This is a genomic window from Polaribacter septentrionalilitoris (assembly GCF_009832745.1).
Taxonomy (GTDB): Bacteria; Bacteroidota; Bacteroidia; order Flavobacteriales; family Flavobacteriaceae; genus Polaribacter; species Polaribacter septentrionalilitoris.
The window spans coordinates 1-57671 of record NZ_VRMJ01000032.1 but is presented as its reverse complement, the minus strand read 5'-3'; the positions used below and the strand labels follow the sequence as shown (position 1 = coordinate 57671).

The 57671-nt window shown below is 32.2% G+C and carries 53 protein-coding genes (1 of these 53 running past the window's edge); 25 read left to right on the top strand and 28 right to left on the bottom strand.

Translation table 11 applies throughout. The annotated features are described in order from the left end of the window. From FP421_RS07080 to FP421_RS07055, 6 genes are all read left to right on the top strand, one after another. Positions 1–632 carry the 3' portion of a hypothetical protein gene (locus FP421_RS07080; RefSeq protein ID WP_159949047.1) on the top strand. It extends 241 nt beyond the left edge of the window, so 632 of the gene's 873 nt are visible here — the last part of the coding sequence; its start codon lies off the left edge, out of view; its stop codon occupies positions 630–632. Between the two features lie 25 nt (positions 633–657). After that, entirely contained in the window at positions 658–1671 is a 1014-nt protein-coding gene (locus FP421_RS07075; protein ID WP_159949045.1) for a glycoside hydrolase family 113, read from the top strand. A gap of 66 nt (positions 1672–1737) precedes the next feature. After that, positions 1738–2571 (top strand): universal stress protein, encoded by an 834-nt coding sequence (locus FP421_RS07070; RefSeq protein WP_159949043.1) that lies wholly within the window; start codon positions 1738–1740, stop codon positions 2569–2571. Positions 2572–2579: 8 nt separating this feature from the next. After that, entirely contained in the window at positions 2580–3980 is a 1401-nt protein-coding gene (locus tag FP421_RS07065) for a hypothetical protein (RefSeq protein ID WP_159949041.1), read from the top strand. Beyond that, a complete protein-coding gene (locus FP421_RS07060) occupies positions 3980–5254 on the top strand; it encodes a BamA/TamA family outer membrane protein (RefSeq protein ID WP_159949039.1) in 1275 nt (424 codons plus the stop codon). Before FP421_RS07065 ends, FP421_RS07060 begins: the two co-directional genes overlap by 1 nt. Positions 5255–5307: 53 nt before the next feature. Beyond that, entirely contained in the window at positions 5308–6039 is a 732-nt protein-coding gene (locus tag FP421_RS07055; RefSeq protein WP_159949037.1) for a metallophosphoesterase family protein, read from the top strand. 431 nt (positions 6040–6470) lie between these two features. Here FP421_RS07055 and FP421_RS07050 read toward each other — a convergent pair whose 3' ends face one another. Beyond that, positions 6471–7355, bottom strand: a complete 885-nt coding sequence (locus FP421_RS07050; protein WP_159949035.1) for a sterol desaturase family protein — start codon at positions 7353–7355, stop codon at positions 6471–6473. A 595-nt stretch (positions 7356–7950) separates the two neighbouring features. Here FP421_RS07050 and FP421_RS07045 point away from each other — a divergent pair. After that, positions 7951–8334, top strand: a complete 384-nt coding sequence (locus tag FP421_RS07045; protein WP_159949033.1) for an HU family DNA-binding protein — start codon at positions 7951–7953, stop codon at positions 8332–8334. A 178-nt stretch (positions 8335–8512) separates the two neighbouring features. On the opposite strand, the gene FP421_RS07040 is transcribed toward FP421_RS07045, so the two are convergent. From FP421_RS07040 to FP421_RS06980, 13 genes are all read right to left on the bottom strand, one after another. Continuing rightward, entirely contained in the window at positions 8513–9694 is a 1182-nt protein-coding gene (locus tag FP421_RS07040) for an MvaI/BcnI restriction endonuclease family protein (RefSeq protein WP_159949031.1), read from the bottom strand. After that, on the bottom strand, positions 9691–11898 hold the full coding sequence (gene dcm, locus FP421_RS07035; RefSeq protein WP_159949029.1) for a DNA (cytosine-5-)-methyltransferase: 2208 nt from the start codon (positions 11896–11898) through the stop codon (positions 9691–9693). Before dcm ends, FP421_RS07040 begins: the two co-directional genes overlap by 4 nt. 214 nt (positions 11899–12112) lie before the next feature. After that, positions 12113–12928 carry a 3'(2'),5'-bisphosphate nucleotidase CysQ family protein gene (locus tag FP421_RS07030; protein ID WP_159949027.1) on the bottom strand — a complete coding sequence of 272 codons (816 nt, stop codon included), beginning with the start codon at positions 12926–12928 and terminating at the stop codon, positions 12113–12115. A 1-nt stretch (position 12929) separates the two neighbouring features. Then, complete coding sequence (locus FP421_RS07025; RefSeq protein WP_159949025.1) at positions 12930–13877, bottom strand: oxidoreductase family protein; 948 nt, start codon at positions 13875–13877, stop codon at positions 12930–12932. Positions 13878–14144: 267 nt separating this feature from the next. Continuing rightward, positions 14145–14963 (bottom strand): purine-nucleoside phosphorylase, encoded by an 819-nt coding sequence (locus FP421_RS07020; RefSeq protein WP_159949023.1) that lies wholly within the window; start codon positions 14961–14963, stop codon positions 14145–14147. Between the two features lie 115 nt (positions 14964–15078). Beyond that, complete coding sequence (locus FP421_RS07015) at positions 15079–15780, bottom strand: DM13 domain-containing protein (RefSeq protein ID WP_159949021.1); 702 nt, start codon at positions 15778–15780, stop codon at positions 15079–15081. Between the two features lie 6 nt (positions 15781–15786). Continuing rightward, positions 15787–16401 carry a TIGR04282 family arsenosugar biosynthesis glycosyltransferase gene (locus tag FP421_RS07010; protein ID WP_159949019.1) on the bottom strand — a complete coding sequence of 205 codons (615 nt, stop codon included), beginning with the start codon at positions 16399–16401 and terminating at the stop codon, positions 15787–15789. Between the two features lie 159 nt (positions 16402–16560). After that, entirely contained in the window at positions 16561–17052 is a 492-nt protein-coding gene (locus FP421_RS07005) for a rhodanese-like domain-containing protein (protein ID WP_159949017.1), read from the bottom strand. Positions 17053–17260: 208 nt separating this feature from the next. Beyond that, positions 17261–18229, bottom strand: coding sequence for an arsenosugar biosynthesis arsenite methyltransferase ArsM (gene arsM / locus FP421_RS07000; RefSeq protein WP_159949015.1), 969 nt, complete (start codon positions 18227–18229; stop codon positions 17261–17263). Between the two features lie 50 nt (positions 18230–18279). Next, positions 18280–19335, bottom strand: coding sequence for an arsenosugar biosynthesis radical SAM (seleno)protein ArsS (gene arsS, locus FP421_RS06995; protein ID WP_159949014.1), 1056 nt, complete (start codon positions 19333–19335; stop codon positions 18280–18282). A 150-nt stretch (positions 19336–19485) separates the two neighbouring features. Beyond that, complete coding sequence (locus FP421_RS06990) at positions 19486–19821, bottom strand: arsenosugar biosynthesis-associated peroxidase-like protein (protein WP_109403745.1); 336 nt, start codon at positions 19819–19821, stop codon at positions 19486–19488. A 97-nt stretch (positions 19822–19918) separates the two neighbouring features. After that, positions 19919–20629 (bottom strand): DUF547 domain-containing protein, encoded by a 711-nt coding sequence (locus tag FP421_RS06985; protein WP_159949013.1) that lies wholly within the window; start codon positions 20627–20629, stop codon positions 19919–19921. A gap of 54 nt (positions 20630–20683) precedes the next feature. Further along, positions 20684–21442 (bottom strand): queuosine precursor transporter, encoded by a 759-nt coding sequence (locus FP421_RS06980; RefSeq protein ID WP_159949012.1) that lies wholly within the window; start codon positions 21440–21442, stop codon positions 20684–20686. Positions 21443–21756: 314 nt separating this feature from the next. Here FP421_RS06980 and fabD point away from each other — a divergent pair, with 314 nt between their 5' ends. Then, on the top strand, positions 21757–22638 hold the full coding sequence (gene fabD / locus FP421_RS06975; RefSeq protein WP_159949011.1) for an ACP S-malonyltransferase: 882 nt from the start codon (positions 21757–21759) through the stop codon (positions 22636–22638). 141 nt (positions 22639–22779) lie between these two features. On the opposite strand, the gene galE is transcribed toward fabD, so the two are convergent. Then, entirely contained in the window at positions 22780–23796 is a 1017-nt protein-coding gene (gene galE, locus FP421_RS06970; protein ID WP_159949010.1) for a UDP-glucose 4-epimerase GalE, read from the bottom strand. Positions 23797–23803: 7 nt separating this feature from the next. Continuing rightward, a complete protein-coding gene (locus FP421_RS06965; protein ID WP_159949009.1) occupies positions 23804–24967 on the bottom strand; it encodes a DegT/DnrJ/EryC1/StrS family aminotransferase in 1164 nt (387 codons plus the stop codon). 98 nt (positions 24968–25065) lie between these two features. Between FP421_RS06965 and FP421_RS06960 the strand changes: the two genes are divergently transcribed. Next, complete coding sequence (locus tag FP421_RS06960; RefSeq protein WP_159949008.1) at positions 25066–27459, top strand: penicillin acylase family protein; 2394 nt, start codon at positions 25066–25068, stop codon at positions 27457–27459. Here the strand turns inward: FP421_RS06960 and FP421_RS06955 are convergent. The 5 genes from FP421_RS06955 to FP421_RS06935 all read right to left on the bottom strand — a co-directional run bounded on the left by FP421_RS06955 (position 27448) and on the right by FP421_RS06935 (position 30734). Beyond that, positions 27448–27801, bottom strand: coding sequence for a hypothetical protein (locus FP421_RS06955; RefSeq protein ID WP_159949007.1), 354 nt, complete (start codon positions 27799–27801; stop codon positions 27448–27450). The two genes, FP421_RS06960 and FP421_RS06955, sit on opposite strands and share 12 nt — an antisense overlap. 15 nt (positions 27802–27816) lie before the next feature. Beyond that, positions 27817–28554: a nitroreductase family protein gene (locus FP421_RS06950; protein WP_159949006.1), complete on the bottom strand. Its 738-nt coding sequence runs from the start codon at positions 28552–28554 to the stop codon at positions 27817–27819. Positions 28555–28634: 80 nt separating this feature from the next. After that, positions 28635–29321, bottom strand: coding sequence for an RluA family pseudouridine synthase (locus FP421_RS06945; RefSeq protein ID WP_159949005.1), 687 nt, complete (start codon positions 29319–29321; stop codon positions 28635–28637). Positions 29322–29352: 31 nt separating this feature from the next. Then, positions 29353–29964 carry a ribosome biogenesis GTP-binding protein YihA/YsxC gene (gene yihA / locus FP421_RS06940; protein WP_159949004.1) on the bottom strand — a complete coding sequence of 204 codons (612 nt, stop codon included), beginning with the start codon at positions 29962–29964 and terminating at the stop codon, positions 29353–29355. Positions 29965–29969: 5 nt separating this feature from the next. Then, positions 29970–30734, bottom strand: a complete 765-nt coding sequence (locus FP421_RS06935) for an alpha/beta fold hydrolase (RefSeq protein WP_159949002.1) — start codon at positions 30732–30734, stop codon at positions 29970–29972. A gap of 201 nt (positions 30735–30935) precedes the next feature. Here FP421_RS06935 and mraZ point away from each other — a divergent pair, with 201 nt between their 5' ends. From mraZ to FP421_RS06860, 15 genes are all read left to right on the top strand, one after another. After that, positions 30936–31403 (top strand): division/cell wall cluster transcriptional repressor MraZ, encoded by a 468-nt coding sequence (gene mraZ, locus FP421_RS06930; protein WP_159949000.1) that lies wholly within the window; start codon positions 30936–30938, stop codon positions 31401–31403. Continuing rightward, positions 31390–32295, top strand: coding sequence for a 16S rRNA (cytosine(1402)-N(4))-methyltransferase RsmH (gene rsmH, locus FP421_RS06925; RefSeq protein ID WP_159948998.1), 906 nt, complete (start codon positions 31390–31392; stop codon positions 32293–32295). Before mraZ ends, rsmH begins: the two co-directional genes overlap by 14 nt. 26 nt (positions 32296–32321) lie before the next feature. Further along, positions 32322–32648 carry an FtsL-like putative cell division protein gene (locus FP421_RS06920; RefSeq protein WP_159948996.1) on the top strand — a complete coding sequence of 109 codons (327 nt, stop codon included), beginning with the start codon at positions 32322–32324 and terminating at the stop codon, positions 32646–32648. Between the two features lie 59 nt (positions 32649–32707). Beyond that, entirely contained in the window at positions 32708–34672 is a 1965-nt protein-coding gene (locus FP421_RS06915) for a penicillin-binding protein (protein ID WP_159949143.1), read from the top strand. 1 nt (position 34673) lies between these two features. Next, the gene (locus FP421_RS06910; protein WP_159949141.1) at positions 34674–36140 is read left to right on the top strand and encodes a UDP-N-acetylmuramoyl-L-alanyl-D-glutamate--2,6-diaminopimelate ligase; all 1467 of its coding nucleotides are present in this window, start codon (positions 34674–34676) and stop codon (positions 36138–36140) included. A gap of 1 nt (position 36141) precedes the next feature. Further along, positions 36142–37368, top strand: coding sequence for a phospho-N-acetylmuramoyl-pentapeptide-transferase (mraY, locus tag FP421_RS06905; RefSeq protein WP_159948994.1), 1227 nt, complete (start codon positions 36142–36144; stop codon positions 37366–37368). A gap of 1 nt (position 37369) precedes the next feature. Continuing rightward, complete coding sequence (gene murD / locus FP421_RS06900; RefSeq protein ID WP_159948992.1) at positions 37370–38704, top strand: UDP-N-acetylmuramoyl-L-alanine--D-glutamate ligase; 1335 nt, start codon at positions 37370–37372, stop codon at positions 38702–38704. Between the two features lie 27 nt (positions 38705–38731). Beyond that, on the top strand, positions 38732–39916 hold the full coding sequence (locus FP421_RS06895) for an FtsW/RodA/SpoVE family cell cycle protein (RefSeq protein WP_159948990.1): 1185 nt from the start codon (positions 38732–38734) through the stop codon (positions 39914–39916). Positions 39917–39988: 72 nt separating this feature from the next. Then, complete coding sequence (gene murG, locus FP421_RS06890) at positions 39989–41083, top strand: undecaprenyldiphospho-muramoylpentapeptide beta-N-acetylglucosaminyltransferase (protein WP_159948988.1); 1095 nt, start codon at positions 39989–39991, stop codon at positions 41081–41083. Next, positions 41080–42432, top strand: coding sequence for a UDP-N-acetylmuramate--L-alanine ligase (gene murC / locus FP421_RS06885; protein WP_159948986.1), 1353 nt, complete (start codon positions 41080–41082; stop codon positions 42430–42432). Before murG ends, murC begins: the two co-directional genes overlap by 4 nt. Continuing rightward, positions 42422–43147, top strand: coding sequence for a cell division protein FtsQ/DivIB (locus FP421_RS06880; protein ID WP_159948984.1), 726 nt, complete (start codon positions 42422–42424; stop codon positions 43145–43147). The genes murC and FP421_RS06880 overlap by 11 nt, the downstream gene beginning before the upstream one ends. A 6-nt stretch (positions 43148–43153) precedes the next feature. Continuing rightward, positions 43154–44485 (top strand): cell division protein FtsA, encoded by a 1332-nt coding sequence (ftsA, locus tag FP421_RS06875; RefSeq protein WP_159948982.1) that lies wholly within the window; start codon positions 43154–43156, stop codon positions 44483–44485. A gap of 52 nt (positions 44486–44537) precedes the next feature. Then, positions 44538–46433: a cell division protein FtsZ gene (gene ftsZ / locus FP421_RS06870; protein WP_159948980.1), complete on the top strand. Its 1896-nt coding sequence runs from the start codon at positions 44538–44540 to the stop codon at positions 46431–46433. A gap of 164 nt (positions 46434–46597) precedes the next feature. Beyond that, a complete protein-coding gene (locus FP421_RS06865) occupies positions 46598–49243 on the top strand; it encodes a DUF6923 family protein (RefSeq protein ID WP_159948978.1) in 2646 nt (881 codons plus the stop codon). A 204-nt stretch (positions 49244–49447) separates the two neighbouring features. Next, on the top strand, positions 49448–49660 hold the full coding sequence (locus tag FP421_RS06860) for a hypothetical protein (RefSeq protein WP_159948968.1): 213 nt from the start codon (positions 49448–49450) through the stop codon (positions 49658–49660). A 54-nt stretch (positions 49661–49714) separates the two neighbouring features. On the opposite strand, the gene FP421_RS06855 is transcribed toward FP421_RS06860, so the two are convergent. Together FP421_RS06855 and FP421_RS06850 are read right to left on the bottom strand one after the other, a co-directional pair. Beyond that, positions 49715–50902: a pyridoxal phosphate-dependent aminotransferase gene (locus FP421_RS06855; protein WP_201288809.1), complete on the bottom strand. Its 1188-nt coding sequence runs from the start codon at positions 50900–50902 to the stop codon at positions 49715–49717. Positions 50903–50939: 37 nt separating this feature from the next. Next, the gene (locus tag FP421_RS06850; RefSeq protein WP_159948966.1) at positions 50940–52031 is read right to left on the bottom strand and encodes a fatty acid desaturase family protein; all 1092 of its coding nucleotides are present in this window, start codon (positions 52029–52031) and stop codon (positions 50940–50942) included. Positions 52032–52148: 117 nt separating this feature from the next. On the opposite strand from FP421_RS06850, the gene rsmG reads away from it, so the two are divergent. Further along, a complete protein-coding gene (gene rsmG / locus FP421_RS06845) occupies positions 52149–52778 on the top strand; it encodes a 16S rRNA (guanine(527)-N(7))-methyltransferase RsmG (RefSeq protein ID WP_159948964.1) in 630 nt (209 codons plus the stop codon). Between the two features lie 148 nt (positions 52779–52926). Here rsmG and yiaK read toward each other — a convergent pair whose 3' ends face one another. From yiaK to FP421_RS06820, 5 genes are all read right to left on the bottom strand, one after another. Further along, complete coding sequence (gene yiaK / locus FP421_RS06840) at positions 52927–53934, bottom strand: 3-dehydro-L-gulonate 2-dehydrogenase (RefSeq protein ID WP_159948962.1); 1008 nt, start codon at positions 53932–53934, stop codon at positions 52927–52929. 345 nt (positions 53935–54279) lie between these two features. Further along, the gene (locus FP421_RS06835) at positions 54280–54549 is read right to left on the bottom strand and encodes a hypothetical protein (protein WP_201288808.1); all 270 of its coding nucleotides are present in this window, start codon (positions 54547–54549) and stop codon (positions 54280–54282) included. Between the two features lie 16 nt (positions 54550–54565). Further along, complete coding sequence (locus FP421_RS06830; protein WP_159948960.1) at positions 54566–55519, bottom strand: Fic family protein; 954 nt, start codon at positions 55517–55519, stop codon at positions 54566–54568. Positions 55520–55789: 270 nt separating this feature from the next. Beyond that, positions 55790–56842, bottom strand: coding sequence for a T9SS type A sorting domain-containing protein (locus FP421_RS06825; protein WP_159948958.1), 1053 nt, complete (start codon positions 56840–56842; stop codon positions 55790–55792). A gap of 133 nt (positions 56843–56975) precedes the next feature. Then, the coding region (locus FP421_RS06820) for an IS3 family transposase (RefSeq protein WP_159948956.1) at positions 56976–57671 on the bottom strand (696 nt) is incomplete at its 5' end.

The following is a 57671-nucleotide window of genomic DNA, read 5'->3' as shown; positions in this document are numbered from 1 at the left end:
ATGTTTTTACTGGTGTTTCAGATAACAACAGGTTAAATATTGGTCTATTATTAGAAATAAGATCCAATACAATTGCAGGAAAAAGTGCAACTTCTGTGTTTGGTTTTAGTGACGATATCAACTCGAGAAGCGGACTTTCATCATTTGCACCAGCATTAAAATGGCAACCTATTGAGAATGTTGGTAATTTCTCTATACAAAGTGCTTTTCATATCCCTTTAATTGATAAGGAATCAGATACAAATGGTGTTTTTTTAGACCAAACTGCTTACATGTTTCAAAACAGATTTTTCTATGATTACACCTTACCAAGTGGTAAATGGCAACTCTTTACAGAATTAGCAACAGAGTATAATTTTGGTAATGATACTAGTTTTGCCAACAATACTTTTGTGTTATCTCCAGGACTATTTATGAGTTATTTTCCATCAGACAAATCCACACTTTTGGGGTATGTACAACATTACCAAAGAATGGGAGATTTTACCCAAGATTTTACCACATTAGGCTTTGGAGGAAAGTACCAGTTAACAGAGGTGTTGAACTTAGAAATTTTATATGGAAAGTTTATCCGAGGAAATGACACAGGCTTAGGACAAAGTTTTAACATTGGTTTAAGAGCATTGTTCTAGCAAACAACTATTTTAGGAGTTGATTATGAAAACAAGTCGGCTTCTTTTTGTATTGCTTATTTTTATTCAAATTGCTTGCAATAGTCAGCATCAAAAAATAAACGGAATTAGTTTTGTAGCGTCAAGAGATTCTATCAATACAAAACATATTTCACCAGTATTAAAGGCACAAAGCAATTATGTTGCATTGATGCCTTTTGGTTTTATAAGAGATTTATCTTCACCTAAAATTATTCATAATACACAAAGGCAATGGTTTGGAGAAACCAAAGCAGGTTTATTACAATATGCCAACACTTTTCAAAATAAGAAGGTTAAAATTATGGTAAAACCTCAAATTTGGGTTTGGAGAGGACAGTATACTGGCGCAATAGAAATGAAAACTCAAGAACAATGGAAAGTCCTAGAGAATTCTTATACTTCTTTTATTTTAACTTATGCAAAAGCCGCTCAAGACATTCATGCAGACATTTTGTGTATTGGTACAGAACTAGAAAAATTTGTTGTAAAAAGGCCACAATATTGGCAAGAGTTAATTTCGAAAATTAGAAAAATTTACAAAGGAAAATTAACATACGCTGCAAATTGGGATGAATTTAAACGTGTACCGTTTTGGGGCGATTTAGATTATATAGGTATAGATGCTTATTTTCCGTTGAGTGATAAAAAATCACCAGAGCTAGCAGATTATGAAAAAGGTTGGCAGCCTCATAAAAAAGAAATTGTAAGAATACAACAGCAATATCAAAAGAAAGTGTTGTTTACTGAATATGGGTATAGAAGTGTAGATTTTAACGCAAAAGAGCCTTGGAATTATGATCGGAATTCTGGTAAAGTTAATTTACAAGCCCAGGTAAAAGGGTTACAAGCTATTCATAATCAGTTTTGGAAAGAAGACTGGTTTGTTGGTGGTTTTTTATGGAAATGGTTCTATATGCATGATAAAGTAGGGGGTGAGCACAACAATATGTTTACTCCTCAAAATAAACCCGCAGAAGTAGCTTTACGAAAATTACATCAACAAAATTATAAAAAATAAAACATGATAAAAGTCCTAAGTTTTTACAAAACAAGGAGTTAAATTTGTGAATAAATCAAAACTATTATGAAAAAAATTATTGTACCTATAGATTTTTCAACACACTCAGAATATGCGCTAAAAACAGCTGCTTCATTAGCAAAAAAATACAATGCTAGTATTTATGCATTACACATGTTAGACATCCAAGAAGTAAGTTTAACAGAAAGTGAAGTATATCAACAAGAAAAAGCAGTGTTCTTTTTAAAATTAGCAGAGAAAAAATTTAATAATTTTTTAAATAAACCCTATTTAGAAGATTTAAATGTTGTGCCTATCATTAAACATTACAAGGTGTTTAGCGAGGTAAACGCAGTTGCTAAAGAGGTAGATGCAGATATCATAATCATGGGATCTCAAGGTACTAGTGGTCTTAAAGAATTCTTTGTAGGATCTAATACAGAAAAAGTAGTAAGATATGCAGAAGTACCTGTTTTAGTCATTAAAAACGAAATGCAAAACACCGACTTTAAAGATATTGTGGTGGCTACCGATTTTTCTGAAGAAAGCATACCTGCATTTCAAAAACTCCTCAAAACACTCGATTTTTTAAATGCAAGAAAGCACATTTTATATGTAAATTTACCTAACGAAGACTTTAAAACCACTCCAGAAATGGAAACGATGGCAAACGAATTTTTAATGAAAGTTGAAGGAAATACAGATAGAATGATCAATATGAATTATGTTTGTGACAGATCTGCAGAAAAAGGTATTTTGAGTTTTTCTAACGCAGTGGGTGCAGATTTAATTTCTGTAATTACGCATGGTAGAAAAGGATTATCTCATATTTTTGCAGGTAGTATTGCAGAAGACATTACCAATCATTCTGCTTTACCTATCATGACGTTTAAAATTTAAAAGAGTTAATGACATTCAAAACTATTTTCGCTATAATTTGTAGCCTCGTGCTATTGGGTTCTTGTGCAGAAGACAATGATATTACGGTTCCAAGAAATTTGCAAGATTACATAGATATTACCTCAAATAATGATTTTGGAGAAGTCATTGCTTGTGCCGCAAATGCTGCAGGTAACACTAGTTTAACTTATGTTTTTTACTATCCAGAAATAGGAGCCTCTGACATACGATATTATGAAGCAGATAGTTTAAATGTAGATCCTAATAACTTTACAAATTACAGGAGGAAAAATGTACCTATAGAAGATGTTTTTGGTGGTAAATTACAACGATTTTCAAGAACGGGTGCAACAGAAAGTTGGGGGTTGGTTACTTATATCAAAGAAGGTAAGCTACATAAATCCAATCCTATTCGTTTAAAAAATCAAATAAAACCAACAGGTTGGACAGACCAAGTTTCTATAACATATCCAACAACATTAACGCCTAAATTTACGTGGTCAGATTTTGGGATTACCGATAATGTAATTTATTTTCAAGTAGTTTCTCAGGTAGAAGAAGATGAATTCCTCTCAGGAACTTATACAGAAGAAAAAACATTTCAATATTTTGACCCTTCAAATGTGGTTTTAAATATCAATATACCAGAAACTCCAGAAGATTTGGTTGCAGATACAGAATACCAATTTACAATGATGGCGGTTAGTGAAGACAACTGGGTAAATACGGTAATTGTAGAGTCTTTTATTCCTAAAAATTTACAGGAATATCTTAACGAAAATTCACAGAAAAGTATAGAAACTGCATTGGCTTTTGGGGCAAGTGATGCAACAAATAACAATTTGTCTTATGTGTATTATTACCCTTTAATTGGGGCTACAAATTTAAGATATTATGAAACCGAAAATGCCTCTGTAGATGAAACTAATTTCTCTAATTACAGAAGAAGAAATGCAGCTGATGAAGCCCAGTTTGGAGGAAAATTAAGACGATATTCTAGAGAAAGTGCTACAGAACGATGGGCAATTATTACCTATATTATTGATGATGTATTTTACAAATCTAAACCCGTAAGAATAAAAAATCAGACCAAACCCACAGAATGGAGTACAGATGTTGCTATTGATGATACAGATCTTTTAAAACCCATATTTACATGGACTGATGGAACCATTCAAGAGAATACAGAATACCTGCAAATTTTTGAAGACGCTTCTAGTAATTTTCTATCAGGTACGTTTACTACTGCAAAAACAATTCAGTATGGAAATTTTGACAATCTTGAGAGCATTAACTTAGAAACTCCACCAGAATTGGTTGAGGAAGAGGAATATAAATTCACATTATTTGGCTTAAGTAATGATAATTGGGTAAATTTGATTATCCAAAAGTCATACCTAGTTGAATAATGAAATGTAACATTTTATTTTTTTTACTCTTTTTATCAGGCTCATCTGTTGTTTTTTCGCAAGAAAAAATGGTTGATGAGGTAACCCTAAAAGGCGCTAAAAAAACAAATGCAAGCTTTTTAAAAAAACTCTTATACACTCAAAAAGGAGCAGCCTTAGATTCTATAAAACTACAAAAAGATCTGGTACTGTTAAGAAGGTTACCCGCAGTAAGTTATGCAGATTATCAAGTAATTTATTCTCAAAAAGAGAGTTGCACTGTTTTTATTACGATAGAAGAAAACTTTACATTGATTCCTGAAGTGAATGTTTGGACCACCACAAACAATGTTTTTTCGTATAAATTGGGTTTGTATGAATACAATTTTTTAGGTAAAAATATCACTCTAGGCGGATTTTACCAATACAACGGATTTGATTCCTATGGCATTAACTTTAAAGCACCTCAGTTATTTTCAAAAACCTGGGGGTTAGCAATCAATCATCAAAACTGGAAAAGTGAAGAACCGCTGTATTTTGGAAATCAAACGGCAAATTACCTTTATAACAACATTTCTTTTGAAGTTTTAGGCATACATCAGTTCAACTTAAAAAATCAAATCAATTTTGGAGTGAATTTGTTTAAAGAAAAATATCAATATTTATCTGGAGTTACAGACCCTACAATTCCTCAAAATTTAGACCTTGATAAAGCCTTGTTAAAAGCAGTCTATTCTTATGATGACTTAACCTATTTTTATCAATACACAGAAGGCTTTAAAAGTAATTTGTATGTACAGTATGTGCTCACAGAAAACGATTTTCAAAACGATTTTTTTATTGCTTGGAACGATTTTTTCTACTACAAACGTATTCACAATAAAGGCAATTGGGCAAACAGAGTCCGTTTTGGTTTGTCTTCTAATCAAGAAACACCCTTTGCACCCTTTGCCTTGGATAACAATGTAAATTTACGTGGTGTAGGTATTTTAGTAGATAGAGGTACAGGAAGTTTTGTGTGGAATACAGAATACAGACACACCATTTATGATAAAAAATGGCTGGCCATACAAACCAATGTATTTACAGATTTAGGTGCTTGGAGAAACCCTGGAGGTGCCTTAAGTGATTTTTTTCAGAACAAAAATTTAAAAATTTATTCTGGGGTTGGATTGCGTTTTATCACAAAAAAAATATACAATGCCACCTTTAGAGTTGATTATGGATTGAGTGTTCTAAATCGTAAGAATGGTTCTAAAGGCGGACTTGTTTTTGGGATTGGACAATATTTTTAAGAAACGACTTCACTTTTTTAGAATTAACACTTAGTTTTGCAAAAACAAAACGAATGAGAACTTTTGCTATTGGAGATATTCATGGAGGATTAAAAGCTTTACTCCAAGTCTTAAATCAATTAGAAATTCAAGAAGAAGACCAACTTATTTTTATGGGCGATTATGTAGACGGTTGGAGTGAGTCTGCACAAGTTGTTCAATTTTTATTAGAGTTGTCTCAAAAATTCAATTGTATCTTTATCAAAGGGAATCATGATGTTTGGTGTCAGAATTGGTTAAAAGATAATAATGATGTAAATCCGTCTTGGTATCAACATGGTGGTAAAGAAACTATGGAAAGCTATGCAAGTTTTTCAGAACAAGAGAAAAAAGAACATCTTCTATTCTTCGAAAATATGCCCATGTATCATTTAGATGATGAAAATAGATTGTTTTTGCATGCTGGTTTTACTTCCATGCATGGCGTAGAAAAAGAAACATTTACCCATAAGTTTTGCACGGATAGAACCTTGTGGGAAATGGCTTTGGCAATGGACAGAAAAATTGATTTAGACCATGCCTTATATCCAAAAAGGTTGAGGCATTATAAAGAAATCTACATTGGCCATACACCCACCACTAATTATGGCGAATCAACGCCCATGAATGCGATTAATGTTTGGAATATTGATACTGGTGCTGCTTTTAAAGGCAAAGTAACTGGTATGAATATCGATACCAAAGCGTTTTTTCAAAGTGATGATTTGCCTTCTTTATATCCGAATGAAAAAGGACGGAATAAGTAGGTTGGTTTTTGGTTAATGGTTGATGGTTGTTGGTTGTTGGTTGTTGGTTGTTGGTTTTTGGTTGTTGGTTTTTGGTTGATGGTTGATGGTGAAGTCTGTCATTGCGAGGAGGAACGTAGTGGCAATCTCCTGGAATCAATAATTGAGCTCAGTTCTTGATACAATTTTTTTATGCTTCAAAGATTACTTGAACTAACAAGGAAGAGTTGAAAATAAGGGGGTAGAAAAGAAAAAAGAGAGATGAGACACTTCGCAATTAGACCTATTTTATATTCGTCAAAATTCAATTTTTATGTAATGGCAAGTGTCCAAAGAGTTTACGGTCTGGACACGATAATGGAATAAAAAGTAGAATTTAAGAATAATAAAATACGTCTAGATTTTTTTGTTTCTTTTGATCAATGGAAAAAAAAATGTAAAAAAGAAAAAATTTACTTCTTACTCAAAGGATACAATTCTTGCTGTATAAACCCCTTAGGAAAATCACGATCACCCTCAAAACCCAATTCAATATCTCTCCCAGAATACGGTATGTAATTGGTTTTAAAAATATAGTCCCAAATACTCAACGTCAAACCAAAATTAACACCAAACTTTCTATCCTCAGGCAATGCTTTGGCATGATGCCAAATGTGCATTTTTGGGTTGTTAAACACATATTTTAACACACCATAATCCCAGTTGATATTGGCATGATTTAAGTGCCCTATAGCAATATTAAAAAAATGCACAAAGACAACATCTTGTGCAGAAAAACCACCAATAATAGCCAATGGAATGTATCGTAAAGAGTTATATACTACAGGCTCCATCCAATGATAGCGCAAATGTGCAGCAAATCCCATTTGTTTTACAGAGTGATGCACTTTATGAAAGTTCCAAAGAAATTCAGATCTATGTAACAATCGGTGTGTCCACCATTGCACAAAATCAACCACAATAAAAAAGATAAAGATCCTAGCAGGAAAAGAAAGTGTATTGATTTCTAACAACTGAAAACTAGAAATAGATACCCCAACAAATGCTAACATATCATTAAAAAATGCAGCAGCTGTGTTAGAAAGTGCTGTAAGCACAATTAAATTTAGTAAAAAGAAATTGAAGAACATATAAAACGTATCTAACCAAAAATCTTTTCGAAATAACGATTGGTTTTTACGCCACGGAAAAAGTGCTTCCAAACCCCAAACTACCAAAGAAATCATGATTAATACATAGAAATAATTCTCCCAATTCAACTCCATCAAAACAGACTGTTTGATGTAGTTCCAATAATCAGCATACGAGCTTTTTATGATGTCTATGTATTTATTCATGTTACTACAAAAATACGAAGTTTTTTTCTTTAAAAAGCAATATTAGTAGCATACACAAAGTATGCGTTTTATGGTTTTAAAAGATATTTTAGAATTTTTACTGATGACTTTTGAATTTCTTTAAAAAATATATAAAAATATGTTAATCAGTGTTTTATGATGATTTTTATGCTTTTAAAACATGTTTTTCTGTTGATAAGTCTGTATAACTATTAGTGAATTAAAAAAAGGATTCTTCTTATCTTTACCACAACAAAAAAGCCTTAAAGATGTTGCTTTAAGACTTTTTGTAAAATCGGTAACACTGTAAGTGTTTCGTAATTTCGTTTTCGTACTTCAAAATTACAATACTTCTTACAGCTTACCAAAAATATTTTGTTAATATTTAATTGCAAGCCAACATCTTGCAGCTGGTAAACACATGGCGTAACTTTTTTGCAAACACTCTTATACAACTTATAGGGCTGTATAATTTATACTTAAAATTCGTAAAGTATAAGACAATAATTTGTTGAGTTTTCTAAAAACGAAGAGGTGTCGTAAAACAGCCTCTTAAAAGAAGTGTTGTAATTTTTTTAATTAAATACATATAAAAATGGCAATAAAATTTAGACCATTAGAGAGGGTAAATCCTCAAGATATTACTGCACCAAAAAAATATTATGCTGCAGTAAAAACAAACGGAAGTGTAGATTTTGAAACCCTTGCAGAACAGATTTCTGATCAATGTACGGTTACAGAAACCGATTGTTTGGCAGTACTAAACGTACTGGAACAAAACATTGTAAGAGAGTTGGGGCAAGGGCGCATTGTGCGTTTGGGCAAACTAGGTAATTTTCAAGTAAGTTTAAGTTCAGAAGGAGTAACTACAGAGGCAGAAGTATCTGCAGCTAACATTACCAATTCTAGAATTATTTTTAGACCTGCCAAGAAGTTACGCAATTTGCTAAAGAATCTTACTTTTCAAAAAGCAAGTTAGTCGTAAAAACTTGTAGCTTACAAAATCCCAATAACTTCGGTTATTGGGATTTTTTTTGCCCAAAAACAAGGCTTATTGCATCCGCATTGAAATTTTATTGCCTCCTGATGCAATGATTATCGGATGCTGATGGAGTGAAAGTTGGGTTAAGAGACGTATTTCTTGATGTATAATTCTGTTATAACATTAAATTATACTTTTCACTTGGTGGAAAAAGTAATTCAATTCCTTTTGGTTTGATTTTAAACAATGGACCTTTTTCGACCACTTTCCCTTTTGAGTTTCGCTTAATTAAATGGTCAAGCGTTATAATTCCTTGTTCAATTAGTAAATCAAATTGAGATGTAATTGGTTTTTTTGTATGCTCAACTAATTTATATTGAAAATGTTCTCGGTCATTTATTCTGGTACTTTCAGCTTCTACCCAAAACGTTTCTTTATGTTTAGATTTTAGTCGATTGTGAAGTTTGTCTAACGTCCAAACCACAAAATCGCCAACTTCTGGTTTATCAGAGTTTTCAATCAATTGTTTAATGTCACTATCGATTCTTAAATTCAAGCCTTGCGAGTTTCTCGTAATTGCCGAAACTGTGCAATACAGCTTAAAATCCTCTTCTCGTTCATAGCCGAAGTTATCAAGAATTTCTGCCGAACTTTTAAATTTACTCAATTTCCAATCTGGAACTTGTGCAAATAGATTTTTTCGATTTGTTCTGCTGTTTCTAAACGATTTAAGCTCAATTCCTTTATAATCTGGTTGTTTAGAAGAATTAATGTCAATTCCAAGAGCTGTTTCAAGTGTTCGTCCTACAGAAGTGTCAGCATCAACCATAGAAGGAATTGGGCCAGCATTGGCAATTTTTCTTAACATTGCTAAAAGCTCAAAAGCTACTTCATTTTCGGTTGTGTTAATTGCGTTAATTAACTCTTGAAATGGATTCAGAATTGAAGAATTAATCAATTCTCTGATATCTAATTTTGTTAAGTTAAAAACTTGAAATCGGTTATCAAAGTAAGTTATTCCAATAATATCGTTTGGCTCAGCAACCTTTGTTAGGCTATAAAACCAAATCCTTGGGTCGCCCTTTTTGGTTGAAGGACGATATAAAGATGCTTTAGATTCTACAGTCTTAAAACCAGTATGAATAATTGCTGGAATCATTACTTTACTCTCCGTTCCTTGACTTTGTAATTCGTAATCGTGGATATTTTCACTTTTTAAATAGTTACGAACAGAACCTGTCGCATCCATTATAGATTTTTTTAATCCTGTTTCGGTTGGTTCAATTAAAGTAAGAGAAACTTGGTTTTTAGTCAGTAATTTTATCTTTTCTTGTTCTGCGGTTGTAAGTTTTCTCACTTGATATGTTTTAAAATTTCACTTGCTACTGCTCTTGCTAATAATGGTGGAACAGCATTACCCACTAAAGTGTATTGTGGCACTTCTGTCTTTCTATTATTTCCACCTGTTGAGCGTTTACCTTGGAATACAAAAGAGTCGTCAAAGGATTGTAAACGTGCCATTTCTCTAACAGTTAAAGACCTTGGTGAATTATAGTGAATATAATCGTCCGCAATAGTCATTATGGTAGAGCTTTGTTCGTCTGGTTTTAAAACATTGTAATTTCTCTTATTTGTAGAAAGATTTAACTTTTCAAGTTCAGGTTGTGCTTTTCTGTAGTTTCCATTTTTTAAAATGACACCAAGTCTTTCAATAACGGTTTCGTTTTGGTTACTTGTTTTGTGATTGTTTAGTATGTCAAAATACTTTTCTCCATTTTCAAGTGCTTCGCTATTTCTAACATAAAACGGCTTAGTTTGTGGTTTGAAACGTTCAATCAATCGACCTTTTTTTGACCACTCTGCAAATGATTTTCCGCCTTTTGAAATTGGCTTGCCATCAATTCTACGTTTCTTTAAAAGTTTAGACATTTTTTTGGCTGTTCCATTGTATTGAGCTGAAATGTCAACCAATTCGTAACGGTGAGCTTCTTGATTATTACCTATGAAATCTAAGTCATACAAAGCTTCAAAAATGGTGACTTTTTCTTCTTCTGAAACTGTTGCTGGAATTTCAGAAATATACTTTTGGTCTTTGCGACAACCTATAAAAAGTACTCTTTCTCTATTTTGTGGAACACCATAATTTGATGCGTTAGCAACAAATGGCTGTTCTATTTTATAAAGCCTAATGTTTTCAAGAATCGTTTCTAACTCTTTATTTTGTTTTGTATTACAATGCGATTTTAATATTTCAATGGATTCATCAAAAGACGTTGTGTAGATTTTTAAAGATGTAATAATGTCTTCGCAATCTTTTTTATAAGTACTTGGTACTTTTAGAATTTTGAAAGCGTCTTCAATTTTTGAAATCACATTTTCAGAACTGATTTCCGTAAGGAAATCTGTGAAAGCATTTGCGAAATTGTCGCTGTCAATATTGCAAAAATCTTTTTCCTTTATAATATCACGTTTTAGCTTCTCCCATTCTTTTGTTCTAGCCAAAAGGTTAAAACCGTGGCGAATTGTATTTATATTTTCGTCAGTTTTACTCGTTTTGTAATCAGCAATTTTTGGCGTTAATTTTCTAAATCTATTTTCTACAAAAGTGATGAAATCAGCTTTTCCAGTTTTTTTATTTTTTTCAAGTAGTTTTTCTAATTCTACTCGTTTTATAATACTGTCAAAAAGAAAGGAATTAGATTCTTTTCGTATTTTTTTAATGAATGAGATTAGTAATGGAATTTCTTTTATGTCAACAATAGAGTTAATCTCTTTGATGATTAGTTCTTTTATTTTGCCTTTTTCTTTTGTCAAAATTCCCTTGACATTTTCCATAACGAAGTATTTTGGTTGTAAAACCTTTATTACTTCTAGATAATGAGAGAATAAATCATCTTTTTTATCAAACTTTTTTCTTTTTCCTGCAAGACTGAAACTTTGACAAGGTGGTCCACCACAGACAACATCAATTTGACGGCCGTCAATTTTTTCTAATAAATTGTCTAAAAAATCTGGTTCTGTTATGTCTTGTTTAAGAAATTCTGCGTCTAAACCTAATTGGTGATTGTAACGAACAACGTGAGTTAATTCGCAATTTTCATTAATATCGTTCGCAACAACGAAATCAAAGAATTTATTGTTATGCTCAGCTTGTAAAAATCCCTCACTAAAACCTCCAGCTCCAGCAAATAAATCCACAAAAGTGAAGGGTTTTCCATAAAGAGCGACCTGTTCTTTTACAATATTTACATTACTATTCTCTTTATAGTTCTCGATGTGTTCGTTCAAAACGCTTTTGACTTCATCCTGAACAAAGGTTTTTTTGTTAGAATGGTGTAAAAGTTCATCCGCTCGTTCCCTTAGAAAATCCAAATAATGGTTGATTTCGTGAGATTCTACATTTAATCCAATTGCTTTCTGTTTGGATTTGTTGAAGTTTTTCGGTTCTATTTTCTGTCCCGTAGAAACCTTAACTTGACTTCCGTTACAGTTTATTCGTAGATGAATTGGTGCAAACCCTTTTTTGTCTGGTTTGTCTAAATAAAAATTAATTGTTGCCATAATTATTCGCGGACGTTTTTACGTACACGGACAAATTTACGGACATTTTTTTAAATTCCAATTTAATTCCAATTTAATTCTGATTTTTTCATCGGATTAAGAGTTTGATTGTACATTTGGTTTTTCAGAACTTGTGTACAACAAGTTTTATCTATAAAAAAATATTTGAAATTAGAGTTTCTTATGTTCTAAAAGTAGAAGTGTTCTAATCTCTTTAAGAACTATAATAAACACCCACTGTATTCATAAAAGAACCATCTTTTCTATTCAACTCTAAAGATTTTCCATAAAAGTCTGTAGCTTCTAACCCCAGTTCATTAAACATACAAGCAGTGGCAGCATAATCCCAAATAGAACCACCACCTTTTTCTTTTTTAGGAAGTTTTAAAAAGAGGGCAGGTGCATGTTCTGCTACCAAAATGGCATTTAACACAGCGCCAGCGCCAGCCATTTCTTTGTATGCTGAGAAGCCCAAAGTATTGGTTTTAGCCTTTAAAATACCTTGAATTTTAGATTGCTTTGGGGTGTCTGCTAATTTTTTGTCAGTTACATAGGTCAAGTAATTGTTGTTAGCGGTTATTTTCCAAGGTTGTCCGTTTTTAAAAGCACCTTTGCCTTTTGTAGCCGAATATAAATTGCTTGTACTTGGGTCGTAAACCACACCAATATGTGGAGTGCCATCTTTGGCAACCAAAGCAATAGCCACCGAAAAACCTGGTATTTTATTGATAAATGCCAAGGTGCCATCCATGGGGTCTATACACCAGAAATAGTCTTTTTTAAATCGGCTTCCATCATCTTGAGTTTCTTCAGATAATAGCGCAATGTCAAATTTTGTACAAGTGGGTTTTAGGTGTTTAAGAATAATGTCTTCGCAAGCAAGATCTACTTTGGTAACCACTTGAGATGCATAAGTATTGCCTCCTTCTTTTTGTTGTACAATGACATCATCATTCTTGTATTTTCGAATGATTTCTCCAGCAGCTAAAGCCGCTTTTATGGCAATGGAAGTAAGGTGTTGTATATCCATTTTATAGATTGTGAATCACTCGTTGGGTAATGCGTTCGCTATAAGAATTGATTTTCCAATGTCCAGGACTCCATCCTTTTAAAAATCGATGAAAATCTGCCCAAGCCACAGGGTATAATGCTCGCCATTCGTTTTCTAAAGGGTTGTTTTTACTGCCTAATGCGTTTTGCAAATAGTTGAAATAGGTATCTAATATTTTGTTTTCTAAGCGTTCACATTCATCCTCATTCAAACAACTCCCTACAAAATACGCAACATCTTTCATTCCACAACCACCACCCACATACTGAAAATCGACTCCAGCTACTTGTCCATCTTCAGAAAAACAGAAATTGGCTAATTTTGCATCTCCGTGCACAAAGGTTTTGTATGTGCAATTGTTTAATGTAGCATCAATATCAGCAGCAGCCTTTTTTAAAGCCAGATCTTCTAAAGCTTCCAATTCTTGCGGACGGGTTGCCAAATGCCAATACGTTCCTATTTTCCAGAGTCCATTTGGATCTTGCCCCAAATAACTGGCATGAAAATTTGCCAACCATTCTAGACATGCTTCAATTTCTTGCCAATTGACATCTTGTTTTCGCAACGAAAAACCAGCTGTGTCTAAATCTTCTAAAATAATGAGCACTTCATCGTCTTTTTGCGTTACTCCATAGCATTTTGGCAAACGAGCTAAACATTTACTACTATAATTTTGATACCAAAAAGTCTCTACTTGATACGATTTTAATTTTCTTTGATGCCCAATATCACTATTCCAACCTCTGGGATGATTCTTTTGTTTGGGTAGTTCTACATTCTTGATAACTACACTACCAATTGCTGAACCCTCTAAAGTAATTCTTCTAATTTTTCCATAGCCACTCCACAAATTTTGAATCACTTCTTTTTCTTGAAGTGATGAGGCTTTTGTTTTTTCTAGGATAAAGGATTTGAAATGACTATTCATGTATAGTTTTGATACAATTTAGATTCTTCAGGTTTTGAAAACCTGAAAGGTCTGTTTCTAATTTATGCTAAAAATACTATTTTTAAGTAGATTTATTAGGCTTGAAAATTGTAACAGTTTTATAAAAAGCGTTCAAAAGAGATTGGATTGCTTTTTCTTACATAGACTTGGCACCTATTTTTGTAGGATGATGTTTTTGAAATGGTTGTTCATTTAATGTAATCTAGACCCTTCAGGTTTTCAAAACCTGAAGAGTCTTGTATAGCTTTATAATTTTTCGATAACTCCCTTAAACAACGTAATCATTTTAGGTTCTGCTTCACCAGCAATAGCTATGATTTCTGCAATATCTACAGGTTGTAAATTTTTAGGATCACATTCATCAGTTAACACAGAAATTGCGGCACAAGGCAAATTGAGTTGTTTGGCAACAATAACTTCTGGTACAGTACTCATGCCAACAGCATCTGTTTCTAAAATTTGTAGCATTCTGTATTCTGCTCTGGTTTCTAATTGCGGACCTAATACACTGGCATAAACTCCTGAATGTAACTGAATATTGTTTTGTTTTGCTACCTCAAGCATTTTTGAATTGATCTTCTCAGAATAAGGCGCTAACATATCTGCAAAAATATTTCCAAAAGCTTTGGCTTCTTTAAAGGCTAATGGAGATTGGCCTTGCAAATTAATATGGTCTTCGATCAACATGATATCGCCTTTTGTATAGTTGAGGTTGATGGCGCCAGCAGCGTTAGAAATGAGTAGATTCTTAATACCTAAACCATGTAGGGTTCTAATTCCGTATGTCACTTCCCATGGAGAATAGCCTTCGTATAAATGAAAACGACCCGACATTACCACTACTTTTTTACCTGATAATTGTCCGTAAATCAACTTACCTGAATGAAACTCTACTGTAGCCTCTGGGAAATGTGGAATTTCTGAATATGCAATTTCCTTTTCAATAGCTATTTCATCGACTAATTTCCCCAAACCTGTACCTAAGACAATGCCTATTTCTGGGTTTGTAATTCCGTTTGTTTTTAAAAATTGAGTGGTTTCTTGCAGTTGTTGTTTTTTGCTCATATTTTCTGATATCATTATAATATTGGAACGACTGAAGTAATCTCTTTAATAAAGATAAAGATAAGATTGCTTCTAAGTTATTGAAACAAGTTTAACACAAATGCCATGAGGTTTTTTAGTTAATCACTAATTTTTGTGTTTGCGACTTTCCATCAATATTAATTTTAACAAGATAAATCCCCTTATGAAAAGTAGAAATATCTATTGTTTTTTCTATGATTTTAGGTTGATGATAAACTTGTTTTCCTAAAACATTAAAAATACGAATTTCAGCAGAATTTGCCTCTATGTTTTTTAAATGAATTCTATTTTTTGCAGGGTTAGGAAATATTTTGACGGTATTCAGTTGGTTGCGCTTTGTAGATAAAACGCTGCAAGTTGTACTGTTGAAAGAATCGAATTTTCCTAAATCCCAAAAAGCATTAAATTGTAGGCAGTAAAAAAAGACAGTATCATATTGAGTGATATCTATGTTGTTCGGAATTGTTTCTGTGTAGCTTTGCGAACCAGAAAAGTCAATTAATCCAAAAGAAATATTTTCTAAAGCAGTAGGATTTAAATTTTTTAATTCTGAAATACTTTTGCCTTCAGATTTAATTAAATATAACCTAACATCGGGTCCTGAAGCTGTACTAAAATTATTAGCAAAGTTTACAGAAATAGAGTTGTTGGTGTTTAAAATAACGGAAACATCTCCAGAAATATTATAGGATGGAGTAGAGGTGTTATTGCCAAAATTTGCAGTATTTTCTGTGCATTGTGCACTTAAATTTAGTGAAATAATCACTAAACTAATAAAAAGTAATTTTGTTTTCATGTAAAATTATTTAGAGTTGATAAACGTATTCATGATTTCTGGGATATTTTCAATATCCTCATATATATCTATGTCGTTTTTAAATGCTAATAATTTCACTTTTTTATCTTTTAAATCTGCTAAAGTAGCTGCCCTAACAGTTTCTGTGCCCCAATCTTTGTTTTTAAAAACATTTTTTTGAAGCGAATTCATGCCTAATAAATAATAGCCACCATCTTCTGCAGGCCCAATTACAACATCGTTTTTATCTAATTCGTCAAAAGCATTTTCTATAATTTCTGATGTTAAATCATACAAATCGCTCCCAATAATGAGTACTTTTTCGTAACCAACATCAAAGCCATTTTTAAAAGCATTTTGCATTCGTATTCCTAAATCCTCACCAAATTGTTGGTGTTTTTGAAAGATACTGGCATCCCAAATATCGTTTTCTCTAATTTTTACAGAATAGTACACAGCTTTGTCTGCACTTTTAACTTGAGCAGCAATGTTTTTAGTTCTTTCTAATAAGAATTTATAGATTTCTAGGGCAGTTTCATCACCAACAGTTTTTGCTAAACGTGTTTTAGCTTTGCCTAATTCTGGGTTTCTAGTAAAGATTAATAAGAGATTTTTATGCAATTTTTTTGTTTTTATTAATTTGAATCGAGAATAGAAATTTTAGCTTTTGAATGAGTTCTCGATACAATTTTTCGTTCCTCAAAATCACTCGAACTGACATGAAGTTTGTAATTTTAACCAACAACCAACAACCAACAACCAACAACCAACAACTAACAACTAATACACTTTCTTCCCTTTTTTGAGCCATTTGCCCCAATCTTTGCTGAATGTATGTATTTTTTCTGTGGGTTGTCCTAAGGTGTCTACGACTTTAAAATTGGCGTTTTTCCACTCAAAAATTCCGCCATATAAATTGTATACATTGGTGTAACCTGCTTCAATAATTTTATGAGCAACCGTTTCTGAGCGAATGCCTAAAGAGCAATACACTACGATTTTTGCATTTTTATCTTTGGGTAATTTCGCTAAAGTTTCTTTGAGTTTGAATTTGTCATATCCTACACAAATGGCATCTTTAAGATGACTAACTTTATATTCTTTTTCTTCTCTTGCGTCAAGTAAAATAGCCTCAGTTTTGGGTAAAGCCAAGGTTTCTACAGACATGTATGGCACATTTCTAGTGTTCCACTTATTCAGTAATTTGTCTAGTTTTTTTTGTCCAAATGTTGTTGAACTGATGACTAAGAAAAGAATAATAATTTTTTTCATTTTATATGTATTTGCTGTAATTTCTACCTTGTGGAGAAATCTCAAATATTAGATGATATTTTTCGACTCCATTATTAGCTTCGCTAGCTGCTTTCAATCAAAATATATTTTGATTTCAGCATTGCTCAAAATGACATTACAGACAGATTACTTTATTTTATTCTCAATGATAATATCATCAACTAAAAATCACAAATCAACAACCAAATTAACAACATCCACCACCATCATAATGATAGGTGCTTTCTGAAATAAAAATATCATCTCTACCTAAAGCAGCTAATCCTCCTGCTGTTTTATCGCAAATAGCTAAGGGTTGATTTTTTAATAAAACATGACCTGCATTATCATCAAAATAATCCTCACCCCCAAAATAAATAGCTGCTTTACCTGTAAAAATACATGGGCCATCTGCAGGCATTGGATCTTTTATGGCAGCAACTTCGATAGATTCTATGTAAATCAATTCGTCTGTTGGGTAATTCTTTGTATCTAAGATTCGATAAGGTTTTCTAGCTCTAATTTCAATGGTTCCAAAACCAGCATCGGTTAACGCTTTTACGTAATCTGCAATAGATAAACTCCCACTTAAACATAACGCACGCAAACGTTCGTCATTTCGTAATTCATCATTCATTTCCTGTTCGCAAGTAGGATCACTCATTACCAATTTACCATGAGGTTTTAGTACTCTATACATTTCTGCAATCGCTTTTTTCAAATCATCAGATTTAAAAATATTAAACAAACAGTTTTGAGCGGCAACATCAATAGAATTGTCTTCTACTGGCAAATTCATAGCATCTCCTTTGCGTAAATCTACAAAGTCACTTTTAAACCAATCGTTTTGTTCTTCGGCAATTTTAAAGTTTTTACGTGACGCTTCTAACATTTCATCCACCACATCTAAACCAATAACGCCCCCTTTATTTCTGTTGAAGTAGGCAAATTGCAATAGCTCCATTCCACCACCAACACCCACATAGAGCATTTTAGGATTATTGGTTAAATCGCGAGCATGCACAGTAGAACCACAACCGTAGTTCATTTCTTGCATAATTCTAGGGATTTTTAATCCTGGTAATTCCCAAATAGGATTGGTAGTACAGCACAAACCAACATCTGGTGTTAAAGCTGCTTCTTTATAAACGTTGTGTGTGGTATCTAAATAACTCATTTTATATTTTATTTTTTCTCAATGGGTTTAAATCCCTTGTAAATAGATTGTTATGCTACAGTTCCTTGGCAGCTACTTCCAGCACCAGCTGTACAACCGTAACAATGTTGATTGATAATGATATTTCTGTTTTGCAGCAATTCTTCATTGTAATCTGCAATATGTTTTACTTTACTTGCGACTTTTAAATTTAGCATTTGATTGAAATCACAATCGTACAACCAACCATCCCAACTTACAGAAATGGTATTGGTACACATTACGTTTTCCACTGCTGCAGGATTGTAAGCATCAACCAAAGCATACATGTAATCTTCGTAATTTTCTGATGCAATTAGGTAATCTAAAAATCGACTGATGGGTAAATTGGTAATGGCAAATAAATTATGAAAATCAATACTAAAATCCTCTTTTAAGGCCTTTTTAAAATCACGTTCTAAACCCATTTGATCTCCAGGTAAAAAAGCTCCTGAAGGATTGTACACCAAATCTAATTTTAAATCAGAACCTTCTTTTCCATATCCAACTGCATTTAATTCTTGTAAGGCTTTAATCGATTTATCGAAAACGCCATCACCACGCTGTTTGTCGGTTTTTCCACGCGTCCAATGTGGCATAGAAGAAACGACATGGACATTGTATTTTTTAAAGAATTGGGGTAAATCGTAATATTTTTTGTTGGCTCTAATAATGGTTAAGTTAGATCGTACAATAAAATCTTTAATTCCTGCTTTTGATGCTTCTTCTACAAACCATCTAAAATTCGGATTCATTTCTGGGGCACCACCTGTTAAATCTAAGGTATGAGCTTCTGTTTTTTTAATGACTTCCAAACATTGCTGCATGGTTTCTACAGTCATAATCTCCTTTCTGTCTGGACCTGCATCTACATGACAATGTTCGCAAACTTGATTACACATATACCCCAAATTGATTTGTAAAATCTCTAATTTTTTAGGACGTAACGGAAACTGATTCGTTTCTTTTATTTTGTTTGCAAATGTGGGTAATTCTCCGTCTGCAAAAATTCCGTTTGAAAGAATTTCCATTTGACGAGAAGTATTTGCGATATCGTTATTTCTTGCTTTTAATGATTTTGTAGCCATTTAGTTTATAAAAATCTGTCAGGTCGAGCGCAGTCGAGACCTAAATAAAACCTCTCGACTGCGCTCGAGAAGACATTTTAATGAGATCCCAATTTTCATGGGTATAAGCGATTCACACATTTTTACTAAAAAGCAAAAATGGTTCTCTGCTTACATCTCCAATTTGTTCACCTTATTCATCATTTGAACACCATGTACCAAAGTTGCACCACTTTTTATAGCTGCACCTACGTGAATGGCTTCCATCATTTCTTCTTTGGTAATCCCTCTTTGTAAACCGTCTTTAGAGTAGGCATCTATACAATAAGGGCACTGTTCTGTGTGTGCCACAGCCAAGGCTATTAAACTTTTTTCACGAGCGGTTAATGCGCCTTCTTCGAAAACTTTGCCATAATAATCGAAAAACTTGTTTCCTAATTCTTCACTCCACTCTGTTATTTTACCGAACTTTCTTAAATCGGCTGCGTCATAATATGATTTTGACATTTTATTTGTATTAGAGATGCTTCGACAAGCTCAGCATGACATTTTAAAATTGAAAGATACAATTTGTTTTTAAAAAGCTTTTGTTAAAAAGAGCAGTTTATTTTCCGTTTAAAGACCAGTCGTATTTTTTATAACTGATTTTTGCATTGGACTTAATTTCTGTATTTGAATAGGTGTTTAAGTAATCTATTACAGAACCGTTTTTGGTAAAATCATCTTTAAACCAATTAAATATTTCTGAAATCTGAACTTTCTTTTTATCGATTTTGTTTCTTGTTGGATCATTGACAAAAGCCTTCATCAATTTGGTTAATTCAGTTTCTACATTGTCTTCTGTAAAAGCGATATTTCCTAATTTAGGACAAGAACCTGAAGCACAATTTACACCCACATGAATTTTTGGGTCGAATAATTTTTTACGCAGAATTTCGTGTTCAATATGGTCTAAAGTATAGGTTTTGCCACCCACTTTAGCAAAAGGAATTTTCCAAGCGGTTTTTCCTTTTTGTTTGATATCCATTATTGATTTTAACGGATAATTATCTAAAATAAGTTTAATTGTGTAAGCATTGTACGCATTGATCCAAAATGCTTTTTGTTTGTTTGCTGACCAAGAATTATCTGGACTTGTTTTTTCTAAATAGGAAATGTAATTCTCTAATTTTGATTGATCTGCTTTAAACGATTTGTAATCTACAATTCCGTTATCAGTAACATGATTTTGTAGTAAATCGTTAAATATTGATGTTTGTGCATGTACTTGTAAAAAAATAAATACTGCTATAAAAAGTAAACCTGTTTTTTTCATTTTTATCTCATTTCTGAAGGTTTAGACGCAACACTTTTAGAGTAATTACAAAAATTATTGAATTTTTTTTATTCCGATTTCTTTAATGATATCATCAGTACCAATGAGAATTTTATCATCAATTTCTTCATTGATTGCTAAGTTGAACCTTTTTCGAAAAGCATAAACCGCCAAATACAAAATGGGAGTGTCTAAAGCGGCAATCATCATTTTAAAAATTACACCACTAATTAACAAGCCTAGAAAGTTATTCCAATCTATAATTCCGAATGAACATAATAGGACTAAAACTGTTAGAGTGTCAATGATTTGAGAAGAAAAGGTTGAGAAATTATTACGCAACCATAAGTGTTTTCCTTTAGTCAATTGTTTCCAAAAATGATAGATTCTGATATCTATAAACTGGGCAAACAAATATGCCAGCATTGATGCTAAAACCGCTAATGGGGCTGCACCAAAAACATTAACAAAAAGTCCATCATTAACAGGGGACCAGGATGTAGCAGGTACTTCTTTAGAGATGTAAATGATCAATAGCGAGAAAAATGATGCAAAAATTCCTGCAATCACTACTTCGTTTGCTTTTTTCTTTCCGTAAATTTCTGATAAGATATCTGTGATTAAAAATGTAATTGGATAAGGAAGTAAGCCTACAGAAACTTCAAAAAGTTTTGTATCGAAAATTACAATATCAAAAGGATACCAATAGAAGAATTTTTGAAATATTAAGTTGGATGTTACTAAAGAGGCAATAAAAAGAGCGGCAAGAATTAGGTAAATTCTGTTGGCAAGTAGTTTGTCTTTGTAGGTCATAAAAACGAAGTTACGAATTTTTAGCAAGTTTAAAGTGTTAAGGACGGAGATTGAAATTGAAAGAAAATGAATATAGCTAGCAAGCAAATCTAGCCCAGGTTAACTCTACTTTTATAATTTCTTGAATCGTTGAATGCTTCGCATTTGAAGTGGCATCCTTTTTTCTGTCAGTTCGAGTGAATTGTGATTTTATCGGGATCTGTATCGGGAACAGAAGAAAAAAGATATAACGGAAAGCGGGAATCAGCTTCTAATAAAAATGATTATTTTTGCCGCGATTAAACAGTTAAACAATTTAACGATTAAACATTATTATGAAAGCATATATTTTTCCGGGTCAAGGAGCGCAATTTACAGGTATGGGATTGGATTTATACGAAAAATCACCTTTAGCGCAAGAATACTTTGAAAAAGCAAACGATATTTTAGGGTTCTCTATCACAGACATTATGTTTGAAGGAACACCAGAACAACTAAAAGAAACCAAAGTAACACAACCTGCTATCTTTTTGCATTCAGTGATTTTAGCAAAAGTGTTGGGAGATTCTTTTCAGCCAGAAATGGTTGCTGGCCATTCTTTAGGAGAATTATCGGCATTGGTTGCAAACGGAGTTTTATCTTTTGAAGACGGATTACAACTCGTTTCGAAACGTGCTTTGGCAATGCAGAAAGCATGTGAAGTAGCACCAAGTACCATGGCTGCAGTTTTAGGTTTGGCAGATGATGTAGTAGAAGATACTTGTGACGAAATAGATGGAGTAGTAGTGGCTGCCAATTACAATTGTCCTGGGCAATTGGTAATTTCTGGAGAAATTGAAGCGGTTGAAAAAGCGTGTGAGGTTTTAAAAGAAAAAGGTGCCAAAAGAGCCTTGTTGTTGCCTGTTGGTGGTGCATTTCATTCACCAATGATGGAACCTGCAAGAGAGGAATTAGCAGCAGCAATTGAAGCTACTGAATTTAGTGAACCTACTTGTGCTGTGTATCAAAATGTGGTGGCAAAAGCGGTTACAAATCCTGATGAGATTAAAGAAAACTTAATTGCACAATTAACAGCGCCTGTAAAATGGACGCAATGTGTACAAGCTATGATAGCTGATGGTGGAACTGAATTTATTGAGGTTGGACCAGGGAAAGTTTTACAAGGCTTAATGCGTAAAATAGATAGAAGTGTTGGGGCTAGTGGGGCTGTTGTTTAGTTTTTTAGACAGTAGACAGTAGACAGTAGACAGTAGACAGTAGACAGTAGACAGTAGATATAAAAATCCCAATTTGAAACTTCAAATTGGGATTTTTTTAGTTTTGCTAAATGCTAAATGCTAAATGCTAAATGCTAAATGCTAAATGCTAACTTGCTTTTGTTGCCATTTCCAAGCAGATGCTAGAGCTTCTTCTAAACTCTTTTCGGTTTTCCAACCTAATTCTTTATTGGCAATAGTAGTATCTGCATAAGCTGCAGTAATATCTCCAGCTCTTCTGTCTACAATTTTATAATTCAATTTTAAATTGTTTACTTTTTCAAAAGCTTTGATAATTTCTAAAACTGAGCTTCCTTTTCCAGTACCTACATTAAAAAACTCGAAAGCTTCTTTATTGTTCTTTTTGATTAATCGTTGCAATGCAGCAATGTGTGCTTTTGCCAAATCAACCACATGAATATAATCACGAACTGCTGTTCCATCTTCAGTATCATAATCATCACCAAAAACAGACAATTCTTTACGCATTCCTGCAGCAGTTTGAGTAATAAAAGGAATTAAATTTTGAGGAACACCTAAGGGCAATTCTCCAATTTTTATAGATTCGTGAGCACCAATAGGATTAAAATAACGTAAAGCAATGATGTTTAAATCATGAGCTTTACTTGCATCTTTTAAGATTTCCTCACCAATTTGTTTGGTGTTTCCATATACAGATTCAGCAGTCTTAACAGGTGCTTTTTCTGTAATTGGCAATTCATCTGCTTGTCCGTAAACAGTACAAGAAGAAGAGAAAATAAAGTGATCTAAATTTCGATCTCTCATTTCTTGTAGTAAATAGACCAAAGAACCTAAGTTGTTTTCATAGTAATCTAATGGTTTGTGCATGCTTTCACCAACTGCTTTAAAAGCAGCAAAATGAATGATTCCATCAACTCTGTTGGTGTCAAAGAAATTTTTGACATCATTTTTAACCCGTAAGTCAATTTGATGAAAGTCTGGTTTTGTTCCTGTAATTTCTGCAATGCTATCTAAAACGTTGATAGAAGTGTTTGATAAATCATCAATAATTACAACTTCAAACCCTTCGTTTTGCAATTCAACAACGGTATGAGAGCCAATAAATCCTAAACCTCCTGTTACTAATATTCTTTTCATTGTTGTGTTAGTTGATAAAATCTAATATGGTTTGTGTGATGAACTTCAATTGCTCATCATCTAATTCTGTATGCATTGGTAATGAAATTACCGTTTTAATCAATTCGTTGGTTACAGGAAAATCTTCTTCATTATATCGATCATCTTGATATGCTTTTTGAGAATGCAATGCAACAGGATAATAAATCGCATTGGGAATTCCTTTTTCTAACAAATGTTGATGCAAATCATCTCTTTTTCCATTGGTGATTTGTAAAGTATATTGATGAAAAACATGACAGTCACAAGTATCACAAATCTCTCCACAACTTGAATTATTGTTCGATTTTGCAGTTGGAGTGATGATATTTGTGTTATTGGCAAATGCAGAATTGTAAAAACGAGCTGCATTTCTTCTTGCATTACAATAACTGTCTAAATGAGGTAGTTTTGCTTTTAAAACTCCAGCTTGTATGGAGTCTAATCTAGAGTTTACACCCACCACATCATGATAATAGCGTCTGTACATACCATGATTTACAATACCTCTAATGGTGTGTGCCAAAGCATCATCATTGGTAAAAATAGCACCTCCATCACCATAACAACCTAAGTTTTTAGATGGGAAAAAAGAAGTAGTACCTAAATTTCCGATTGTTCCAGCTTTTTGTTTGCGACCATCTTTAAAGGTGTAATTTGCACCTATAGCTTGTGCATTGTCTTCAATGACAAACAAATTATGTTCCTTGGCAATTTCCATTACGGCATCCATGTTGGCTACTTGACCAAATAAATGCACAGGAACAATAGCTTTGGTTTTTGGTGTGATGGCTTTTTTCAAAGCATCAATATCAATGTTAAATGTTTTTGCATCTACATCTACCAAAACAGGAGTTAATTTTAATAAGGCAATTACTTCTACTGTAGCAGCAAATGTAAAATCTGCAGTAATCACTTCATCACCTTGCTCTAAACCTAGACCCATCATGGCAATTTGCAAAGCATCTGTACCATTGGCACAAGGTATTACATGTTTTACGTCTAAATATTTTTCTAAGTCCGCTTGAAATTCATGAACCAAAGGTCCGTTAATGTAGGCAGATGAGTTTAAAACCTCCTCAATAGAAGTATTTACAGTTTCTTTTATTTGTTGATATTGACCTTGCAGATCAACCATTTGTATTTTTTTCATGTTGAAAATTTTGCATATCAAAAATACAAACTTCAATCGATTTTTAAGTATTTATAAATAAATAATAATTCTGTTATCTTTGAGAAAAATCAATTTTTATGAAGCTTTTACAGCGTTTGTTAAGAATACTGTTATTTCTGATTGTTGCAGGAATCTTATTGTGGTGGGGATATTCAAAGTATGCTGCTCCAAAATATTCAGGAACCTTAGAGATTATTAATATCTCAGAAAAAGTAACGGTTTATTATGATGATACAGGTGTGCCACACATCAATGCTAAAAATCAAAGGGATGCTTATGTTGCTTTAGGGTATGTCCATGCACAAGATAGATTATGGCAAATGGAGTTGATGCGCAGAATTGCAGCAGGAAGATTGTCAGAAATTTTCGGAAAAGACTTGGTGAGAGTCGATCAGTTTTTTGGAGGTCTAGGAATTGAAGAAGCTGCTGAAAAGTCTATAAAAAACTTAGATAAAACCTCTCAAGCATACATTTTGAGTCAGGCATATTTAGATGGTGTCAATCAGTTTTTAGAAGATGGGAAAACGCCCATTGAATTTTATATGGTGGGTGTTGAAAAAGAAAAATATACCTTAAAAGATGTGTATAATGTCTTTGGATATATGGCATTTAGTTTTGCTGTTGCGCATAAAACAGATCCGTTATTGACAGAAATTAAAGAAAAATTAGGGAGTCCGTATTTACAAGAATTGATGAGTGCTTACACTAAGAATTTAACCATCAATAAATCTCACAATCCTCAAAAAATAGAAGCGACGTTTTCTAAAGCAGTTAGTGCAATTATGGATGATTTACCAGTATCGCCTTTTATTGGGAGTAATTCTTGGGTGATTGCTCCTGAGAAAACTAAAAAAGGAAAAGTAATTTTTGCTAACGATCCGCATATTGCCTTTGCGCAACCTTCAGTTTGGTATCAAAATCACATTAAGACGCCAGATTATGAAATCTACGGATTTAACATTGCACTGATGCCATTTCCGTTGTTAGGGCATAATCGTGAATATGCTTATGGTTTAACAATGTTGGCAAATGACGATTTGAATTTTTACATCGAAAAAGAGAATCCTGAAAATCCGAAAGAATATCAAACTAAAGATGGATTTAAAAAATATGAACTCAGAAACAAAAACATCAAAATAAAAGGAGAAATAGACACTACTTTTCAGGTAAAAGTAAGCAAACATGGACCAATTATGAATGGCCTTATTGAGCATTTGATAGATGAACGTCCTATAGCGATGAACTGGATTTATACGCAATTGCCTAACGATTTATTAGACGTTTGTTACGGAATTTCACATGCAAATTCTATGGATGATTTTAAACAATCAGTTTCCAAAATTCATGCACCAGGATTAAATGTAATGTATGGTGATGCAAAAGATAATGTAGGCTGGTTTGCTTCTGCAAAACTGTATCAATTGAGAGATAGTGTGTCTTCAAGAACGTATTTAGATGGTGCTTCTGGAGAAGATGAAATTCTAGAATACTTGCCTTTTGAAGAAAATCCACAAGCAGTAAATCCTTCTTGGAAGTATGTGTATTCTGCAAATAATCAACCAGACTCTGTAAGAGGGAAATTGTATCCTGGATACTATCAGCCTCAAGATAGAGCAAAAAGAATTGTGGAATTACTTGAGCAAAATGATCATTTTACAAAACAAGATGTTGCAGAAATGATTTATGATGTAAAATCATCAACAGTCTCAGAAATAGCAAATCATTTGTTAAAAAGTGTGGATAAAACTAAGCTGTCTGCATCAGGTAGAAAAGTATTTGCTGTTTTAGAAAAATGGGATGGAACGCATTTAAAATCATCAGTTGGTGCAACCATTTACAATCGTTTTTTGTATGAGTTTTTAAAAGCTACATATCAAGACGAGTTGGGTGATGGTTTTGAGTTGTTTATCAATTCGCAATTACAAGACCAGGTTTTACCAAATCAAGTAGAAAGAGAAAGTTCGGTTTGGTGGGATGATATTACAACTCATGACAAAATTGAAACCAAGCAAGAAATTGTTGAAGGTGCGTTTGATGAAACCATTGCTTTTTTACAAAATCAATTGGGAGAAAATATTGACCATTGGACTTGGAATAGAGTTATTTCTGTAGAATACGAACACGCAATCGGAAAAGCAGGTGGAGTGTTAAGGTGGTTTTTTAATATTGGGCCTTTCGAAACGATTGGCGGAAACGAAGTCATCAATAATCAGATTTTTAAATTAGATAGCACAGGGGTTTATAAAATTACAGCAGGTCCTTCAACTAGAAGAATTATTGATTTTTCTGATGTGGAAAACAGCTTGTCTATTTTACCAACAGGACAATCAGGCAATGTGTTTAGTGAATATTATAAAGACCAAACACAGAAGTATTTGGATGGTGAGTTTATTAAGATGAAACTCAATCAACAAGAAATTGAACAGAGTGAAAATGTGTTGATTCTGAAGCCGAAAAAATTAATCAATTAGATATTCTTCTATATAAAAATTTTGGGGTGATAAATTACTGTTTTTAGAAATTGACGAGTGTTTTCTTATTGAAAAACCTCCTCTTAAACCGACAATGATATTCGTTTTTAAACTTTTAAATTCACATTTTACACGAACTCTTGGTAAATGTTTTTTTGAAAACTTATATTTAATGTTTTTAGGTTTTGCTAAAATTTGTTCTTTAACCCCATGTTTTTCCAGTAACAAATACAAGTCCTCTTTGGTAACTATTTTATTATTCAATACTTCATTAGCAATTAATTTCATTATTTTTTTTAAATAATTGCTAATGCGTCTTTTTTCTTCTTTTATAGTTTCCATAATTATTTTTTAGATTTAAACTTCCTTATATACTTCCTCAAAAGGAACTCGAAAACGCTCTCCATAAACTCCTTTTTCGGTTCTAATTCCGCAAGAAACAATCATGTTAATTTCTGCGCCAAAAGGCAAACCCAAAAGATTTTTAACACGTAAGGTGTCTGAACCTTCCATGGGGCAAGTGTCTAAACCTTGAGCAGCCATTGAAATCATAAAATTCTCAGCAGCCAAACCACAAGTTTTATGAGCAACAATGCGCATATCACTTTTACGTACTTGTCTATACATGGGTTTAAACAAGCCAATTAAAGAAACCATAAAGTATTTTAAAAGCCCAAAAAGCCCTAAGAATTCTGAATACGCAAACGGAATGATTTTACCATAATAATTGCGTGCTACTTTTTCTCTACTACTTTGTGCTGATTTTGGATTGTTTTTACCAAAAACACGATCCATAAAGGATAAATTGGCTTTTGCTCTTTTTCTCCATAAATCTTTACGTACTACAAAAACCACCAATTGTTGCGCGGTTTTAGCAGCATTTTGATTGAAGCAAAAAGGTGCAATTTTAGCAATAATATCTTTAGAAGTAATATGATAAAACTCCCACAATTGCATATTGCTGCTATTGGGGGCTAATGCGGCTTGTTGCAAACATTGCTTTACAATTTTTGTGTCAATCGGTTGGTCAGCATCGTAAATTCGTACAGAGCGTCTGTAATTGATGGCTTCTGAAACTGTTTTTTCTTGACTCATTTAGTTGGAGTTTTTTGATTACAAACTAGAGTTTTTAATCATAATAAACGTTGATACAATTAGTTTTTTAAAGATAATATTTAGTTGCATGCATTCCAAATGACATCATTTGGTGTAGGTGCAGTAATTTTAATATTTTCTTTGCTTACAGGGTGTGTAAACTCGATTTTTCTTGCATGCAAATGTATACTTCCGTCTTTATTACTTCTTGAGAAACCATATTTTAAATCCCCTTTGATAGCGCAACCAATAGCAGACAATTGTGCGCGTATTTGGTGGTGTCTACCTGTTTCTAAATCGACTTCTAATAAAGAATAGTTTTCTAATTTTTGAATTACCTGATAATGCAAAACAGCTCTTTTGCTTCCTGAAATCTCTTTCTGAAATACCGAAGATTTATTGTTTTTTGGATTTTTTTTCAAGTAATTAATTAACGTCTCTTTTTCTTTTTTTGGGTGATTTTTTACAACTGCCCAATAGGTTTTGTTAATGGTTTTCTCTCGCAGCATTTTATTTAACCGTTCTAAAGCTTTAGAAGTTCTTGCAAAAATGATGATTCCAGAAGTAGGTCTGTCTAATCTGTGTACGACTCCTAAATACACATTTCCGGGTTTGTTGTATTTCTCTTTAATGTATTCTTTGGCAACTTCACTTAAAGGTTTGTCGCCAGTTTTATCACCTTGTGTAATGTCACCAGCTCTTTTATTAACAATCAAAATATGATTGTCTTCGAATAAAACCTGTAAGTTCTCTTTATTAGATTGCATTTATGTCATTTCGAGCGCCTGTCGAGAAAAGTTATTTAAAATTGTCTTTTACATCTTCATTCACGCCACCAATAAAGTTTAAAAAATCCTCTCTTCCAAAGCCTGTTGAAGATGAGGTTACAAATGATGTGGGTAAAGATTCCCAATAATTTAATAATTTCTTTTTGTAAGAAGTAATTTGTTTGTTCAGCTTTGAGCTTCCTAGTTTATCAGCTTTGGTAAAAACAATACAAAACGGAATTTGATTTTCGCCTAAAAACTGCATAAAATCTAAATCTATTTTTTGAGGGTCGTGTCTAGAGTCAATTAATACAAATGTACAAACCAATTGCTCTCTTTCCTTAAAATAGTTTTCTATAAAATATTGAAAAATAACTCTTTTCTTTTTTGAAACCTTTGCATAACCATAACCTGGTAAATCTACTAAAAACCAAGAATCATTAATTTTAAAATGATTGATAAGTTGTGTCTTTCCTGGTTTTCCTGATATTTTTGCTAAATCTTTACGTTCCATCAACATATTGATTAACGAGGATTTACCAACGTTAGAACGTCCAATAAAAGCATATTCTGGAATTCGATCTTTAGGAGCTTTCGTAACATTACTATTGCTCATTACGAATTCTGCTGAAGTAATTTTCATAAGGTTTAGATATTTCTTGAGATGAACCAATCATGAAGAATTTTGTTGAATTCTTCTGGTCTTTCCATCATTGCTGCATGTCCACATTTATCAATCCAAAATAAATCAGAATCAGGCAATAATTTGTGGAAGTCTTCTGCTACTTCAGGAGGTGTTACAGCATCTTGTTTTCCCCAAATGATACAAGTTGGTTGTTTCATTTCTGGTAAATCATTTGCCATATTATGTCTAATTGCACTTTTGGCAATAGCTAATGTTCGTATTACAGAATTTCGATCATTAATGATTTTAAAAATATCATCAATCAATTCTTCCGTTGCAATTGCTGGGTCATAAAAAACGTCTTGCGCTTTTTTAGTTACATAATCTCTGTCTCCTCTTTTTGGAAAACTATCACCCATTGCTTTTTCATAGAGTCCAGAACTTCCTGTCAATACTAAAGCATTTACTTTTTCTGGATAATGCTTTGTAAAATACAAACCAATATGTCCTCCTAAAGAATTACCTAAAAGAATAGCATTTTCTAATCCTTTAAATTCCATAAATTCTTTCAAAAATTTAGCTAAATTTTTAACATTGGTTTTTAAAAGTGGTAAAGTATATAAAGGTAACTCAGGGATAAAAACTTTGTATCCATTGTTAGAAAAATGGTTAAATGTATCTCCAAAATTACTTAAGGCTCCCATTAATCCATGTAAAACAATGATTGCAGGTCCCTCTCCAGCTTCTGCATACGTAAATTTACCTTCCGTTTTTAACTTGTCAGTCATTGATTTCTCGTTTCGCATCAAAGCAAATGTAATTCTTTTTTATGAAATAGATATGCTTTTCGATTTTCTTGGTTTTTTAAATTCTAAGTCAAAATTAGGGCAATCAATTGTTAATAAAAACGTTATTTATCAACAATGTGTCAAAAAGTGGTAAAAAGTGGTAAAATTTATATATTTTTGATATCAACTAATCTTATTTGAGTGATAAACCTAATTGGTACATATGAGTGTAAAGCAGATGCTAAAGGTAGATTGATGTTTCCGTCAGCCTATAAAAAGCAATTGGCTGCTGTGTTGCAAGAGGGTTTTGTGATTAAGAGAGCAGTGTTTCAACCTTGTTTAGAATTGTATCCAATGAAAGAGTGGAATGTTGAAATGAGTAAGGTTGGCAAATTGAATAGATTTAAAAAGAAAAATAACGATTTCATAAGAAGGTTTACTGCTGGGGTAAAAATGATTGAGATGGATGCTTCTGGTAGAATATTGATTCCGAAAGATTTATTGGCATTTGCAGGTATTCAAAAACAAATAGTGATGTCTTCTTCTGTAAATATAATTGAGATTTGGGATAAAGAGCGATATGAAAAGGCGATTGATGATGCTGCAGATGATTTTGCAGATTTGGCAGAAGAAGTAATGGGTAATACAGATTTCGATGAGTTATCATAATCCAGTTTTGCTTCATGAAAGTGTTGATGCGCTTGCTATTAAAGAAGATGGAGTGTATGTAGATGTTACGTTTGGTGGTGGAGGTCATTCCAGAGAAATTTTAAATCGACTTGGTGAAAATGGGAAATTGTTTGGTTTTGATCAAGATCCTGACGCACAAAATAACGTGATTGATGATGAACGATTTGTTTTAATTCCTGAAAATTTTAGATACCTCTCAAGGTTTTTGAGGTTTCACGGAGTTAAAAAAGTAGATGGTGTTTTGGCTGATTTAGGGGTTTCTTCACATCAATTTAATGAGGCTGAAAGAGGGTTTTCAATTCGCTTTGATGGTGATTTGGATATGAGAATGAATCAAAAATCCAAAATATCAGCTAAAGAAATTATCAATTCATATTCAGAAGAAAAATTGGCTGAAATATTGTTTCTGTATGGAGAGTTGAGAAATTCAAGAAATATTGCAAAAACAATTGTAGAGAAAAGAGAGCAATTAAAAATTGAAACAAGTTTTCAATTAAAAGAAGTTTTACAGCGGTATTTGCCTAAAGCGAAAGAGCATAAGATTTTAGCGCAAATATTTCAAGCTATTCGAATAGAGGTAAATGAAGAATTAGAGGTGTTGAAAGAATTTTTGATGCAAATTCCTGGTTTGTTAACCGATAATGGAAGGTTGAGTGTAATTTCATACCACTCATTAGAGGATAGGTTGGTAAAGCGTTTTATAAGAACAGGATTATTTAGCGGCGAGCCTGAGAAAGATGTTTTTGGAAACAGTGATGAGCCCATGAAAAAAGTTGGAAAGTTAATAGTGCCTACCCCACAGGAAATTAAAATTAACAACAGGGCTCGCAGTGCTAAATTAAGAATAGCAACGTTGAAATTGAAAAACTAAAGACAAAGTGGTAAAAGCAAAAAAAGATGTCTAAGGTAAAAAAGGGAGTATATGATTTTCTAAGAGGAAGTTTTCTTACAGATGAATCTGCTTTTAAAAATTGGCGAATCATCATTTTTGTTGTGATCTTGCTTTTAGTGATGATTTCAAGTGCGCATAGAGCTGATAAAAAAGTGATAACAATATCAGAATTAAATAAAAAGAAAAGAGAGTTAAGAGCAGAATACGTAGATACAGGCACTATTTTAATGCGAATGAAAATGGAGTCGAATATCAGAGCAAAAGCAAAAGAAAGAGGATTAAAACCGTCACTAACTCCTCCAAAAAAAATAAAAGTAACTATTAAACAATAATAAAATTGGCAACTCACAAAAAAAGCATACTCAAAAAATTCTACTTGGTAGGTGCTTTTATGACGCTATTTTTATTGGCTATTGTATTTCGAGTATTTGCCATTCAGTACAAAGAAGGTGAGAAATATAAAAAGCTTTCTACAGAATTAACGATAAAGCAAGATACTATTTACGCAAATAAAGGAAACGTGTATGCTGCAGATGGTAATTTGTTGGCAACTTCAATGTCAAAATTCACAATTCGAATGGATGTTGTGGCTGCGGTTCAAAGCGGAGTTTTTGAAAAAAATGTTGCTGGTTTGGCTAAGGAGTTATCTAAAATGTTTGGTAAGTCTCAGCGCTTTTATCAGAATAAATTACGAAAAGCCAAAAATAAAAGAAATCGATATTTGTTGATTGCAAGAAATGTTGGTTATACAGATTATTTAAAAATAAAGCAATTTCCTATTTTTAATAGAGGTGTGTATAAAGGAGGTTTTATTGCAGAGCATAAAACTGTTCGTGCACATCCCATAGGTAAAATTGCAGAGCGAACTATTGGTTATGATGATTTTAGAGGTGGAGCAGGTATTGAAGGTGCTTTTGCTGAGTTTATGCAGGGTGAAAATGGTTTGCGCTGGAAACAAAAAATAGCAAAAAACCAGTGGAAACCAATCAATGATATTAACGAAAAAGAACCAATTGATGGTCATGATATTATCACTACAATAGATGTAAATATTCAGGATATTACACATCATGCTTTGTTGGGTAGTCTAGAGTATTTTGAAGCTGACCATGGTTGTGCAGTGGTTATGGAAACAGCGACTGGTGAAATTAAAGCCATTTCTAATTTAGGAAGAACGTCAAAGGGAACCTATTACGAAAAAAGAAATTATGCGGTTTGGGAAAGTCACGAACCTGGTTCTACATTTAAATTAGCAAGTTTAATGATTGCTTTGGATGATAAGAAAATAGATACATCTACTGTTGTTGATACTGAAAAAGGACGAATTTTTATCAGTAGAAAAAAAGTAGAAGATTCAAGAAGAGGTGGTTATGGTAAAATTTCTGCAGGAAGAGTTTTTGAAGTTTCTTCTAATGTCGGAATTGTAAAACTCATTAGAAAACATTACGATGATAATCCAAAGAGTTTTGTTTCTAAACTTGAAGAATACGGATTTACAAAACCAATAGGGTTTCAAATTAAAGGAGAAGGTAAGCCTTATGTGCCACATCCAAAAGAAAAAACTTGGAATAAAATTTCTTTAGAATGGATGTCTTGGGGGTATGGAGTTTCAGTTACGCCAATGCAAACTTTAATGTTTTATAATGCTGTTGCAAACAATGGTGTAATGGTAAAACCAAGGTTTATCAAAGAATTAAGGCGTGAAGATAAAACCGAAAAAGTATTTGAAACTGAGGTTGTAAATCCAAAAATTGCTTCTGAAGAAACGTTAAAGAAGATTCGTAAAGTGATGGAAAATGTTGTTGTAAAAGGAACAGCAAAAAATATTTATTCTCCAAACTTTTCAATGGCAGGAAAAACAGGAACTGCAAAAAAATACATTCCAAGAATTAAAAATAAAAAAGGCGAATGGGAAGGTGGTTATTATTCGACCAAGCATTATGTAGCCTCTTTTGCGGGCTTTTTTCCTGCAGATCATCCTAAGTACTCTTGCATTGTAGTTATTCATGATCCAAAGAAAGAGAAAGGATATTATGGTGCAACAGTTGCTGCGCCTGTTTTTAAAGAAATTGCTCAAAAAATTTATACCACAACTCCAGTTGATAAACAGTCTGTGGATGATGAAGTAAAATTTACTTCAATAGAAAATCAATACCAAAATTTTGATAAAATAGTTCAGAAAAATCATCAAGAAATTCCTGATGTAAGAGGAATGTCTGGTATGGATGCTTTATCTCTACTAGAGAATATTGGTTTAAAAGTAAAACTCTCTGGAGTAGGTAAAGTGAAGTCTCAATCACTAAAAAAAGGAGAAAAATTAATCAAAGGAAGAACCATCATTTTAAAACTTTCATAAGCTGAAAAATTTAAAAGACATATTATATCAAGTTGCTATTCAAGAAGTATTTGGACTTACAAATATTGAGGTGAATGCTGTTGTTTTTGATTCTCGAAAAGTATCAAAGAATGATGTTTTTGTGGCTCAAAAAGGAGTTACAGTTGATGGTCATTTATATATTGATAAAGCAATTGAGTTGGGTGCTTCTGCTATTGTTTGTGAAGATTTTCCTAAAGTTAAAAAAGAAGGAATAACTTATGTTAAAGTTGCAGATGCTAATACTGCCCTAGCAATTTTAGCGGCTAATTTTTATGATAATCCTTCTCAGAAATTACCATTAGTTGGTGTAACTGGTACAAATGGGAAAACTACAATTGCATCATTATTGTATCAATTGTTTAAAAAAGCAGGATATAAGGTTGGTTTATTATCAACAGTTAAGATTTTAGTAGATGAGGATGAGTTTAAGGCAACACATACCACTCCAGATTCAATAACAATCAATAGTTATTTAGATAAAATGATTGATGCTGGTGTCGATTATTGTTTTATGGAGGTGAGTTCTCATGGAATTCATCAAAAAAGAACTGAAGGGTTAACTTTTGCAGGCGGAATTTTTACCAATCTCTCTCATGATCATTTAGATTATCATGAAACATTTGCAGAGTATAGAAATGTAAAAAAATCATTTTTTGATTTCTTACCAAAATCAGCATTTGCACTTACAAATATCGATGATAAAAATGGTGGTTTTATGTTGCAAAACACAAAAGCTAAAAAATACAGTTACGCTACAAAAACCATAGCAGATTACAAGGCTAAAATTTTAGAAAAACAGTTTTCTGGAAGTTTATTGAAAATTAACGATACAGAAGTTTGGACAAAATTGATAGGCGGATTTAATGCATATAATTTGCTGGCTATTTATGCAACTGCAGAATTATTAGGCTTAGAAAAACTAGAGATTCTAACTATTGTAAGTCAATTAGAAAATGTTAGTGGTCGATTTGAATATGTAATTTCTGATGAAAATGTGACAGCAATTGTAGATTATGCACACACTCCAGATGCATTAAAAAATGTTTTAGAGACCATTAATGATATTAGAACAGGAAATGAAACACTGATTACAGTTGTGGGTTGTGGAGGAGATAGAGATAAAACCAAAAGACCAAAAATGGCACATATTGCTTCGCAATTGAGCAATCAAGCCATTTTTACTTCCGATAATCCTAGAACTGAAAATCCGCAAACCATTCTTGATGAAATGGAAGAGGGTGTTGCTGCTGAAAATTATAAAAAAACGATCTCTATTTTAGATAGAAAGCAAGCTATAAAAACAGCTTGTAAATTTTCTAAAAATGGAGATATCATTTTAATTGCTGGAAAAGGACACGAAAACTATCAAGAGGTCAATGGAGTGCGTTCTCATTTTAATGACTTAGAAGAAGTAACCCATTGTTTCAATCAACTAAAAAACAACTAAAATGCTGTATTATTTATTTGAATATTTAGAAAATGAATTCAGTTTCCCTGGAGCAAGTGTGTTTCAGTTTATCACGTTTAGAGCAGCAGCAGCATTTGTGTTATCGATCTTAATTTCTGCAATTTACGGAAAAAGAATCATTGATTTTTTAAGAAAACAGCAAGTTGGAGAGACTGTTCGTGATTTAGGTTTGGAAGGTCAGAAGCAAAAATCAGGAACTCCAACAATGGGGGGAATTATCATCATTTTAGCAACATTAATTCCTGCTGTTTTATTAACCAAACTAGATAATATTTACATCATTTTGTTGATTGTCACAACAGTTTGGATGGGGATGATTGGTTTTTTAGACGATTACATTAAAGTATTTAAAAAAGATAAAGCGGGTTTAAAAGGAAAGTTTAAGGTTCTTGGGCAAGTTGGTTTAGGGGTTATAGTTGGTTCTATGTTGTATTTTAATGATGGAGTTACCATCAAAGAGCAGCTTCCTGTAGAGCAGCAAGTTGTTCAAAATAACGGAAGAAAAAAGGTTTTTGGTGAAGCTCATAAATCTACAAAAACAACAGTTCCTTTTTTTAAAAATAATGAGTTAGAGTATTCAAAAGCACTGAGTTTTTTAGGTGATGGTTATGAAAAATATGGATGGATTATTTTCATATTTATCACAGTTTTTATTGTAACAGGGGTTTCTAACGGAGCAAATTTAACAGACGGAATTGATGGTTTAGCAGCTGGGTCATCAGCAATAATGGTGGTCACTTTAGCAATTTTTGCTTGGGTTTCAGGTAACATCATTTTTGCAGATTATTTAGATGTTATGTACATCCCCAATTCAGGAGAAATGACCGTTTTTATTTTGGCATTTGCAGGAGCTTTGATTGGTTTTTTGTGGTACAATACCTATCCAGCTCAGGTTTTTATGGGAGATACTGGGAGTTTAACTATAGGTGGAATTATTGCAGTTATTGCAATTGCAATCCGTAAAGAATTGTTGTTACCCATTTTAGCAGGAATTTTTGTTGTAGAAAATTTATCGGTAATCCTTCAAGTGTCTTGGTTTAAATACACTAAAAAGAAATTTGGAGCAGGAAGACGAATTTTTAAGATGTCACCATTACATCATCATTATCAAAAATTGAGTTATCACGAAAGTAAAATTGTGGTTCGTTTTTGGATTGTGGGAATCTTATTGGCAGTAATTTCAGTAGCAACATTGAAGTTGAGATAAAATGAAACGATTGGTCATTCTTGGTGGAGGTGAAAGTGGAGTAGGTACTGCGCTTTTAGGAAAGAAAAAAGGATATGAAGTTTTTGTGTCAGACAAAGGTGAGCTATCAAAAAAATATAAAAAAGTTCTTATACATAACGAGATAGATTTTGAGGAGAAAAATCATACAGAAAGCAAAATTATAAATGCAGATGTTGTGATGAAAAGCCCTGGAATTCCGGATACAGTTTCTTTAATTATAAAATTAAAAGAATTGTCAATTCCTGTAATTTCTGAGATAGAATTTGCAGCTCAATTTACAGAGGCAACTATTGTTGGAATAACAGGTTCTAATGGAAAAACAACAACAACACTATTAACACATCACATTCTAAAAAATGCAGGGTTAAATGTTGGTGTTGCCGGAAATATTGGGTTGAGCTTTGCACAACAAGTAGCAGAAGAAAATTATGAAAACTATGTATTAGAGATTAGTAGTTTTCAGTTAGATGGTGTTGAGGAGTTTAATAGTCATATTGCCATTTTAACCAATATTACACCAGATCATTTAGATAGATATGATTATGATTTTAATAAATATATAGCCTCAAAATTTAGAATCACAAAGAACCAAAAATCAACCGATTATTTAATTTATGATGCAGATGATAAAGCCATTAATAATTGGTTGAAAAACAATAGTACAAAAGCAAATTTAGTTCCGTTTTCAATTGAAAGAGAATTGGAATTCGGAGCATATTTAAAAGACAATAACATTATAATCAATACAAACAAAGACAAACTTATTATGCCATTATCAACCTTATCAGTAAAAGGAAAACACAATACAAAGAATGCCATGGCAGCAACAATGGCTGCGCAATTATTAAAAGTTAGAAAAGAATCAATCAAAGAAAGTTTGTCAAACTTTGAAGGGGTAGAACATCGTTTAGAAAATGTGGCAAAAATTAAAGGAGTAGAATATATTAATGATTCTAAAGCAACCAATGTTAATGCAACTTTTTATGCATTAGAATGTATGGATAAATCTACGGTTTGGATTGTTGGAGGTGTTGATAAAGGAAACGATTATAATGATTTATTGCCTTTAGTTCGCGAAAAAGTAAAAGCAATAGTTTGTCTAGGTATGGATAATGAGAAAATTAAAAAAACGTTTGGGAATGTTGTAGATATGATTGTAGAAACAGCAGGAGCAGAAGAAGCAGTAAAAGTATCTCATAAATTAGCAGAAAGAGGTGATGCTGTTTTATTATCACCAGCATGCGCAAGTTTTGATTTGTTTGAAAACTATGAAGACAGAGGTCGTAAATTTAAAAAAGCAGTAAGAAATCTTTAAAAACTAAAACTAAAACTAAAACTAAAATTGAAAACCATTTTTCAACATATTAAAGGAGATAAAACCATTTGGGCAATTGTTGCTGTTTTGGCAATATTCTCTTTTATGCCCGTATATAGCGCAAGCACAAACTTGGTCTATGTAGTTGGTTCTGGGTCTACTTTTGGGCACTTAATCAAACATATGGTGTTGTTGTTTTTTGGTTTTTTAATCATTTATGGAGTGCATAAAATTCCATATCGATATTTTTCAGGAGGTTCAGTTTTAATGCTTCCAGTGGTTATTATTTTGTTGATTTTTACTCTAGCACAAGGAACTACAATTGGAGGAGCAAACGCAAGTAGATGGATTAGAATTGGCGGTATTGGTTTTCAAACATCAACATTAGCAGGTTTGGTGTTAATGGTTTATGTGTCAAGATATTTAGCAAAAAACAAAGAAAAGAAAATCAATTTTAAAGAAAGTTTATGGCAATTATGGTTGCCAGTTGCGGCTATTTTAATGTTGATTTTGCCTGCAAACTTCTCCACTACAGCCATTATTTTTGTCATGATTTTGATGATTGCATTTATTGGTGGTTATCCTTTAAAATACATTGGTTTTATTTTAGGAGCAGGAATCGTAGCTTTATCTATTTTTATATTAATTGCAAAAGCTTTTCCAGATGCAATGCCAAACAGAGTACAGACTTGGCAAAGTAGAATTGAGAATTTTTCAAACTCAGACGGTAAGGAGGCTTATCAAGTAGAAAAAGCTAAAATAGCAATTGCTACAGGTGGTCCAGTAGGATTAGGTCCAGGAAAAAGTGTGCAAAAAAACTTTTTACCACAATCTACATCCGATTTTATTTTTGCCATCATTGTTGAAGAATATGGTTTGGTAGGTGGCTTTTTAATAGTCTCTATTTATTTTATTTTACTTTTTAGAATTTTTGTGGTCATCAAAAAAACAACCACAATTTTTGGAACTTTATTAGTGCTTGGGGTTGGAATTCCAATTATTTTTCAAGCTACAATTAATATGGCTGTTGCCACGAACTTGTTTCCTGTTACAGGGCAAACATTACCGCTCATTAGTAGTGGAGGAACTTCTATCTGGATGACGTGTTTTGCACTCGGAATGATTTTGAGTGTAAGCGCATCAAAAGAAGAAACAGAAGCTGATATTTTAGATGATAATCCTTTAGATATACTGCATGAAACACTGGACTAAGACTATCTATTCAAATGCTAGAAATATATTAGGTGTTACATACATCCTTAAATTAAAAATAAAAAAGTCTGTATGAAACAATCGATTAATATATTAATTTCTGGAGGCGGAACAGGAGGGCACATTTACCCTGCCATCGCCATTGCTAACGAATTGAAATTGCGTTATCCAGATGCTAATTTTTTGTTTGTTGGAGCAAAAGATAAAATGGAAATGGAGAAAGTTCCGCAAGCGGGACACGATATTAAAGGATTGTGGATTTCTGGAATTCAGCGAAAACTAACTGTAGATAATTTGTCTTTTCCGTTTAAATTGACCAGCAGTCTAATTAAAGCTGCAAAAATTATTAGGCAATTTAAGCCTGATGTAGCTATCGGAACAGGAGGTTTTGCAAGTGGGCCAACGCTAATTATGGCAAGTAGAAAAGGAATTCCTACGTTGATACAAGAGCAAAATTCGTATCCAGGAATTACAAATAAATTATTGAGTAAGAAAGCTGATAAAATTTGTGTTGCTTACGATAATTTAGAACGATTTTTCCCGCAAGAAAAAATTGTAAAAACAGGAAATCCAGTACGTCAAGATTTACTGTCTATACATGCTAAAACAGAAGAAGGAAAAGCATTTTTTGCTATTAATAAAACAAAGAAAACGATTCTAGTTTTAGGAGGAAGTTTGGGTGCGAGAAAAATAAATCAGTTGATAGAAACAAACTTAGATTTTTTCAAAAAACAAGAGGTACAAGTCATATGGCAATGTGGTAAATTGTATTATGAAGAGTATAAAAAATATGATGAATTAGAGCATATCCAAGTGCATCAGTTTTTAAATAGAATGGATTTGGCTTATGCTGCTTCAGATATTATCATTTCTAGAGCAGGAGCAAGTTCAGTGTCAGAATTGTGTATTGTTGGAAAACCCGTAATTTTTATTCCGTCACCAAATGTGGCAGAAGATCATCAAACTAAAAATGCAAAATCAATTGCAGATCAACATGGGGCAATTTTACTTAGAGAAAGTGAGTTAGATACGTTTCCGATTGTGTTTGAAACGTTGTTAAAAGACAAAGGCAAACAAGAGCATTTGTCGGAAAATATAAATGAACTAGCCTTACCAGGAGCAACAACAGATATTGTAAATGAAATTGAAAAATTATTGAGAAAGTGAATTTAAAAACCTTACATAATATCTATTTTGTCGGAATTGGTGGCATAGGAATGAGTGCAATAGCTCGTTACTTTACAGCCAATGGAAAACAAGTGGCGGGTTATGATAAAACACCTTCTCAAATTACAAATGAGTTGGTGAATTTAGGTGTCGAAATTCATTTTGAAGACGCAATAAAAAATATTCCGATTTCATTTTTAGATAAAGAACAAACATTGGTGGTATATACACCAGCAGTTCCTAAAAAACATAGTGAACTCAATTACTTTTTTGACAATGATTTTACCGTTTTAAAAAGAGCAGAAGTTTTAGGTGAAATTACCAAAACCACATTCTGTTTAGCGGTAGCAGGTACTCACGGAAAAACAACAACTTCTTCGATTTTAGGTCATATCATGGCACAAGAAAAGGCAACTTCCTTTTTAGGCGGAATTGCAGAGAACTACAATTCAAATCTAATTTTGGGCGAAGATAAAATTAGTGTTGTAGAAGCAGACGAATTTGATAGGTCATTTCTAAAATTGAGTCCAAATATAGCTTCTGTGACTTCTATGGATGCTGATCATTTAGATATTTATGGTGCACCAGAAGCATTAAAAGAATCATTTTTAGAATTTACAAATCAAGTTTCTGATACGTTAATAGTTGCTAAAGGTTTGCCTTTAAAAGGCCTTACTTATGCAATTAACGAAACAGCAGATTACAAAGCTGTCAACTTAAAAATAGAAAATGGGAAGTATATTTTTGATGTAAAAACACCAACATCAACAATACAGAATATTGAGTTTCATTTACCTGGAAAACACAATGTAATGAATGCCTTAGCTGCATTGGCTATGGCAGATGTGTATGGGGCTTCATTAGAAAATATTAAACAAAGCTTGTCAACTTTTAAAGGTGTAAAAAGAAGATTTTCTTATAAAATTAAAAAGGATGATTTTGTGTTGATTGATGATTATGCACATCACCCAACAGAGATTAATGCTGTAGAAAATTCTGTAAGAGAAATGTATCCTGATGAAAAAGTGTTGGTAATTTTTCAACCACATTTGTTTTCGAGAACTAAAGATTTTATAGATGACTTTGCATTTGCTTTATCTAAGTTTGATGAAGTGGTTTTGTTAGATATTTATCCTGCAAGAGAAGAACCAATTGCTGGAGTAAATTCTGAGTTGTTATTAAGTAAAATAAATCATCAGCATAAAAAAGTAAGTCAAAAAAAGAATATTACAAAAGATATTAAGAATTCATCAGCAAAAGTGGTGGTTATGTTAGGTGCTGGAGATATTGGATTGCTAATTGAAGAGGTAGTAAAAGAACTTTTAAAAACAACTGCAAATGAAGTTTAAAAGAGTTTTAAAATATGTATCATTCCTATTATTAATAGGGAGTTTGGGGTTTTTGTATAGTTTTTCTTTAAAAAGAAATTTTAACAAAAAAATCAGTCAAATTGTGGTTGAATTTGAAGAAGGAAATAATCATTTTTTAACGCATGCTATGGTTAATAAATTGTTAATACAAAATGACACCACCTTGAAAAACCAAGCAAAATCTGTAATAGATTTATACAGTTTAGAGAAAAATGTGTCTAAAAATCCGTATGTAGAAAAAGCATCCGTTTTTTTAACCATTGGTGGTACATTAAAATCAACCATAAAACAACGTACACCTGTTGCAAGAATTATCAATGATGATTCTTCTTATTATATTGACAAACAAGGTGTAGTAGTTCCATTGTCGGAGTTGTATTCCGCTAGAGTAATGTTGATTTCTGGGGTTAAAAATGATAAGGAGATTAAAGAAATTTTACCTTTAGTTTCCTTTATTTTAGAAGATGATTTTTTAGAAAAAGAAGTTGTTGGGATACAGAAATTAGACACAGATGAGTATCAATTTTCCGTGAGAAGTGGAGATTACAAAATCGATTTTGGAAAATTAACTGAAATGGATATAAAATTTAAGAAGTTAAAAGCGTTTTATAACAAAACATTTTTAGACAAAACAATAGAAAATTATAAAACGATTAATGTAAAATATCACAACCAAGTTGTGTGCACAAAATAAATCAAAATGGAAAATAACAAAATAGCTGTTGGTTTAGACATTGGTACTACCAAAATTGTTGCAATGATTGGGCGTAAGAACGAATACAATAAGATTGAGGTTGTTGGTATTGGTAAAGCAAAAAGTCTAGGTGTTAAACGTGGTGTAGTAAGTAACATTACCCAAACCATACAATCTATTCAGCAAGCTGTAGATGAAGCAGAAAGTGTTTCTGGTATTAAGATAGAAGAGGTTGTTGTTGGTATTGCTGGTCAGCATATTAGAAGTTTACATCACAGTGATTACATCACTAGAAATAATGCAGATGAAGTTATTGAAGATGATGATATCGATAATTTAGTCAACCAAGTGCATAAGTTGGTCATGTTGCCAGGAGAAGAAATTATTCATGTTTTACCACAAGAATTTAAAGTAGATTCTCAAGCAGATATCAAAGAACCAATAGGAATGTATGGTGGTCGTTTAGAAGCCAATTTTCACGTTGTTGTGGGGCAAGTTTCTTCGATTAGAAATATTGGACGTTGTGTAAAAAGTGCTGGATTAGGGTTGAATGAAATTACGCTAGAACCTTTAGCATCTGCATCTGCAGTGTTAAGCCAAGAAGAAAAAGAAGCGGGAGTTGCTCTGATAGATATCGGTGGTGGAACTACAGATTTAGCGATTTTCAAAGACGGAATTATAAGGCATACTGCAGTAATTCCCTTTGGGGGAAATGTCATTACGGATGATATTAAAGAAGGATGTTCAATCATCGAAAAGCAAGCAGAATTATTAAAAATTAAGTTTGGTTCTGCATGGCCAGGAGAAAATAAAGAAACAGAAATTGTTTCAATTCCTGGTTTAAGAGGAAGAGAACCTAAAGAAATAACGCTAAAAAACCTATCAAAAATAATTCATGCAAGAGTTCAAGAAATTATTGAACATGTATATTTAGAAATTAAAAATTACGGACATGAAACTGCGAAAGGAAAATTAATTGCAGGTATTGTGTTAACAGGTGGTGGTTCTCAATTAAAACACTTACGTCAGTTGGTAGAATACATCACTGGTATGGATGCTAGAATTGGTTTTCCTAATGAACATCTGGCAGGTGATTCTGATGAAATGTTGTCTAGTCCTTCTTATGCGACAGCTGTAGGATTATTAATGGAAGGTTTAGAAAGGTATATCAAAGAAGAAACTGTAGAAGAAATTGAAGAAGTCCTAGAGACAGAAGTAAGTGAAGGAAATGAGGATGATGAAACTCCAGTGGTAGAAGAAAAACCAAAACCAAAAAAGAAGACGTTTTTTGAAAAGTTTACAGAAGGTCTAAAAGACTTTTTGGACAACGCAGAATAAAGAAGAAGTAAAAGAATATATAATAAACAATCAATAAAAATAGAACGTTATTATGAGCGCAGAATTTGATAACATTTCATTTGATATGCCTAAAACACAATCCAATACTATAAAAGTAATTGGTGTTGGTGGTGGAGGTAGCAACGCTGTTAACCACATGTTTAAACAGCATATTAAAGGAGTAGACTTTGTAATCTGTAATACAGATGCACAAGCTTTAGAGAATAGTCCTATTCCTAATAAAATCCAATTGGGGGCAAATTTGACTTCAGGATTAGGGGCAGGAGCAAACCCAGAAATTGGAGCACAAGCAGCTAAAGAAAGCATGCAAGAAATTCAGCAGATGTTAAATACCCAAACAAAAATGGTATTTATAACAGCAGGAATGGGAGGTGGAACTGGTACAGGGGCTGCACCAATTATTGCTAAAATTGCAAAAGATATGGATATTCTTACGGTAGGTATCGTAACAATGCCATTTGCTTTCGAAGGCAGAATGCGTTCAAAACAAGCTCAATTAGGAATCGATCAACTGCGCCAAAATGTTGATTCTTTAATCGTAATTAACAATAATAAATTACGAGAAGTTTATGGAAACCTTGGTTTTAAAGCAGGTTTCTCAAAAGCAGATGAAGTTTTATCTACTGCTTCTAAAGGAATTGCAGAAGTAATAACACATCACTATAAGCAAAATATTGACTTGCATGATGCCAAAACTGTACTATCTAATAGTGGAACAGCAATTATGGGTTCTGCGAAAGAAGAAGGACAAAACAGAGCAAAAAATGCAATTGTAAAAGCATTAGATTCTCCGTTGTTAAATGATAATAAAATTACTGGAGCTAAAAATGTATTGTTATTAATTGTTTCTGGAACTAATGAAGTTACATTAGATGAAATTGGAGAAATCAACGATTTTATTCAAGATGAAGCTGGTTATGATGCCAATATTATTATGGGTATTGGAGAAGATGAAGACTTGGGTGATGCAATTGCTGTAACTGTTGTTGCAACTGGTTTTGCTGCTGATCAACAAAGTACAATTACCAATACAGAGGTAAAAAAAATTGTACATACTTTAGAGGATGAACAAAAAGCGACCTATGATTTTAGTGAAAAGAAAGTCACTAAATCACCTACTTTAAATGAACCTCTAACCAATAAAACTCAAGAAAAAATTATACATACTTTAGAGGATGATGTTGAAGATACCAGACCTAAAATGGATTTGGTAAAAACAACCAATGCAATTGCTGATGTAGATGTGGTTTTCGAAGAAGTTGGTGTTGAAACCATTGAAGAAGAAGATTTTGTAATTACTGATATGACTCTTGAAATTGAAACTGAAGAAGTTGAAGAACCACAAAGCTTACAGGCAGATTTAGTTTTTGATTTTCCACTAAATTCTTTCACTGAAGTAAAACCAGATGAAGAAATCCGTCATGAGTTATCAGAAGAAAAAAGGGTAGAAGATATCGAGGTAAACTCAGCACAAGAAGTTGTGTTAGAAGATAAAAAAATTGAAACGCGTTATGTTTTAGAAGATTTTGATGTACAACCAACTATAGGTAAAAGCTCAAGTATTAAAGAAGAAAAACAAGTAGTGGAGGAAGAAGAGGTGAAATTTGAGTTAAAAACAGCAACTCCTCAAGATGAAATTAATACGATTGAAACTAAAAGTGAGGAAGTATCTCCTTTAGATTTAACAATTAGCGAATTGCAAAAAAGAGCTGAAGAACGTCGTAAGAAGATGAAGGGGTTTAATTATAAATTTAACGATCAGTTAAATAAAAACATTGATGAAATTGAACGTCAACCTGCTTACAAACGTTTGGGTGTAGATTTAGATACCAATGCAGCTATTAGTAAAACAAAAACTACAATTCAAAAAGATGCAGATGATTTAGGGTTGTCTAACAATTCTTTTTTGCATGATAATGTAGATTGATAAAAAACTTTTTAATAAAGCCTCAGAAAAAAACCGCATCAATTTTGATGTGGTTTTTTTATTAAACAATTACCCATAACTATTGGTCTACACTTTTTGGTAAATCACCTATTCTTAACTCTTTAAGAAGTATTATTTTGTTAATTTTACATAAAAACAAAAAAATGATGAAAATATTACACATTCTAAGAACCATGACTTTGTTATTTTGCGTTGTAGGTTTTAGTTTATTTTCAAGTGCTCAAGAAGAACCTTTTAATTGTGATTATAATGCCTATTTATTTCAAAGAAATGATGTTTATGCATTAGATTTGGCTTCAGGAAGTTCGTATTTGGTAGCAGAAGATGTTACTTCAGGAAATATTAACGGAGTAGGATATAACCCAGCAGACGGATACATTTGGGGAGCTTTAAGTACACCAGCAAAAACAATTGTTAGAATTGGTAAAAATTTTCAAGTAAGTACATTTGTTATTAATGAATTACCAAATTCTGGTAGATATATTGGCGATGTAAGTTCTCATGGAGTTTACTACGTAAAAGGTGGTGGAGTAACCTATCATAAAATAGATTTAAACCCAGAATCAGCCACTTATACTCAGCACTTAAGTAATGAAACACTTTCACGAAGTATTAATATTCATGATTGGGCATTTAATGCTGTAGATGGTCATCTTTATAGTGTAGAAAAGAAAACGAACCATTTGTATAGAATTGATATTTCTTCAAGTACAGTTATAGATTTAGGAGAAGTACCAATTTTGTCAGGTTTAAATTACACATATGGTGCTGTTTATTTTGATGCTTCTGGTCGTTTTTATGTATCTGCAAATCAAACAGGAACAGTGTATATGATTAAAGATGTACAGGGTTTAGAAGCTGGAGATACCATGGAGTCTAATCTTTTTGCATTTGGGCCATCAAGTAGTTTAAATGATGGGGCTAGATGTCCTACAGCTCCAGTACCACAAGAAGATTGTGTTAATGGAATAGATGATGATGGTGATGGCTTGGTAGATTGTGATGATCCTGCTTGTTCTGGAGTTGCAGCCTGCCCTGTAATACCTTCACAGGTTTCTAGTGGTAATGAAGGAGGTTTAGAAAGTAATGATCGTCTTTCTCAACAAATTAATAAAAGAAATTATTTGAGAAAAAAATCTAATTTCAAATTTGATAAATTAAGGGCAAAGAAAGTAACTAAAAGTAAAAATTATAAAAAGACCTCACCTAAATCTAATGCATTTGGCTTGAAAGATCTGATTCCTTTAGATATAATTTCTGGAGCAACAACTGTAGAGTCTTCTCCTTTAGATTTAATTGAAATAACAAATGCAACTGAGTTATATTCTGTAGATTATGTAAAAAATTCTGAAACAGTTGCTGTAGTATTAGCTACAAAAACTGAAAACGGTGTATACGAACATACAAAGTTTATTTGTGATCGATTATTAGGCGCAGAATTATTATCAGTTTCTACTATAGAATTATTTGGAGAAGAAGGTGAAGAAGGAGAAGATGAAGGAATAGAAGGTGTAAAATTTATTAAATCTATCATAAAAAATAGCAATGGTGGTAAAGAGTTTGTTTTAAGTTTTTCGGCTAGATTAATAAATAATGATAGTAATTTTCAAATAGATAGCCACTGGAATATTGATAAATACGAGTCAAATACTACGTATTACAATTTTCAAATCTGGTCTAATAGTGTAGATGATTTATTAACTTTGAGTAAAGAAGCAATTGCTTTATTTGATATTCAAAGACCAGTTTCAAATTATGATACATCTAATCCACCACCAATATTTGTAAAAAAGGGGAAATACGTAAATGGAGCGTTAGAACTAGAATTAATTAATGTTAGACGATCTAAAAGTATTGTAATTGATGCAGGTTATAAAAGAACAGAAACATCTAATACAGAATATTTTAAAAACACTTTAGCGTTAACAGGTAATTATATTGAATCTCTAGTCATTGAAACTGGAAACATTTTTGATATTGGATTTAGAATAGAAAACGAATATAATTTAACGCCAGATGATTTATTTATGTCGGATGGAGTTTGGGGAAAAGATGATTCTCCAGAAGGAACTACAGTGAACGAATTTTTAATCTCACAAAACGATGATATTTATACAGAAAGTGGATATAGAGTAGAAAGAAATATTTCTTTAAAGGCTACTACAAGCGAGTACGTATCTGCCTTTAGATCTTTTACTCCTAGATTTACTCCTGTAGATTTATCAGAATATGATTTGTTAGAGTTAGATGCTTACGGAACAGGAGATCTTGAGATTACAATTGTTAAAGAAAGCATAGATTCATGGAAAAATCAATACAGAACAACGATTAAATTAAACGAAACAGAACAACATTTTGCAATTCCTTTTGCACATTTTATTTCTGCTGCTGGCGGAGATTTAGATTTAAATGATGCCGTAAATATTGTTTTTACAATGTCTTCTGATGGTATAGAGGTTTTAGAAAAAGAAATGAGTTTAAAAGATATCCAGTTTACACATCAAGTATTAAGTGTAGGTGATGAGGTTATTGCTGAGAATGAAGCTGTTTTAATGCCTAATCCAATGCACAATAATGCAGAGTTGAGTTTTTATGCAGAAACAAATTCTAATACAAAAATTGAAATTTATAATTTAACTGGTGCTTTAATTAGAAGAATTGAAAAATATACGGTTATTGGAAATAATAAGATTTCTTTACCTAGAGAAGGTTTGAAACCTGGAATGTATTTTTTAAAAATAAGAAATAAATTTAGAAATTATAAAATCATAAAACTGGTTGTGAATTAAAAAAATCATCAACCCAAGTCCTCCTAATTTTCTTTAAAAATCTCATAATTAATTCTATTATGAGATTTTTTTTTACTTTTTTTTACATTGTCGTAAACCACTAATGCTGTAAATAGTTGTTTTTTAGAGTTATTTGATTTTTTTATCCTGTAACATTTTTTTTAGAATGTCGTCTACTTTATATAATCAACAAAACCAAATACCATGAAATATATCCAAACACAATCAATAGTAGAAAGAGGAATTTTAACGTCTGCATACAAGCAAGAAATCAAACATCAGTCTCAAATAGCAAAATCGAAATCTGTAGCACAGATTAAATCGATGTTATTCAACCAAAGTAATTTAGAGAGTCAAACAGGAACTATCTTAAGAGTATCTGTATTTATGATGGCAATCATTTTAATGATTTCATAAAAAAATCTCACAGCATAACTGTGAGATTTTTTAAAAAAGTATATGTTGTAGAGCTTAACTTAAAGCTGTTGCAATTCTTTTAATAGCTTCTCTAATTTGTAACTCAGAAGCTGCATAAGAAATTCTGATACAGTCAGGAGCACCAAATGCATCACCAGTAACAGTAGCAACATTTGCTTTTTCTAATAAGAATAAAGCAAAATCACTTGCATTTTTAATTGTGATTCCTTGAATGGTTTTACCAAAAAATGCTGTAACATCAGGAAAAACATAAAAGGCTCCATCAGGTACGTTTACTTTAAATCCGTCTATTTCTCTTAACAAGTCAATAATAATACCTCTTCTGGTTTTAAATTCATCAACCATATATTGTATTTTGCTTATTGGTGCTAAAACAGCAGTAATAGCAGCTCTTTGCGCAATACAATTGGTTCCTGAAGTAATTTGACCTTGCATTTTTGTACAAGCTTTAGCAATCCATTCTGGAGCACCAATGTAACCAATTCTCCATCCAGTCATTGCAAATGCTTTCGCCAAACCATTTACGGTAATTGTTCTATCGTATAAACTATCAATTGCCGCTAAACTAAATGGTTTTGCATCATAATTAATGTGTTCATAGATTTCATCAGACATAATGTAAACCTGAGGATGTTTTTTTAAAACTTCAGCCAATGCTTCATACTCTTCTTTACTATAAATAACACCACTTGGATTATTTGGAGAGTTAAACAAAATCAACTTTGTTTTTGGTGTAATTGCAGCTTCTAGTTGCGCTGGTGTAATTTTAAAGTTTGTTTCTATAGAAGAAGGAATTTCTACAGATTTAGCTTCACAAAGTGTTGCAATTGCAGAGTAACTTACCCAATAAGGACATGGTAGTAAAACTTCATCTCCAGGGTTTAACAATACTTGCATCACATTAGCAATAGATTGTTTTGCTCCTGTAGAAACTACAATTTGACTAGGTTTATATTCTAAATCATTATCTCTTTTAAACTTGGTGCAAATTGCTTCTTTTAATTCTAAATAACCATCAACAGGTGTGTAAGAATTGTAATTTTGATTGATTGCCTCAATAGCAGCATCTTTAATAAAGTCTGGAGTGTTAAAATCTGGTTCTCCCAAACTTAGGCCTATAATGTCTTTGCCTTCTGCTCTTAATTCTCTTGCTTTAGCAGCCATTGCTAAAGTTGCGGACGCTGGTAAGCTGTTAATTCTGTCCGATAATGGATGTGTCATTTTTAAATATAGTTGTTGTTTGTTGTTGTTTGATATTTTAAGCTATTTCTGGGTTTTTCCCTAAAACTCCTAAATGTCTAAAATGCTCTACAATTGCTTTACGAGTTGTCTCGTATTCATTGTACGGTAAATTAAACTCCTTAGCAGTATCTTTTACAATTTTAGCTAATTTACCATAATGCACATGAGAAATATGTGGAAAAATATGATGTTCAACTTGATGATTTAATCCTCCTGTATAGAAGTTTACCAGCCAGTTACTAGGTGCAAAGTTAGATGTAGTATACAGTTGATGGACTGCCCAAGTATGCTCCAAATTTCCATTTTCATCAGGTATAGGCATTTCAGTTTTTGGAACAATATGTGCTAGCTGAAAAACTAAGCTTAAAATCATACCTGCTGTATAGTGCATCACAAAAAATCCTATTAAAACTTTCCACCAAGCGATGTCTAACACTAAAATTGGTAACACAATCCAAAGTGAGTAGTAAGCAATTTTAGAAATGACTAATTTGGTCCATTCAGTGGTAGGATTAGGAAAATCTCCATAAGATAATTTCTTTTTTAAATACCTACGCATTTGTTTGATGTCTGTAGTAATTGCCCAATTGATGGTTAACAAACCATATAAAAAAATGGAATAAAATTTTTGAATTTTATGGATTGGCAACCATTTAGAATGTTGAGAGAAACGAATAATTCTCCCTGCGTCAATGTCTTCATCATGTCCTTCTACATTTGTAAAAGTATGGTGCAAAACATTGTGTTGTACTTTCCAGTTGTATACATTTCCTGCCAAAATATAAATACTACTACCCATTAATTTGTTTACCCATTTTCTTTTTGAAAAAGAATCGTGATTGGCATCATGCATCACATTCATTCCAACACCAGCCATTCCAATACCAGTAACTACCATTAATACAACCATTGCCCATTGTGGCATTGAAACGGTTAGAATTAATACAAACGGAATTAAAAACAGCGCAAACATTAAAATTGCTTTGGTATACAATTTCCAGTTGCCTGTTCTTTTAATATTATTTTCTTTAAAATATGAGTTGACTCTTTTATTTAAAGTTCTAAAAAACTTAGCTTTGTCTACTCTTGAGAAGTTTATTGTTTTCATTTAATTATTTAATGTTGCAAAAATATACTATTTTGATTTGCTATATATGATAAACGTCAGTTTTTGTTAAGAATTGTTTCCATCAAAAGCCTATTTTTGCATTTATATTTTTTATCGATGGAGCTAATACACAAATATTTTAAAAATTTAACAGAAAAACAAATCGAACAATTTGAAAAACTTCAAGGATTGTACCAAGATTGGAATTTGAAAATCAATGTCGTTTCTAGAAAAGATATCGACGAACTGTATTTGCGTCATGTTTTGCATTCTTTGGGTATTGCTAAAGTGATGCAATTTAAGCCCAATACAAAAGTGATGGATGTTGGAACTGGTGGAGGTTTTCCTGGAATTCCGTTAGCAATATTATTTCCAGAAACTCAATTTCATTTGGTAGATTCAATTGGAAAAAAGATAAAAGTAGTTGATGAAGTTGTTACTGGTTTAGGATTAGAAAATGTAAAAACCACACATGGTAGAGTGGAAGAGGTAAAAGAAACGTACGATTTTATTGTAAGTAGAGCAGTTGCGCAAATGGAAACTTTTGTGAGATGGACCAAAGGAAAGATTGCGAAAAAGCAAAACAACGATTTAAAAAACGGTATTCTCTATTTAAAAGGAGGTGATTTATCCGAAGAACTTCAAAAATATACAACAACTACAATTTACGATTTACCAAATTATTTTGATGAACCTTTTTTTGAAACTAAAAAAGTAGTGCATTTACCCATGAAGTTTAAGGGATAATTTATAACTAAGTTCTTCATTAAACTTCATATTATTTAGCCTTAATAGCATGAGCAGTTCAAAAGTTCTATATAATAATCGAGCAAGGTTTGTTCTAAATTAAAATCTTAAAAAAATATGAATTCACTAACATTGTTGTTTTTTACAATTAATTTTCAGACAGTATCATAATCTCTTTCCAGATACTCTCGTTTACAAAAATTCCTTCTTTCAAATTTTTGGCTCTGGTTTGTGAACTTCGCTCCCCTGGATAATAGATTTTATCTTCAGTATTTATTGGTTCTACATCATGAGTAAAATCAATTATTTCCTCAATAAGTTTTTGTTGTAGGCCTTTATCGTTAAAAACCTCTGGGTAAATACATATATACACTTGAGAAATGGCTGTTTCAATTTCTTTAGAACTTATCTTGCATGTAGAATTTCCAGCAGACAATAAAGTTGCCAACATATCTAGTACTATAGAAAGTGCAGAACCTTTCCAGTACCCAATAGGTAAACCACGTTCTTTAGTTAAAATTTTATCAGGATCATTTGAAAGTTTGTTGTTGTCATCCCAACCACCTTGGTAAGGTAACTTCTCTCCTCTTAATTTGTAGTCGTTAATCTTTCCGAATGAAAATTGTGAAATAGCCATATCCAACACAACATTCCCTTTTTTTCTTGGTATGGATACAACAAAGGGATTATTTCCTATTCGGCTTTCTTTTCCGCCCCAAGGAGGCATATTGGGCTTAGTATTTGTAAAAAGAATCGAAATGCAATTGGCGTCAGCTGCTTGTTTTCCATATGTTCCTCCTCTCATCCAGTGATTGGTATTCCGTAAAGCAACCATTCCCATTCCGTGGAGTTTTGCTAATTCTATAGCTCTATTTGTACATTTTGTAGCATTTACTATACCAGGACCTAGATTACCATCCCAACGTTCTATGTTACCAAAAGAAGCTACTTTTTCTGCTTCAGCATTTACTCTAATAATACCTTTTTTTATGTGTTCAATAAAAAGTGGCACTCTATTGATACCGTGAGAGCTTATACCATCTATAGTGCTTTCTGTAAATACATTAGCAATTAACTTGGCCTTCTGGTTGGTGAATTTATACTTTATAAAGAGTTTGTAGAGCTCACTTTGTATTTTTTCAGGTGAAATTCTCATGAAAATAATTTTGTATTATGTTGATGTAGTTTGTGCTTTTTTGATCTTATTTAGGTATTCAGAAAGTAAAAAGTAGTTTGAAGTGCTATTATTTATGAATTTTAAGCTCAGGTAAATTTACATTATTTTTCTAATATGATTTGAATTTGTATTTGTAATGTGATTTTTAACGTTTGTACATTAAGAGGTTGCTAAGTCTTAAGAAGTGATAAAGCTTGTCTCTTCCAATTTTAATTTCTTGGTTAATAAATTCTTGTTTAAGTTCAGCATAAAGTTTTATTCCACCAGTTCTCATGCCTACTTTTTTGCGATAATTTTTAACCATTTCAATAATTTTAGTATTGTTTATTTGTTTGATTTGTTGCGTTTTAAGTCTTTTGTAGTAGGCTTGTTTAGAGATTCCAAAACATTGATAGATCCATTTTGTTTTAAAATGTTTTTCTTTTTTAGTGCTATCTCTTTTGCTAATGTTTTGGGCAATGACTTTTTTGCCAAATCGACACCAGTAATGATTTCCATATCCGCAATAATATCTTGCTGAAAGTCTTTTTGAAACTCTAGTTCTTCGATTTTCTCTCTAAGTCTTATAATTTGATCATTTTTACTAATACTCATATTTTGTTGTGCCCAGTTATTTTAAACGATAGATTGTCTTATTTTTTTCTCCTATTTTTTCAAATAAATCCAATTCAGTTCCTTTTTTTAAATCTCTACTTGCAGTTGCTGAAGAAATATCTTTAAAAATATCCATGTAATCTTTTCTTGTAAATTCAGTTTTATTTAATGAAACAAAATATTCTAATCTATCTTTTTCATTTAACGTTCGATTATTGAAATCTAATAGTTCACTTATTGAAATATCAATAATGTTTAGCATATATTCAATAAACTTTGTTGACTTTCCAGATTTATCACTTTCTGCTAAAGACTTGTAATATTTTTCCTGGTTTTTACTAATTAGAGTTTCAAAAGGCAAAAACTCAAAGATTGGATACTTCTCCATTAAAATTAAAGTTTGCCATAATCTTCCCATTCTACCATTTCCATCCAAAAATGGATGTATAAATTCCATTTCGTAATGGAAAACACAACTTTTAATTAATTCAATTTCATCAGACTTTTTCAAATATTCAAAAAGATTTTTCATTAAGTATGGCACATTTTCAAAAGGTGGTGCTAAATGCTCAACTTTTGAGCCTTTTAAAATTCCGACACTTTGATTTCTATATTTTCCAGAATTTTCAATTAAACCTTTCATTAAGTTTTGATGTGCTTTTAAAAAGGATTTTTCATTTGGAGGATTATAATCTTCTAAGTTTTCATAGATTTTCATTGCATTTAAAACTTCAAGAACATCTTTTTTAGGGCCAATAACTCTTTTGTTTTCAAGAAGTGCTGTTATTTGTTCTTCTGTAAGTGTGTTTCCTTCTATTTTTAAAGAAGAATGAATAGTTTTGATTCTATTCTGTTTTCTCAATTTAGGTGAAGGTTTGTTTAATAAATTAGCATTTACTTCTCCTATTTTTTCTGAAATAGAAATTATTAATTTTAAAATAGAAGATGTTATTTCGTAAGGTGGTTTCATTTATGATAGTATCATTTGATACTATCAAAGATACAATCATTTATTTTGAATTATCTTATTACTTTGTCATTTTTGTACATAATGTTTAAAATTATGTAGCCTTTATTCAGGACGGGTGTAAATTGCATACAACGTGGATGTATAAACTTTGTTGCGTTGATTTAGCATAAAGTTAATAAATATTTACGGGATTAAAAGTGTGCGAGAATTTTCCAAAATAAGCCATTAACAGCAATAAAATTTATACAATGTTAGCAAACGTTATTTCTTCTATTCTTTTATAAATTTAATCGTACTACCGTTATCAAACTTTATGAAATAATATCCATTTATAAAATTACTGATATCGATTTTTAATTGTTCGGAAATACTACCTTTAGAAATCTCTACACCTAAAGCGTTAAAAATACTGTAGTTTTTATGCGACCGTAATCCTGTAAATTCGATAAAATCCTGTGAAGGATTAGGATACAAACTTGCCTTTTCTTGTAGGCTTATATTAATGGCAGATAATGTTGCAATGTTAAATTTGGAAATTTTATTAGCGCCACCTTCGGCGATATATAGGTCATTTTCATTCAGGGCTAGTCCACCAGGGCGAAACAATCCAGTTACAACATCAGCTTCTGTAGGTGTGGCCTCAGTAATGTTTATATTAGAAATTCTATCTGCCGAAAATTCAGCGATATAGAGATCATTTCCCTTAAGGGCCAATCCAAGAGGGCGAAACAACCCCGTTACAACATCGGTTGTTGTAGATGTAGTTGCAGTAATGTCTATTTTAGAAATTTTATTAGCAAACTCTTCAGCGATATAAAGGTCATTTCCGTTTAGTACTAATCCATAAGGGCTATTCAATCCCGTTACAACATCGGTTACTGTGGGTGTGGTTGCAGTAATATCTATTTTAGAAATTCTATTTGAGCCTAATTGAGAGAAATAAAGGTCATTTCCATTTAGGACTAACGATTGAGGGTTACTCAATCCCGTTACAACATCGGTTGCTGTAGGAGTTGTTGCAGTAATGTCTATTTTAGAAATTTTATTTCCCACAAATTCAGCGATATAAAGGTCATTACCGTTTAGGGCTAATCCAACAGGGCGATTCAATCCCGTTACAACATCGGTTGCTGTAGGAGTTGTTGCAGTAATATCTATTTTAGAAATTTTATTTCCTTCAATTTCAGAGATATAAAGGTTATTTCCGTTTAAGGCTAATCCAACAGGGCGATTCAACCCAGTTACAACATTAGTTTGTGCATCAATTTTATTTCCATATATAAGGAAAACTATCATTGAGAGTAAAAAATAAATTTGTTTCATTTAATAAATTTTAGAGTTAATAATCTGTGTATTATACTGATATAGGTTGACCTTTTTTTAGGTTTAATTAATACGTTCAAACGATTTTTTTAAGCCGTTTAGAAGGCAAAAAATAGCTTGAACTGCTTATTGTTTAAATTTTGAGTTCAGTCAAATTTACATTATTTTTTCTATACGATTTGTATTTTATGTTCGGATTAAGATGTACTTGAGTAGGTTTTCTTAAATCTAGGCTAAAATGGGTTCTTAAATTATTATAAATATATACAGCTTGTTTAGCTGTTTTTTGAGCTACCTCTGTGTTTTTAATACAGTTCTTAAGACCATATTCATATTTTAGCGTTCTATTAATTCTTTCAGCAATAGCATTTTCATAAGGGTCATATTGTTCAGTCATACTCATCATAATTCCATTGTTTTCAGCGAATTCTGTGTACTTAGGATTGCAGTATTGGAATCCCCTGTCAGAATGATGAATGAGTTTTTTATTAGGGTATTTTCTATTTTTAATAGCCATAGCCAATGCGTCTTTACACAGCGATGTTTTCATATGATTATCGAGGTTATATCCCATAATTTGCTTAGAATACGCGTCTGTAACAATTGCTAAATAGTTGTGTCCGTTTTCAGTTTTAATATAGGTAATATCGCTTACCCAAAGCTGTTCTGGACGAGTTGGGATTTTATCTTTTACAATGTTCTTATATTTTCTAAATATATGATTAGAATTGGTAGTTGTTACGTAGTTTTTTCTTTTCGGGATTAATAAATTATTGAGTCTTAAAAAGCGATAGAACTTGTCTCTTCCTATGTTGATGTTTTGTTCAAT

Bases quoted from the DNA above. Each gene is read 5' to 3' on its own strand.
- FP421_RS06825 (WP_159948958.1), bottom strand. From the start codon at position 56,842: ATGAAACAAATTTATTTTTTACTCTCAATGATAGTTTTCCTTATATAT.
- ftsZ (WP_159948980.1), top strand. From the start codon at position 44,538: ATGAGCGCAGAATTTGATAACATTTCATTTGATATGCCTAAAACACAA.
- FP421_RS07015 (WP_159949021.1), bottom strand. From the start codon at position 15,780: ATGAAAACAAAATTACTTTTTATTAGTTTAGTGATTATTTCACTAAAT.
- FP421_RS07005 (WP_159949017.1), bottom strand. From the start codon at position 17,052: ATGAAAAAAATTATTATTCTTTTCTTAGTCATCAGTTCAACAACATTT.
- FP421_RS06985 (WP_159949013.1), bottom strand. From the start codon at position 20,629: ATGAAAAAAACAGGTTTACTTTTTATAGCAGTATTTATTTTTTTACAA.
- FP421_RS06945 (WP_159949005.1), bottom strand. From the start codon at position 29,321: ATGCAATCTAATAAAGAGAACTTACAGGTTTTATTCGAAGACAATCAT.
- FP421_RS06880 (WP_159948984.1), top strand. From the start codon at position 42,422: ATGAAGTTTAAAAGAGTTTTAAAATATGTATCATTCCTATTATTAATA.
- FP421_RS06955 (WP_159949007.1), bottom strand. From the start codon at position 27,801: ATGGAAACTATAAAAGAAGAAAAAAGACGCATTAGCAATTATTTAAAA.
- galE (WP_159949010.1), bottom strand. From the start codon at position 23,796: ATGAAAAGAATATTAGTAACAGGAGGTTTAGGATTTATTGGCTCTCAT.
- dcm (WP_159949029.1), bottom strand. From the start codon at position 11,898: ATGGCAACAATTAATTTTTATTTAGACAAACCAGACAAAAAAGGGTTT.
- FP421_RS06915 (WP_159949143.1), top strand. From the start codon at position 32,708: ATGACGCTATTTTTATTGGCTATTGTATTTCGAGTATTTGCCATTCAG.
- FP421_RS06965 (WP_159949009.1), bottom strand. From the start codon at position 24,967: ATGAAAAAAATACAAATGGTTGATCTGCAAGGTCAATATCAACAAATA.
- FP421_RS07050 (WP_159949035.1), bottom strand. From the start codon at position 7,355: ATGAATAAATACATAGACATCATAAAAAGCTCGTATGCTGATTATTGG.
- FP421_RS06950 (WP_159949006.1), bottom strand. From the start codon at position 28,554: ATGAGTCAAGAAAAAACAGTTTCAGAAGCCATCAATTACAGACGCTCT.
- FP421_RS07065 (WP_159949041.1), top strand. From the start codon at position 2,580: ATGACATTCAAAACTATTTTCGCTATAATTTGTAGCCTCGTGCTATTG.
- murD (WP_159948992.1), top strand. From the start codon at position 37,370: ATGAAACGATTGGTCATTCTTGGTGGAGGTGAAAGTGGAGTAGGTACT.
- FP421_RS07060 (WP_159949039.1), top strand. From the start codon at position 3,980: ATGAAATGTAACATTTTATTTTTTTTACTCTTTTTATCAGGCTCATCT.
- FP421_RS06860 (WP_159948968.1), top strand. From the start codon at position 49,448: ATGAAATATATCCAAACACAATCAATAGTAGAAAGAGGAATTTTAACG.
- FP421_RS06980 (WP_159949012.1), bottom strand. From the start codon at position 21,442: ATGACCTACAAAGACAAACTACTTGCCAACAGAATTTACCTAATTCTT.
- FP421_RS06850 (WP_159948966.1), bottom strand. From the start codon at position 52,031: ATGAAAACAATAAACTTCTCAAGAGTAGACAAAGCTAAGTTTTTTAGA.
- rsmH (WP_159948998.1), top strand. From the start codon at position 31,390: ATGAGTTATCATAATCCAGTTTTGCTTCATGAAAGTGTTGATGCGCTT.
- arsS (WP_159949014.1), bottom strand. From the start codon at position 19,335: ATGGCTACAAAATCATTAAAAGCAAGAAATAACGATATCGCAAATACT.
- ftsA (WP_159948982.1), top strand. From the start codon at position 43,154: ATGGAAAATAACAAAATAGCTGTTGGTTTAGACATTGGTACTACCAAA.
- FP421_RS06960 (WP_159949008.1), top strand. From the start codon at position 25,066: ATGAAGCTTTTACAGCGTTTGTTAAGAATACTGTTATTTCTGATTGTT.
- fabD (WP_159949011.1), top strand. From the start codon at position 21,757: ATGAAAGCATATATTTTTCCGGGTCAAGGAGCGCAATTTACAGGTATG.
- FP421_RS06835 (WP_201288808.1), bottom strand. From the start codon at position 54,549: ATGAGTATTAGTAAAAATGATCAAATTATAAGACTTAGAGAGAAAATC.
- FP421_RS07070 (WP_159949043.1), top strand. From the start codon at position 1,738: ATGAAAAAAATTATTGTACCTATAGATTTTTCAACACACTCAGAATAT.
- yiaK (WP_159948962.1), bottom strand. From the start codon at position 53,934: ATGAGAATTTCACCTGAAAAAATACAAAGTGAGCTCTACAAACTCTTT.
- yihA (WP_159949004.1), bottom strand. From the start codon at position 29,964: ATGAAAATTACTTCAGCAGAATTCGTAATGAGCAATAGTAATGTTACG.
- FP421_RS06865 (WP_159948978.1), top strand. From the start codon at position 46,598: ATGATGAAAATATTACACATTCTAAGAACCATGACTTTGTTATTTTGC.
- FP421_RS06830 (WP_159948960.1), bottom strand. From the start codon at position 55,519: ATGAAACCACCTTACGAAATAACATCTTCTATTTTAAAATTAATAATT.
- FP421_RS06990 (WP_109403745.1), bottom strand. From the start codon at position 19,821: ATGTCAAAATCATATTATGACGCAGCCGATTTAAGAAAGTTCGGTAAA.
- rsmG (WP_159948964.1), top strand. From the start codon at position 52,149: ATGGAGCTAATACACAAATATTTTAAAAATTTAACAGAAAAACAAATC.
- FP421_RS07075 (WP_159949045.1), top strand. From the start codon at position 658: ATGAAAACAAGTCGGCTTCTTTTTGTATTGCTTATTTTTATTCAAATT.
- murG (WP_159948988.1), top strand. From the start codon at position 39,989: ATGAAACAATCGATTAATATATTAATTTCTGGAGGCGGAACAGGAGGG.
- FP421_RS06935 (WP_159949002.1), bottom strand. From the start codon at position 30,734: ATGACTGACAAGTTAAAAACGGAAGGTAAATTTACGTATGCAGAAGCT.
- FP421_RS07055 (WP_159949037.1), top strand. From the start codon at position 5,308: ATGAGAACTTTTGCTATTGGAGATATTCATGGAGGATTAAAAGCTTTA.
- FP421_RS06920 (WP_159948996.1), top strand. From the start codon at position 32,322: ATGTCTAAGGTAAAAAAGGGAGTATATGATTTTCTAAGAGGAAGTTTT.
- FP421_RS07020 (WP_159949023.1), bottom strand. From the start codon at position 14,963: ATGAGCAAAAAACAACAACTGCAAGAAACCACTCAATTTTTAAAAACA.
- mraY (WP_159948994.1), top strand. From the start codon at position 36,142: ATGCTGTATTATTTATTTGAATATTTAGAAAATGAATTCAGTTTCCCT.
- FP421_RS06855 (WP_201288809.1), bottom strand. From the start codon at position 50,902: ATGACACATCCATTATCGGACAGAATTAACAGCTTACCAGCGTCCGCA.
- FP421_RS07025 (WP_159949025.1), bottom strand. From the start codon at position 13,877: ATGAATAGTCATTTCAAATCCTTTATCCTAGAAAAAACAAAAGCCTCA.
- arsM (WP_159949015.1), bottom strand. From the start codon at position 18,229: ATGAGTTATTTAGATACCACACACAACGTTTATAAAGAAGCAGCTTTA.
- FP421_RS07045 (WP_159949033.1), top strand. From the start codon at position 7,951: ATGGCAATAAAATTTAGACCATTAGAGAGGGTAAATCCTCAAGATATT.
- FP421_RS07030 (WP_159949027.1), bottom strand. From the start codon at position 12,928: ATGGATATACAACACCTTACTTCCATTGCCATAAAAGCGGCTTTAGCT.